Source organism: Burkholderia sp. lig30, assembly GCF_000687455.2.
In the GTDB taxonomy this organism is placed as follows: Bacteria; Pseudomonadota; Gammaproteobacteria; order Burkholderiales; family Burkholderiaceae; genus Burkholderia.
In genome coordinates, this window is sequence record NZ_JGVW01000086.1 from 1 (window position 1) to 57157 (window position 57157).

The 57157-nt window shown below is 67.2% G+C and carries 50 protein-coding genes and 1 pseudogene (1 of these 51 cut by a window edge); 34 read left to right on the forward strand and 17 right to left on the reverse strand.

Annotation, left to right across the window (positions count from 1 at the left end; translation table 11 throughout):
• Window positions 1-50: 50 nt before the first annotated feature.
• Window positions 51-875, reverse strand: coding sequence for an outer membrane protein assembly factor BamD (locus tag LIG30_RS15960; protein ID WP_038713583.1), 825 nt, complete (start codon window positions 873-875; stop codon window positions 51-53).
• A gap of 41 nt (window positions 876-916) precedes the next feature.
• On the opposite strand from LIG30_RS15960, the gene LIG30_RS15965 reads away from it, so the two are divergent.
• The 11 genes from LIG30_RS15965 to LIG30_RS16015 all read left to right on the forward strand — a co-directional run bounded on the left by LIG30_RS15965 (window position 917) and on the right by LIG30_RS16015 (window position 13933).
• Complete coding sequence (locus tag LIG30_RS15965) at window positions 917-2122, forward strand: RluA family pseudouridine synthase (protein WP_038713584.1); 1206 nt, start codon at window positions 917-919, stop codon at window positions 2120-2122.
• A gap of 6 nt (window positions 2123-2128) precedes the next feature.
• Window positions 2129-2968 carry a peptidoglycan editing factor PgeF gene (pgeF, locus tag LIG30_RS15970; protein ID WP_038713721.1) on the forward strand — a complete coding sequence of 280 codons (840 nt, stop codon included), beginning with the start codon at window positions 2129-2131 and terminating at the stop codon, window positions 2966-2968.
• 348 nt (window positions 2969-3316) lie between these two features.
• A complete protein-coding gene (phaC, locus tag LIG30_RS15975; RefSeq protein WP_038713585.1) occupies window positions 3317-5191 on the forward strand; it encodes a class I poly(R)-hydroxyalkanoic acid synthase in 1875 nt (624 codons plus the stop codon).
• 99 nt (window positions 5192-5290) lie between these two features.
• Window positions 5291-6472 carry an acetyl-CoA C-acetyltransferase gene (locus LIG30_RS15980; protein WP_038713586.1) on the forward strand — a complete coding sequence of 394 codons (1182 nt, stop codon included), beginning with the start codon at window positions 5291-5293 and terminating at the stop codon, window positions 6470-6472.
• A gap of 100 nt (window positions 6473-6572) precedes the next feature.
• Window positions 6573-7313, forward strand: coding sequence for a 3-ketoacyl-ACP reductase (locus LIG30_RS15985; RefSeq protein ID WP_038713587.1), 741 nt, complete (start codon window positions 6573-6575; stop codon window positions 7311-7313).
• A gap of 122 nt (window positions 7314-7435) precedes the next feature.
• Window positions 7436-8008 carry a polyhydroxyalkanoate synthesis repressor PhaR gene (gene phaR, locus LIG30_RS15990; protein WP_038713588.1) on the forward strand — a complete coding sequence of 191 codons (573 nt, stop codon included), beginning with the start codon at window positions 7436-7438 and terminating at the stop codon, window positions 8006-8008.
• A gap of 501 nt (window positions 8009-8509) precedes the next feature.
• Window positions 8510-9871 carry a 30S ribosomal protein S12 methylthiotransferase RimO gene (rimO, locus tag LIG30_RS15995; RefSeq protein ID WP_038713589.1) on the forward strand — a complete coding sequence of 454 codons (1362 nt, stop codon included), beginning with the start codon at window positions 8510-8512 and terminating at the stop codon, window positions 9869-9871.
• Window positions 9872-9874: 3 nt separating this feature from the next.
• The gene (locus LIG30_RS16000) at window positions 9875-10804 is read left to right on the forward strand and encodes a sugar kinase (protein WP_038713590.1); all 930 of its coding nucleotides are present in this window, start codon (window positions 9875-9877) and stop codon (window positions 10802-10804) included.
• Window positions 10805-10869: 65 nt separating this feature from the next.
• Window positions 10870-12060 carry a beta-ketothiolase BktB gene (gene bktB / locus LIG30_RS16005; RefSeq protein WP_038713591.1) on the forward strand — a complete coding sequence of 397 codons (1191 nt, stop codon included), beginning with the start codon at window positions 10870-10872 and terminating at the stop codon, window positions 12058-12060.
• A gap of 18 nt (window positions 12061-12078) precedes the next feature.
• Window positions 12079-12618, forward strand: coding sequence for a hypothetical protein (locus tag LIG30_RS16010; RefSeq protein WP_038713592.1), 540 nt, complete (start codon window positions 12079-12081; stop codon window positions 12616-12618).
• A gap of 133 nt (window positions 12619-12751) precedes the next feature.
• Window positions 12752-13933 (forward strand): cystathionine beta-lyase, encoded by a 1182-nt coding sequence (locus tag LIG30_RS16015; protein WP_038713593.1) that lies wholly within the window; start codon window positions 12752-12754, stop codon window positions 13931-13933.
• A gap of 98 nt (window positions 13934-14031) precedes the next feature.
• On the opposite strand, the gene serB is transcribed toward LIG30_RS16015, so the two are convergent.
• A complete protein-coding gene (gene serB / locus LIG30_RS16020; RefSeq protein ID WP_038713594.1) occupies window positions 14032-14877 on the reverse strand; it encodes a phosphoserine phosphatase SerB in 846 nt (281 codons plus the stop codon).
• A gap of 226 nt (window positions 14878-15103) precedes the next feature.
• Between serB and LIG30_RS16025 the strand changes: the two genes are divergently transcribed.
• Window positions 15104-15655 carry a DUF6013 family protein gene (locus LIG30_RS16025; protein ID WP_038713595.1) on the forward strand — a complete coding sequence of 184 codons (552 nt, stop codon included), beginning with the start codon at window positions 15104-15106 and terminating at the stop codon, window positions 15653-15655.
• 106 nt (window positions 15656-15761) lie between these two features.
• Window positions 15762-16232, forward strand: a complete 471-nt coding sequence (locus tag LIG30_RS16030; RefSeq protein WP_038713596.1) for a PliI family lysozyme inhibitor of I-type lysozyme — start codon at window positions 15762-15764, stop codon at window positions 16230-16232.
• Between the two features lie 26 nt (window positions 16233-16258).
• On the opposite strand, the gene LIG30_RS16035 is transcribed toward LIG30_RS16030, so the two are convergent.
• The gene (locus LIG30_RS16035; protein WP_038713597.1) at window positions 16259-17062 is read right to left on the reverse strand and encodes an ABC transporter permease; all 804 of its coding nucleotides are present in this window, start codon (window positions 17060-17062) and stop codon (window positions 16259-16261) included.
• Entirely contained in the window at window positions 17059-17757 is a 699-nt protein-coding gene (locus LIG30_RS16040) for an ABC transporter ATP-binding protein (RefSeq protein ID WP_038713598.1), read from the reverse strand. Before LIG30_RS16040 ends, LIG30_RS16035 begins: the two co-directional genes overlap by 4 nt.
• Before the next feature lie 156 nt (window positions 17758-17913).
• Between LIG30_RS16040 and LIG30_RS16045 the strand changes: the two genes are divergently transcribed.
• Entirely contained in the window at window positions 17914-20181 is a 2268-nt protein-coding gene (locus tag LIG30_RS16045) for an AsmA family protein (RefSeq protein ID WP_038713599.1), read from the forward strand.
• Between the two features lie 189 nt (window positions 20182-20370).
• Entirely contained in the window at window positions 20371-21963 is a 1593-nt protein-coding gene (locus tag LIG30_RS16050; RefSeq protein WP_083494063.1) for an ABC-F family ATPase, read from the forward strand.
• A 165-nt stretch (window positions 21964-22128) separates the two neighbouring features.
• Here LIG30_RS16050 and LIG30_RS16055 read toward each other — a convergent pair whose 3' ends face one another.
• Complete coding sequence (locus LIG30_RS16055) at window positions 22129-22494, reverse strand: hypothetical protein (protein ID WP_038713722.1); 366 nt, start codon at window positions 22492-22494, stop codon at window positions 22129-22131.
• 315 nt (window positions 22495-22809) lie between these two features.
• Between LIG30_RS16055 and LIG30_RS16060 the strand changes: the two are divergent.
• The 3 genes and pseudogenes from LIG30_RS16060 to LIG30_RS16070 all read left to right on the forward strand — a co-directional run bounded on the left by LIG30_RS16060 (window position 22810) and on the right by LIG30_RS16070 (window position 26283).
• Window positions 22810-24246 (forward strand): annotated as a pseudogene (locus LIG30_RS16060) (aldehyde dehydrogenase family protein).
• Between the two features lie 139 nt (window positions 24247-24385).
• Window positions 24386-25576, forward strand: a complete 1191-nt coding sequence (locus LIG30_RS16065; protein ID WP_038713601.1) for an NAD(P)H-dependent flavin oxidoreductase — start codon at window positions 24386-24388, stop codon at window positions 25574-25576.
• 65 nt (window positions 25577-25641) lie between these two features.
• Window positions 25642-26283, forward strand: coding sequence for an OmpW/AlkL family protein (locus tag LIG30_RS16070; RefSeq protein ID WP_038713602.1), 642 nt, complete (start codon window positions 25642-25644; stop codon window positions 26281-26283).
• Between the two features lie 109 nt (window positions 26284-26392).
• Here LIG30_RS16070 and LIG30_RS16075 read toward each other — a convergent pair whose 3' ends face one another.
• The 3 genes from LIG30_RS16075 to LIG30_RS26425 form a co-directional block, all read right to left on the reverse strand.
• The gene (locus tag LIG30_RS16075; RefSeq protein WP_038713603.1) at window positions 26393-26596 is read right to left on the reverse strand and encodes a DUF1289 domain-containing protein; all 204 of its coding nucleotides are present in this window, start codon (window positions 26594-26596) and stop codon (window positions 26393-26395) included.
• A gap of 145 nt (window positions 26597-26741) precedes the next feature.
• On the reverse strand, window positions 26742-28025 hold the full coding sequence (locus tag LIG30_RS16080; protein WP_038713604.1) for an Nramp family divalent metal transporter: 1284 nt from the start codon (window positions 28023-28025) through the stop codon (window positions 26742-26744).
• The gene (locus LIG30_RS26425) at window positions 28022-28321 is read right to left on the reverse strand and encodes a hypothetical protein (protein ID WP_152986117.1); all 300 of its coding nucleotides are present in this window, start codon (window positions 28319-28321) and stop codon (window positions 28022-28024) included. Before LIG30_RS26425 ends, LIG30_RS16080 begins: the two co-directional genes overlap by 4 nt.
• 79 nt (window positions 28322-28400) lie before the next feature.
• Between LIG30_RS26425 and LIG30_RS16085 the strand changes: the two genes are divergently transcribed.
• The 7 genes from LIG30_RS16085 to LIG30_RS16115 all read left to right on the forward strand — a co-directional run bounded on the left by LIG30_RS16085 (window position 28401) and on the right by LIG30_RS16115 (window position 36677).
• A complete protein-coding gene (locus LIG30_RS16085; RefSeq protein WP_038713605.1) occupies window positions 28401-29495 on the forward strand; it encodes a polyamine ABC transporter substrate-binding protein in 1095 nt (364 codons plus the stop codon).
• Between the two features lie 86 nt (window positions 29496-29581).
• Window positions 29582-30742: an ABC transporter ATP-binding protein gene (locus LIG30_RS16090; RefSeq protein ID WP_038713606.1), complete on the forward strand. Its 1161-nt coding sequence runs from the start codon at window positions 29582-29584 to the stop codon at window positions 30740-30742.
• Window positions 30739-31668, forward strand: coding sequence for an ABC transporter permease subunit (locus LIG30_RS16095; protein ID WP_038713607.1), 930 nt, complete (start codon window positions 30739-30741; stop codon window positions 31666-31668). The genes LIG30_RS16090 and LIG30_RS16095 overlap by 4 nt, the downstream gene beginning before the upstream one ends.
• Complete coding sequence (locus LIG30_RS16100; protein WP_038713608.1) at window positions 31665-32483, forward strand: ABC transporter permease subunit; 819 nt, start codon at window positions 31665-31667, stop codon at window positions 32481-32483. Before LIG30_RS16095 ends, LIG30_RS16100 begins: the two co-directional genes overlap by 4 nt.
• Window positions 32484-32528: 45 nt before the next feature.
• Window positions 32529-34418 (forward strand): sulfatase, encoded by a 1890-nt coding sequence (locus LIG30_RS16105; RefSeq protein ID WP_235510326.1) that lies wholly within the window; start codon window positions 32529-32531, stop codon window positions 34416-34418.
• Window positions 34419-34438: 20 nt separating this feature from the next.
• Window positions 34439-35692, forward strand: coding sequence for an MFS transporter (locus tag LIG30_RS16110; RefSeq protein WP_051995050.1), 1254 nt, complete (start codon window positions 34439-34441; stop codon window positions 35690-35692).
• A complete protein-coding gene (locus LIG30_RS16115) occupies window positions 35676-36677 on the forward strand; it encodes a formylglycine-generating enzyme family protein (protein ID WP_235510318.1) in 1002 nt (333 codons plus the stop codon). Before LIG30_RS16110 ends, LIG30_RS16115 begins: the two co-directional genes overlap by 17 nt.
• Window positions 36678-36732: 55 nt before the next feature.
• Here LIG30_RS16115 and LIG30_RS16120 read toward each other — a convergent pair whose 3' ends face one another.
• Window positions 36733-37500, reverse strand: a complete 768-nt coding sequence (locus LIG30_RS16120; RefSeq protein WP_235510319.1) for a TetR/AcrR family transcriptional regulator — start codon at window positions 37498-37500, stop codon at window positions 36733-36735.
• A gap of 90 nt (window positions 37501-37590) precedes the next feature.
• Between LIG30_RS16120 and LIG30_RS16125 the strand changes: the two genes are divergently transcribed.
• The 7 genes from LIG30_RS16125 (at window position 37591) to LIG30_RS16155 (ending at window position 44601) form a co-directional block, all read left to right on the forward strand.
• A complete protein-coding gene (locus tag LIG30_RS16125) occupies window positions 37591-39771 on the forward strand; it encodes a beta-glucosidase family protein (RefSeq protein ID WP_200929692.1) in 2181 nt (726 codons plus the stop codon).
• 89 nt (window positions 39772-39860) lie between these two features.
• On the forward strand, window positions 39861-40925 hold the full coding sequence (locus LIG30_RS16130) for a porin (RefSeq protein WP_038713612.1): 1065 nt from the start codon (window positions 39861-39863) through the stop codon (window positions 40923-40925).
• A 53-nt stretch (window positions 40926-40978) separates the two neighbouring features.
• The gene (locus LIG30_RS16135; protein ID WP_235510320.1) at window positions 40979-41410 is read left to right on the forward strand and encodes a BON domain-containing protein; all 432 of its coding nucleotides are present in this window, start codon (window positions 40979-40981) and stop codon (window positions 41408-41410) included.
• Window positions 41411-41474: 64 nt separating this feature from the next.
• On the forward strand, window positions 41475-42992 hold the full coding sequence (locus LIG30_RS16140; protein ID WP_038713613.1) for a sulfatase: 1518 nt from the start codon (window positions 41475-41477) through the stop codon (window positions 42990-42992).
• A gap of 111 nt (window positions 42993-43103) precedes the next feature.
• Window positions 43104-43358, forward strand: a complete 255-nt coding sequence (locus LIG30_RS16145) for an MFS transporter (RefSeq protein WP_038713614.1) — start codon at window positions 43104-43106, stop codon at window positions 43356-43358.
• An 8-nt stretch (window positions 43359-43366) separates the two neighbouring features.
• Complete coding sequence (locus LIG30_RS16150; RefSeq protein WP_442856860.1) at window positions 43367-43660, forward strand: methyl-accepting chemotaxis protein; 294 nt, start codon at window positions 43367-43369, stop codon at window positions 43658-43660.
• Between the two features lie 236 nt (window positions 43661-43896).
• Window positions 43897-44601 carry a hypothetical protein gene (locus tag LIG30_RS16155; protein ID WP_051995060.1) on the forward strand — a complete coding sequence of 235 codons (705 nt, stop codon included), beginning with the start codon at window positions 43897-43899 and terminating at the stop codon, window positions 44599-44601.
• Window positions 44602-44755: 154 nt separating this feature from the next.
• Here LIG30_RS16155 and LIG30_RS27645 read toward each other — a convergent pair whose 3' ends face one another.
• From LIG30_RS27645 to LIG30_RS16175, 5 genes are all read right to left on the reverse strand, one after another.
• A complete protein-coding gene (locus LIG30_RS27645; RefSeq protein WP_160326705.1) occupies window positions 44756-45331 on the reverse strand; it encodes a DUF5625 family protein in 576 nt (191 codons plus the stop codon).
• A 226-nt stretch (window positions 45332-45557) separates the two neighbouring features.
• Window positions 45558-45866 (reverse strand): hypothetical protein, encoded by a 309-nt coding sequence (locus LIG30_RS16160; protein WP_038713617.1) that lies wholly within the window; start codon window positions 45864-45866, stop codon window positions 45558-45560.
• A gap of 184 nt (window positions 45867-46050) precedes the next feature.
• Window positions 46051-46857 (reverse strand): sulfite exporter TauE/SafE family protein, encoded by an 807-nt coding sequence (locus tag LIG30_RS16165; protein ID WP_038713618.1) that lies wholly within the window; start codon window positions 46855-46857, stop codon window positions 46051-46053.
• Window positions 46858-46895: 38 nt separating this feature from the next.
• Complete coding sequence (locus LIG30_RS16170) at window positions 46896-48563, reverse strand: bifunctional protein tyrosine phosphatase family protein/NAD(P)/FAD-dependent oxidoreductase (RefSeq protein WP_038713619.1); 1668 nt, start codon at window positions 48561-48563, stop codon at window positions 46896-46898.
• A 36-nt stretch (window positions 48564-48599) separates the two neighbouring features.
• On the reverse strand, window positions 48600-49466 hold the full coding sequence (locus LIG30_RS16175) for an MBL fold metallo-hydrolase (protein WP_038713726.1): 867 nt from the start codon (window positions 49464-49466) through the stop codon (window positions 48600-48602).
• Window positions 49467-49719: 253 nt separating this feature from the next.
• On the opposite strand from LIG30_RS16175, the gene LIG30_RS16180 reads away from it, so the two are divergent.
• Window positions 49720-51102, forward strand: a complete 1383-nt coding sequence (locus tag LIG30_RS16180; RefSeq protein ID WP_038713620.1) for a sigma-54 interaction domain-containing protein — start codon at window positions 49720-49722, stop codon at window positions 51100-51102.
• A gap of 28 nt (window positions 51103-51130) precedes the next feature.
• Here the strand turns inward: LIG30_RS16180 and LIG30_RS16185 are convergent, their stop codons facing one another.
• From LIG30_RS16185 to LIG30_RS16195, 3 genes are read right to left on the reverse strand one after another with little or no spacing between them, the layout of a single operon-like run.
• Complete coding sequence (locus LIG30_RS16185) at window positions 51131-52645, reverse strand: efflux transporter outer membrane subunit (protein ID WP_038713727.1); 1515 nt, start codon at window positions 52643-52645, stop codon at window positions 51131-51133.
• Window positions 52646-52647: 2 nt separating this feature from the next.
• Complete coding sequence (locus tag LIG30_RS16190) at window positions 52648-55851, reverse strand: efflux RND transporter permease subunit (protein ID WP_038713621.1); 3204 nt, start codon at window positions 55849-55851, stop codon at window positions 52648-52650.
• Entirely contained in the window at window positions 55848-56954 is a 1107-nt protein-coding gene (locus LIG30_RS16195; RefSeq protein WP_038713622.1) for an efflux RND transporter periplasmic adaptor subunit, read from the reverse strand. Before LIG30_RS16195 ends, LIG30_RS16190 begins: the two co-directional genes overlap by 4 nt.
• 183 nt (window positions 56955-57137) lie before the next feature.
• Between LIG30_RS16195 and LIG30_RS16200 the strand changes: the two genes are divergently transcribed.
• Window positions 57138-57157 carry the start of a TetR/AcrR family transcriptional regulator gene (locus LIG30_RS16200; RefSeq protein WP_038713623.1) on the forward strand. 601 nt of this gene lie beyond the right edge of the window, so only the first 20 of its 621 coding nucleotides appear in the window; its start codon is at window positions 57138-57140; its stop codon lies beyond the right edge, outside the window.

Sequence of the window (57157 nt, forward strand, 5' to 3'; positions counted from 1 at the left end):
GCAATTGCCGGGTTTTTTGTTTTGTCACGGGGTGCGGAGCCCGCCGCGGCTCAGAACTGCCACCACGATTTCGTCGCGCCCGCGCGCGAGCGGCCCGTGATGTACGGGCTGTCCGGGAACGTACCCGCGAGCACGCGCTTCGTGTCTTCGGCGAGCTGCGGCTGATTCAGCTTGTCGTACGACAGTATCATGATGTGCAGCGCATCCTCGATCGCCGGCGCGCCCTTGTATTCCTTGACCGCGAGCTGGGCGCGGTTGATCGCCGCGACATATGCGCCGCGACGGTAGTAGTAGTCGGCGGCGTGCACTTCGTGCGATGCGAGCGCGTTGACCGTGTAGCGCATCCGCGCGGCGGCGTCCGGCGCGTACTTGCTCTTCGGGAAGCGGTCCACGACGACCTTGAACGCGTCATACGACTCGCGCAGTGCCAGCGGGTCGCGCTCGCTCATGTCCTGCCCGGAGAAGCGGCCGAACAGGCCCAGGTCGTCGTTGAAGTGGATCATGCCCTTCAGGTAGTACGCATATGCGACGTCGGGATGATCCGGGTGCAGCTGGATGAAGCGGTCCACGGCCTGGTCGGCAGCGGCGGCTTCGTTGTCCTTCCAGTTGCAGTAGGCGACGTTGATCTGCGCCTGCTGCGCGAAATGGCCGAACGGGTCGCGGCCCTGCAGCGACTCGAAGTATTTCGCGCACTTGCCCCAGTCGCCGCCGGACAGCGCGTCCTGTGCCTCTGAGTATAATTTGTTGTTCGACCAGGTAACCGTTTCGTCCTGCTTTTGCGGCAAGCCGTGGCAGCCCGCGATGAGGGCGGCGGCCGCAGCCAGCACAGCCCGGGCGGCGACGGTTCTTGCCACGCTTTTGGTCGAATTCATCATGCTCGCATGTCCTAGCTTCAAGTCTCGGTGACCCAGTCTAAATGACCCGTTCAAGTTCGTTGAATGCCCAGCAGGGCATGTCAAATGGCGACGATTATAGCCCAAGCGATCGCCCCGCCGACGCTCCCCCCAGCGATTCGCTCGATGACGATCTCACAGGCGACGCGCTGCAGGCGCCCGTCGTGCCGTCCGTCGCGGGCGACGAGGCGCCGCGCGTCGTCCAGGTGCCCGCCGCGCTAGCCGGCGAGCGGCTCGACAAGGCGCTCGCGCAGTTGTTTCCCGAATTCTCGCGCAGCCGGCTGCAGAGCTGGATCGACGCGCAGCGGGTGCGCATCGACGGCGCGCCCGCGAAGATCCGCCAGCCCGTGCCGCTCGGCGCGACGATCGAGCTCGTGCCGGACCTGTTGCCGGAGCAGCTCGCGTTCACGCCGGAGCCGGTGCCGCTGTCGATCGTCTACGAGGACGATGCAATCGTCGTGATCAACAAGCCCGCCGGCCTCGTCGTGCATCCCGCCGCAGGCAACTGGAGCGGAACCGTCCTCAACGGCCTGCTGCACCGCTACGGCGCCGCCGCCGCGGGACTGCCGCGCGCGGGGATCGTGCACCGGCTCGACAAGGAGACCTCGGGGCTGATGGTCGTCGCGCGCACGCTCGCGGCCCAGACCGACCTCGTCCGGCAGTTGCAGGCGCGTACCGTGAAGCGCCGCTATTTCGCGCTCGTGTGGGGCACCATGCCGGACGAAGGCACGATCGACGCGCCGATCGGGCGCGATCCGCGCGAGCGCACCCGCATGGCAGTGGTGGCCGGCGCGTCCGGCAAGCCGGCGCGCACGCATTTCCGCACAGTTGACACATGTCTGTGGCAACGTCAGCCGGTGTCGGCGATCCAGTGCGATCTCGAGACAGGGCGCACGCACCAGATCCGCGTGCATTGCGCGCATACCGGGCATCCGCTGCTCGGCGACCCGGTGTACGGGCGCTTGCGCGGCAAGCGGTCGGTGACGGCGCTGCCGGGCGGTTTCGCGCGGCAGGCGCTGCATGCGTGGCGGCTCGGGCTCGTGCATCCGGTGACGGGCAAGGCGATGCAGTGGCGCTGTCCGTTGCCGGACGACATGGCGGCGCTCGTCGAGGCGCTTGGCTTCGGGCACGACGAAGGGGAATTCGACGACGCCGAAGCAGTCTATGACGATGATTTTGGCGGCGAGTATCTTGACGATGCGCCGTACGAGGATGACGAGGAGGAGTGAGTGCCGATGACGAACCTGGCGCCGTTGACGCGGCAGGACTGCGTACAGCCCGACTGGCGGGTGTCGCCGCGCGTGCGGGCGTTGATCACGACGCGCAACGGCGGCGTGAGCGGCGGCCCATACGGCTGCTGGCAGGACGGCGCGTCGTTGCCGGGCGGCATGAATCTCGGCCTGCACACGGGCGACGATCCGTCGCATGTCGCGGAGAATCGCGCGCGGCTTCTTGCGCTCGCGGGGCAGCCGCGGGCCGCATGGCTGGAGCAGGTTCACGGCGCGCAGATCGTGCGCGCGGACGAGGTGATCGCGGCCGCTCCCGACGGTGCGGCGCCGGTGCGCGCCGATGCGAGCGTGACCGATCGCGCCGGCGCGGTGTGCGTCGTGATGGTCGCCGACTGCCTGCCCGTGCTGCTGTGCGACGAGGATGGGCGGGCCGTGGGCGCCGCGCATGCGGGTTGGCGCGGGCTGGCGGCAGGGATCGTCGAGCAGACGGCGGCGGCGGTGGCCGGCCTGGCCGGCGGCGCGACGGCCCGCTTGCATGCGTTTCTCGGGCCGGCGATCGGGCCGCAAGCGTTCGAAGTCGGAGCGGACGTGCGCGACGCATTCCTCGACACGGCCCCGCAGTCGGAGCATGATGACACAAACCATGCGTTCGCCGCGATCGACGGCGCGCCCGGCAAGTATCTGGCCGACCTGTACGCGCTCGCGCGGCTGCGTCTGGCGCGCGCCGGCGTCACCCGCGTCAGCGGCGGCGATGCCTGCACCTTCGCCGAGCAGGCGCGCTTCTATTCGTACCGGCGCGATCGAGTGACGGGGCGCATGGCCGCCGCCATCTGGCTTGCCGGTTGAACAGCGTTTGTTGCAGTGCGGGATCGCATCATCCCGATTTATTGGCTGCGTGGCGGTCGTTGCGCGCGCATTCGAATCAAAAATCGTCGAGACACGCGAATCAAAATGTTTCCACTGTTGTCGAAAGCCTTGTGCCGCCTGCGGCGCGAAGATTATCTTTGCGCGGGAAATGGCGGCGCTTTGATGTGGCGCTTCACATGGGGAAAACCATAATGATAAAAATACCGCACTGCGGCAGAATCTGGAGACGACCCTCCAGCGTATGACGGCCCGGCTCGCCGGGCGGCATGCCGCGCCCCGAGCAGGATTTCCCAGACTGACTCTCAGGAATCACCGGTAAGGCAGGTAATGACAGCATCGAAAAACTCGTCGACGTCCGCGTACGCGGGCATTTTCTCTGGCCACCCGACAGTCGATCAGGCGGTCCAGCCGATGCAACAGATGTTCGAATCCTGGCTGGGCGCGTGGCGCGACTTTGCCGATCCGGCGCGCGCGGCGACCGCGTCGGCGGCCGCGAATCCGTTTGCGACCTTTCAGTTCCCCAAAGCATTTCCGTTCCAGATGCCGTCGATGGCCGATTTCGGCGGCGCGGCGTCGCCGTTCGCCGGCCTGAAGCTGCCGGCGGCGGCGATTCCGCCCGAGCGCCTGCAGAAGCTGCAGGCCGACTATTCGCGCGACTGCGTGGCGCTGATGCAGCAGGCGGCGGCGATGAAGCTCGAGGCGCCGGAGCTGAAGGACCGCCGCTTCAGCGGCGACGCATGGAAGGCGTCGCCCGCGCATGCGTTCACCGCGGCGTGGTACCTGCTCAACGCGCGTTACCTGCAGGAACTGGCCGACGCGCTCGAGACCGATCCGAAAACGCGCGAGCGGATTCGCTTCGCGGTCCAGCAGTGGACGGCCGCGGCGGCGCCGAGCAACTTCCTCGCGCTCAATCCGGACGCGCAGAAGTCGATCATCGAGACCCAGGGCGAAAGCCTGCGCCAGGGGATGATGAACCTGCTGGGCGACCTGCAGCGCGGCAAGATCTCGCAGACCGACGAATCGCAGTTCGTGGTCGGCAAGAACCTCGCGTGCACCGAAGGCACGGTCGTCTATGAGAACGACCTGATCCAGCTGATCCAGTACAAGCCGACCACCGCGACCGTGTACGAGCGTCCGCTGCTGATCGTGCCGCCGTGCATCAACAAGTTCTACATCCTCGACCTGCAGCCCGAGAATTCGCTCGTCGCGCATGCGCTGTCGGGCGGCCATCAGGTGTTCCTGGTGTCGTGGCGCAACGCGGACGCGTCGGTTGCGCACAAGACGTGGGACGACTACATGAACGAGGGGCTGCTGGCCGCGATCGACGCGGTGCAGCAGATCAGCGGTCGCGAGCAGATCAACACGCTCGGCTTCTGCGTCGGCGGCACGATGCTCGCCACCGCGCTGGCCGTGCTCGCCGCGCGTGGCGAGCACCCGGCCGCGTCGATGACGCTGCTCACCGCGATGCTCGACTTTTCCGACACCGGCGTGCTGGACGTGTTCGTCGACGAGGCGCACGTGCAGATGCGCGAGCAGACGATCGGCGGCAAGAACGGCACGCCGCCCGGGCTGATGCACGGCGTCGAGTTCGCGAACACGTTCTCGTTCCTGCGGCCGAACGACCTGGTGTGGAACTACGTCGTCGACAACTACCTGAAGGGCCGCACGCCGGCGCCGTTCGACCTGCTGTACTGGAACAGTGATTCGACGAGCCTGCCCGGCCCGATGTACGCGTGGTACCTGCGCAATACCTATCTGGAAAACAAGCTGCGCGTGCCGGGCGCGCTCACCGTGTGCGGCGAGTCGGTCGACCTGTCGCGCATCGACGTGCCGACCTTCATCTACGGCTCGCGCGAGGATCACATCGTGCCGTGGCAGACGGCCTATGCGTCCGCATCGCTGCTGACCGGGCCGCTCAAGTTCGTGCTCGGCGCATCGGGTCATATCGCGGGCGTGATCAACCCGCCCGCGAAGAAGAAGCGCAGCTACTGGACGCGCGACACCGACGGGCGCGCGCTGCCCGGGGCGGCCGGCGACTGGTTCGCCGGCGCGACCGAGGTGCCGGGCAGCTGGTGGCCGGAATGGACGACCTGGCTCGACCAGTATGGCGGCCGCAAGGTGAAGCCGCGGGCACAGCCCGGCTCGGCAGCGTTCCCGGCGATCGAGGCGGCCCCCGGCCGCTACGTGCTGCAGCGCGATTGACGAACATGCCGGGCGGCATGTGCCGTCCGGCGTTCCGCAGGTTTTTTTAACAGGGCAGGTAGCGACGCGCCGTGTCGCGCCGGTCCGGAGGAAAGGGAAATGACTGACGTTGTGATCGTATCGGCCGCACGTACCGCGGTGGGCAAATTCGGCGGTTCGCTGGCGAAGATCGCGGCGCCCGAGCTGGGCGCGGCCGTCATCCGTGCAGTGCTCGAGCGCGGCGGCTTGAAGCCGGAGCAGGTGAGCGAAGTCATCCTGGGTCAGGTGCTCGCGGCGGGCTCGGGCCAGAACCCGGCGCGCCAGTCGCTGATCAAGGCCGGCCTGCCGAGCGGGGTGCCGGGGATGACGATCAACAAGGTGTGCGGCTCGGGCCTGAAGGCCGTGATGCTCGCCGCGAACGCGATCATCTCGGGCGACGCGGACATCGTGATCGCGGGCGGCCAGGAGAACATGAGCGCCGCGCCGCACGTGCTGCCGGGCTCGCGCGACGGCTTCCGGATGGGCGACGCGAAGCTGGTCGACACGATGATCGTCGACGGTCTGTGGGACGTGTACAACCAGTACCACATGGGCATCACCGCGGAAAACGTCGCGAAGGAATACGGCATCACGCGTGAAGCCCAGGACGAGTTCGCCGCGCTGTCGCAGAACAAGGCGGAAGCCGCGCAGAAGGCCGGCCGCTTCAATGACGAGATCGTGCCGATCGCGATCCCGCAGCGAAAGGGCGAGCCGCTGCAGTTCGCGACGGACGAGTTCGTGCGTCACGGCGTGACGGCCGAAGCGCTCAGCGGCCTGAAGCCGGCGTTCGCGAAGGACGGCACGGTGACGGCGGCGAACGCGTCGGGCATCAACGACGGTGCCGCCGCGGTGCTGGTGATGTCGGCCAAGAAGGCCGAGGCGCTCGGCCTGAAGCCGCTCGCGCGCATCAAGGCATACGCTAGTGCGGGCGTCGATCCGAGCGTGATGGGCATGGGCCCGGTGCCGGCGTCGCGCCGCTGTCTGGATCGCGCGGGCTGGACGCCGGGCGACCTGGACCTGATGGAGATCAACGAGGCGTTTGCCGCGCAGGCGCTCGCGGTCCACAAGCAGATGGGCTGGGATACGTCGAAGGTGAACGTCAACGGCGGCGCGATCGCGATCGGCCATCCGATCGGCGCATCCGGCTGCCGGATCCTCGTCACGCTGCTGCATGAAATGCAGAAGCGCGATGCGAAGCGCGGCCTGGCCTCGCTGTGCATCGGCGGCGGCATGGGCGTTGCGCTCGCCGTTGAACGTCCGTAAGGTGTTGTAGGGCGCCGGCCGCGCCGCAGGGCGCGGCCGGTGCTTCGTGAAGTCAGAGGTCGCCGCTCGGCACTTTTTAAAACAACATGGAGTGAGGTTTATGTCTCAGCGAATTGCGTACGTAACGGGCGGGATGGGCGGCATCGGCACGAGCATTTGCCAGCGTCTTTCGAAGGACGGCTTCAAGGTGGTCGCAGGCTGCGGCCCGAATTCGCCGCGCCGCGTGAAGTGGCTCGAGGAGCAGAAGGCCCTCGGCTTCGACTTCATCGCATCGGAAGGCAACGTCGGCGACTGGGACTCGACCAAGACGGCATTCGACAAGGTCAAGGCCGAGGTCGGCGAGGTCGACGTGCTGGTCAACAACGCGGGCATCACGCGCGACGTCGTGTTCCGCAAGATGACGCGCGAGGACTGGACCGCGGTGATCGACACGAACCTGACGAGCCTCTTCAACGTGACGAAGCAGGTGATCGACGGCATGGTCGAGCGCGGCTGGGGCCGGATCATCAACATTTCGTCGGTGAACGGGCAGAAGGGCCAGTTCGGCCAGACGAACTACTCGACCGCGAAGGCCGGCATTCACGGCTTCACGATGTCGCTCGCGCAGGAAGTCGCGACGAAGGGCGTGACGGTCAACACGGTATCGCCGGGCTACATCGGCACGGACATGGTCAAGGCGATCCGCCCGGACGTGCTCGAGAAGATCGTCGCGACGATCCCGGTGCGTCGCCTCGGCGCGCCCGAAGAGATCGGTTCGATCGTCGCGTGGCTGGCTTCCGAAGAGTCCGGCTTCTCGACGGGCGCCGACTTCTCGCTGAACGGCGGCCTGCACATGGGCTGAGCCCCGTGGCCGTCCGGCTCGCCGGACGGCCGTGCGGCTCGGCGTTTCGGAAGCGCCCCGCGGCCTGCGTGCCGGGTCGCGGAGGTTCGTTACTGCGCTACGCTTGCGCTCAAAGGCGTCACATGTCTACAGCTACTACTACAAAGAAGGCAGCCGAACGGCTCATCAAGAAGTACCCGAACCGCCGGCTCTATGACACGGAGACGAGCACCTACATCACGCTTACCGACGTGAAGCAGCTTGTGCTCGACCAGGAGGACTTCAAGGTCGTCGATGCGAAAAGCAGCGAAGACCTGACGCGCAGCATCCTGCTGCAGATCATTCTCGAAGAGGAGAGCGGCGGCGTGCCGATGTTCTCGTCGTCGATGCTGTCGCAGATTATCCGGTTCTACGGGCATACGATGCAGGGGATGATGGGTGCGTACCTGGAGAAGAACATCCAGGCGTTCATCGACATCCAGAACAAGCTCGCCGATCAGTCGAAGAACATGTACGAAACGAATGCGATGAATCCGGAAGTCTGGTCGCAGTTCATGAACATGCAGGCGCCGATGATGCAGGGCATGATGACGAGCTATATCGAGCAATCGAAGAACATGTTCGTGCAGATGCAGGAGCAGATGCAGAATCAGGCAAAGTCGATGTTCAGCACGTTCCCGTTCAAGCAGCCGGGTACCGACCCGGAGAAGAAATAACGTCTCCCCACGTGATTTGCGGGGCGCCAGGGGGTGACCTTGGCGGGCCCCGAAACGGCGCGTCGCGCGGCATGGCAAACGGGAGGTCGAAGCGTTGCCATGCCGGCGCGGTGCGCGCCGGGTCGTTGCATGCCGCGCGCGCATCGAGGCGCTCGGCGGCGTCGAATTGGCACCGCCCGAGCGTGAGCCCATTCGAGCGCCGCAGGCGTCGGGCGAACGATCGTTCTGGATCGAAATTCTTTCCTCAGAGCAGTCGCCGAACGGCATTTCTGCTGGCGATGTCCGCGCGCGCCTTGCCTTGCGTGGCGTTTGCGATCGTCTGACAGTCGCTCGTCGCGAAGTAAGCGGGACACATCAAGCTCCATATCCCTTGGGGCCGCTACCCATCCGGCGGCCCGTTCCAGCCAGCAGTCCGTGCTGCCGTCGGCCGCCGGTTTTTGGATCGCAGCGCCCTAAATAGCTGTAAACTCATGGTTTTGCTGCCACGCCCCCACATTCCAGATGTCGCAATCCCCCAAAGTAGGCTTCGTTTCCCTCGGCTGCCCGAAAGCGCTCGTCGACTCCGAGCAGATCATCACCCAGTTGCGCGCGGAGGGCTACGAGATCTCCGGCACCTATGACGGCGCCGATCTCGTCGTCGTCAACACCTGCGGCTTCATCGACGAAGCGGTGCAGGAAAGTCTCGACGCGATCGGCGAGGCGCTGAACGAAAACGGCAAGGTGATCGTCACCGGCTGCCTCGGCGCGAAGAAGAGCGCGAGCGGCACCGGCCTCATCGAGGAAGTGCATCCGAAGGTGCTCGCCGTCACCGGCCCGCACGCAGTCGGCGAAGTGATGCAGGCCGTCCACTCGCACCTGCCGAAGCCGCACGATCCGTTCGTCGATCTCGTGCCGGCCGCCGGCATCAAGCTCACGCCGCGCCATTACGCGTACCTGAAGATCTCCGAAGGCTGCAACCACCGCTGCTCGTTCTGCATCATCCCGTCGATGCGCGGCGATCTCGTGTCCCGTCCGGTCGCCGAAGTGATGCTGGAGGCGGAGAACCTGTTCAAGTCCGGCGTCAAGGAACTGCTCGTGATCTCGCAGGACACGAGCGCGTACGGCGTCGACGTCAAGTATCGCACCGGCTTCTGGAACGGCCGCCCGCTCAAGACCCGCATGACGGAGCTCGTCGGCGCGCTCGGCGAACTGGCCGCGCAGTACGGCGCGTGGGTGCGCCTGCATTACGTGTATCCGTACCCGCACGTCGACGAGATCATCCCGATGATGGCCGAAGGCCCGCTCAAGGGGCACGTGCTGCCGTATCTCGACGTGCCGTTCCAGCACGCGCACCCGGAGGTGCTCAAGCGGATGAAGCGCCCGGCGAACGCCGAGAAGGTGCTCGAGCGCGTGCAGAAGTGGCGCGAGATCTGCCCGGACCTGACGATCCGCAGCACCTTCATCGCGGGCTTCCCCGGCGAGACCGACGAGCAGTTCGAGACGCTGCTCGACTTCATCCGCGAGGCGGAGCTGGATCGTGTCGGCTGCTTCGCGTATTCGCCGGTCGAAGGCGCGAGCGCGAACGAGCTGGACGGCGCGTTGCCGGACGACGTGCGCGAGGCGCGCCGCGCGCGCTTCATGGAAGTCGCCGAGGAAGTGTCCGCGCGGCGCATCCAGCGCAAGGTCGGCAAGACGCTCAAGGTGCTGATCGACGAGGTCGGCGAAGCGGGTGGCATCGGCCGCACCGCGGCGGACGCGCCGGAAATCGATGGTGTGGTCTACGTCGAGCCGGCCACGAAGGCGTCCAAGCGTTATAAGGTGGGCGACTTCGTGTCGGTGAAGATCACCGGCGCGGACGGCCACGATTTGTGGGGTGAGGTGTAAGCGATGACGACGCCGCAGTTTCCCGAGATTCTGGCGTTCGGCGAGGCGATGATTGAATTCAATCAGTCGCAGCCGGGGCGCCCCGAGTATCTGCAGGGTTTCGGCGGCGACACGTCGAATTTCTGCATCGCAGCCGCGCGGCAAGGCGCGTCGGCGGGTTTCGTGTCGGCGGTCGGCGACGACCATTTCGGCAAGCTGCTGGTCGACCTGTGGCGCGGCGACGGCGTCGAGACTTCCTGGGTGCGCGTCGATCGCGGCGCGCCGACCGGCGTCTATTTCGTCACGCACGGGCCGGACGGCCATCAGTTCGACTATCTGCGCGCGGGTTCCGCGGCGAGCCGCTATGTGCCGCACGACCTGCCGCTCGACGCGCTCGCGGCCGCGAAGGTGTTGCACCTGTCGGGCATCAGTCTCGCGATCGGCACGTCCGCGTGCGATGCCGGTTTCGCGGCGATCGCGCAGGCGCGCCGGCATGGCGTGCGCGTAAGCTTCGACACGAACCTGCGGCTGCGGCTCTGGCCACTGCCGCGCGCCCGCGCGGTGATGCTCGAGGCGCTGCGCCACACGGACATCTGCCTGCCGAGCTGGGACGACGTCACGGCGCTTACCGGCGCGACGGATCGCGATGCGATCGCCGATGCGATGCTCGCGTTCGGGCCGGAAGTGGTCGCGCTGAAGCTCGGCCAGGAGGGCGTCTACGTGGCGACGCCCGACGAGCGGCGTCTGGTGCCGGGCTTCCCGGTCGCAGCCGTCGATGCGACGGGCGCGGGCGACTGCTTCGGCGGCGCGTTCGTCGCGCGGCTCGTGGCCGGCGACGATCCGTTCGCCGCCGCGCGCTACGCGAATGCGGCCGCGGCGCTGTCGACGCTCGGCTACGGCGCGGTCGCGCCGATTCCGCGCAAGGACGCGGTCGAGCGCCTGATGCAGGGCTGACGTGCGTGCGCCACGCGCGCCCGGCTACACGTTTTTTTCATTCATGACGAGGATGAGGAGGCAACATGCAGCGTGAAGTGGTGGTGGTGAGCGGCGTGCGGACGGCGATCGGCGATTTCGGCGGCGGCCTCAAGGATTTCCCGCCGACCGAGCTGGGCGCGAAGGTCGTGCGCGAGGTGCTGTCGCGCGCGCAGGTGTCGGGCGACGAGGTCGGCCATGTGGTGTTCGGCAACGTCGTGCACACCGAGCCGAAGGACATGTACCTCGCGCGCGTCGCCGCGATCAACGGCGGCGTCGCGCAGCACGCGCCCGCGCTGACGGTCAACCGTCTGTGCGGCTCGGGCCTGCAGGCGATCGTGTCGGCCGCGCAGGGGCTGCTGCTCGGCGATGCCGACATCGCGATCGCCGGCGGCGCGGAGAACATGAGCCGCGCGCCGTACTCGATGCCGGCCGCGCGCTTCGGCCAGCGCATGGGCGACACGCGCCTCGTCGACATGATGATCGGCGCGCTGAACGACCCGTTCCAGTCGGTTCACATGGGCGTGACCGCCGAAAACGTTGCGGCGAAGTACGGTATCTCGCGTGACGCGCAGGACGCGCTGGCGCTCGAATCGCACCGCCGCGCATCGCATGCGACCCGGGCCGGCTATTTCAGGGAGCAGATCCTGCCGATCGAGATCGTCGGCTCGAAGAAGGGCACGTCTGTCCTGTTCGACACCGACGAACACGTGCGCCATGACGCCAGCGCCGACGATTTCACGAAGTTGCGCGCGGTGTTCGCGAAGGAAAACGGCACGGTCACGGCGGGCAATGCGTCGGGCATCAACGACGCGGCCGCGGCCGTGCTGCTGATGGAGCGCAGCGTGGCCGACAAGCGCGGCGCGAAGCCGCTCGCGCGTCTCGTCGCGTACGCGCACGCGGGCGTCGATCCGGCCTACATGGGCATCGGCCCGGTGCCGGCCACGCGCAAGGTGCTCGAGCGCGCGGGGCTGAGCGTCGCGGATCTCGATGTGATCGAGGCGAACGAGGCGTTCGCCGCGCAGGCGTGCGCGGTGTCCCAGGAGCTCGGGCTCGATCCGGCGAAGGTCAACCCGAACGGATCCGGCATCTCGCTCGGCCACCCGATCGGCGCGACGGGCGCGCTGATCACCGTCAAGGCGCTGTACGAACTGCAGCGCATCGGCGGCCGCTACGCGCTCGTGACGATGTGCATCGGCGGCGGGCAGGGCATCGCCGCGATTTTCGAGCGAATCTGACGCAAGGAGTGACGCAACGTGGGACGATTTTCGGGATGGCATCGGGCGGTGGTGATCGCGTGCGCGCTGGCCGCGGGCGCAGCCGTGACGGGCGCGCACGCGGCGCCGGCGGATACTGGCACGCTCGACGACCCCGCGCCCGCCCGGGCCCTCAAGCCCAATCCCGCGTTTGCGCGCCTGCCGCGTTACGAGGGCACGCTCGGCGGGCGGCCCATCGTCGTGCACCTCGGGCCGAAGGACGACGACCCGGGCGTGCACGGCGAGTACCAGTTCACGGATACCGGTGAAGTGGTGCTGCTCGCGGGCGATCGCGACGGCGATGCGCTCGAGGTCGAGGAATCGAACGACGGCACCAACATCACCGGCGTGTGGATCGGCCGCTTCGACGCGGCGGGCAGCCTCGCCGCTGACCGGATGAACGCGGACGAATCCGATCCGCAGCCGGTCGTGCTGCGGCCAGTCGGTGCGTCCGGCCGCCCCGCGCTGCAAGTGCGCGACGGCCGCGTGCAGGCGATCGAGGCGGTGGGCGGTGTCGTCGACCTGCGTGCAGGCGACTGAGTCACCGTCTTCGGAGTCAAGCGTGGGGTGGCTCGGTGCGCGCGGCGCGCATTGTACCGGGCCAAACGCGCCCGTTTTGGCTAAGCTAGCGGTCTCTTTCGCAATCGCTCGGCCCACGCCCGGCTTTACCGTCATGACCGCACCCAGTTCCAAGCGCGCGCTGCAAACCCGCATCGTTCAACCCGACGACGTCATCCCGTCCGGCTACCGCTCGTTCGTCGCGCCGGTCGAGCGCGCGTCGACGGTCGTGTTCCCCGATCTCGCGACGGTGCGCAGCCTCGACTGGCGCGAGGACGGCCAGTGGCGCTACGGCCTGCACGCGACGCCGACCTCGCTCGCGCTCGCGCAGCGGCTCGCGACGATCGAGGGCGGCACTTACACGCTGCTGCAGCCGTCGGGCCTCGCGGCGATCACGAACGTTTACTTCGGCTTGCTGAAGGCGGGCGACGACGTGCTGATTCCGGACAACGCCTACGGCCCGAACGCGGATTTCGGCCGCTGGCTCGAGGCCGATTTCGGCGTGAGCGCGCGTTTCTACGATCCGCTCGTCGGCGCGGACATCGCGGATCTGATCCAGCCGAACACGCGCCTCATCTGGCTGGAGTCGCCCGGCTCGGTGACGATGGAAGTACCGGACGTGCGCGCGATCACTGCGGTGGCGCGCGAGCGCGGCGTCGTCACGGCGATCGACAATACCTATTCGGCCGGGCTCGCGTTCAAGCCGTTCGAGCATGGCGTCGACATCTCGGTGCAGGCGCTGACCAAGTATCAGTCGGGCGGCAGCGACGTGCTGATGGGCGCGACGATCACCGCGGACGCGGCGCTGCACGCGAAGCTCAAGCTCGCGCGGATGCGCTGCGGGATCGGGGTGTCCGCCGACGACTGCTCGCTCGTGCTGCGCAGCCTGCCCAGCATGCAGGCGCGCTTCGACGCGCACAGCAAGAGCGCGCTGTCGCTCGCGCAATGGCTGAAGGCGCGCCCGGAAATTGCCGCGGTCCTGCATCCGCAACTGCCGGACTGCCCGGGGCACGCGTCGTTCGTCCGCGACTTCACGGGCGCGGGCGGGCTGTTCTCGGTGATTTTCGATGCGCGCTACAGCGCGGAGCAGATTGACCGCTTCGTCGAGGCGCTGGCGCTGTTCGCGATTGGCTGGAGCTGGGGCGGCGCACACAGCCTCGCGATGCCTTATGACGTCGCGTCGATGCGCGCGACATGGACGCATCGCGGCACGCTGGTGCGGTTCTACATCGGCCTCGAGGATGAGACCGACTTGCGCGCGGACATCGAGCGCGCGATGCGGGCCACGCTCGGCTGAGCGCGGCCGCGCCGCGGCGACTGCGGACGCTGCGGCCGGGTTGCCGCCATTTCGGCACGCCGGTGCGCGGGGGCACGCCCCGCGCCGGCGCGGCCGCGTCAGAACAGGCGCAGAAGGCCGTCGAGGCCGACGTGATCGAACGCGACGGTCGCGGCGTCGCGCACGACCGGCTTCGCGTGGAACGCCACCGACAGGCCGGCTTCGGCCATCATCTTCAGGTCGTTCGAGCCGTCGCCCATCGCGATTGCGCGGCTCGGATCGATGTCGAGCGCGACGCACGTCTCGCGCAGCGTGCGGGCCTTCACGTCGGCGTTGACGATCTCGCCGATCACCTTGCCGGTCAGCTTGCCGTCGACGATCTCGAGCGTGTTCGCGCGCGTGAAATCCAGGTTCAGCCGGGCCTTCAGGCGCTCGGTGAAGAACGTGAAGCCGCCCGACACGAGCAGCGTCTTGAGGCCGGCCGCCTTCGCGCCGGCCAGCATCGTCTCGGCACCCGGCGACAGGTTCAGCCGCTCTTCGTAGACGCGTTCGAGCGCGTGCGCGTCGAGGCCGGCGAGCAGCGCGACGCGGCGCGTGAGGCTCTCGTTGAAGTCGCGGATCTCGCCGCGCATCGACGCCTCGGTGATCGCCGCGACTTCCGCCTTCAGGCCGCAGAAATCGGCGATCTCGTCGATGCACTCGATCGTGATCAGCGTCGAATCCATGTCCATCACCACCAGCCCGAAGTCGCCAAGCGTTTGCCCGGCGTCGACGAACGCGTAGTCGAGCGCATGCGTGCCGCAGTAGACGGCGATGTCGGGCCGCTGGGCCGGCTCGACTTCCTCGATACGCAACGCGTGTTCGTTGAGCTGCACGAGACGCGAGCCGCGCGCGAGCGCGAACAGCGGTTTGTGATGCGCGTCCGACAGCGGCGCGACGCTTTGGATGACGAGATTCTTGGCCATTGATGAAGTAACAGGGAGCGAACGGAACGCCGCCGGGCGGCAAACACGACATTGTAGCCGGTCGGCTCCGCGCGATTGCGGGCGGATCGCGGCGCGCCGCGCAAGCGGGTTAACACCCGATGCGTCCGGGGCGCATGGCGGGCCGCTTGGCGTTAGACTGACGACGCGTCATGCATCGATAACCGCGCGGCACGCGGCAGCGCAGCCGCATCACAAGGAGGTCAGCATGAGCCAACCCAGCATGTCAGTCGCCGCCTCGCTGTCCGTCGCGCTCGCGGCGGCGTGCGTCAGCGTGAGCGTCGTTGCGGCGCCGCCGATCAAGGGAAGCCTGAAGGGCGGCACGACCGGGCAGCTCGAATACACCGTCAAGGTCGAATCGAAGATGTTCGGCGACGCGCAGGAGACGCGCAAGATCCGCCCGGGCGAAACCGACGACTTCAACTGGAAGTCGGTGCCGCCGGACGGCGCGGTGGCGATGCCCGACGCGTGTCCGAAGGCCGACATGCTGCCGCGCGACGCGAATGGCGCGATGGTCCGGCAGACGCAGGTGCGCCTCGCGCCGTCGATCGACGGCAAGGGCGTCGCGAACGTGCAGATGCACTTCCAGGCCGCCGCGCCGAACGGCACGCGCAGCGTGACGGTCGACGGCAAGCCGCTGCAATGTCCGAACCCGGTGACGCTGAGCCAGGTCAAGTGGCTGACGATTCCGGCGAACGGCGGCGCGCGCAGCGTCACGCTGAGCGACGGGACGAAGGTCACAGTGTCGATCAAGCGCTGAGCATCGCACGGCCGCGGGATCGAGGTGCGGCGTCATGCGGCGCGTGACACGGCGCGGGCGCGTCGGTATGCTCGGGCGCTCCTCATCCTCGCAGAACGGAAAGCCCATGATTGCCCGCATGAGCATGCTGGTTGCCGCCGCATTGATCGCCGCGCCGGCGCACGCGGCCGACGATTGCAGTTTCGTGAAGAAGATCGCGCTGCCGTCGCAGCAGCTGACGGCGGTCGTGTCGAGCGGCGCGCTCGAGCCGTGCTCGACGGGCAGCTACGCCGTGCGCCTCTATTCGACCGCGAACACCGCGCCGCAATTCGATACCGACGACTATGTCGCCGGCATCCTGCATGCGCGCGACGGCACGGTTGCCGACGCATTCGCCGCCGATCTCGGCGCGCGCGCGCCGCATGCGCTCGTCGTGACGACGCGCTCGGCGGGCAGCGGCGGCTACGTCGGTGCGCACGCATACGTGACGACGCCGCGCGCGGTGCGGCTCGTCGCGTCGGTGGAAGGGCTGCAGCCGGACGCCGACGTGACCGCCGCGCTGCGGCGGGCGATCGGCAAGGGCCGCCGCATGCGCTGACGGCCGGGCGCGGGCCCGGCCGCGCGTCAATGCGGGCGCTCTTCGAGGCGCGCGGCCAGGAAGCGATGCTCGGCCGAGAACAGCCGCCGGTAGGTCAGCAGCACCGCGCCGACCGTGCCGAGCGCGGAGGCCGCGGCGATCAGGAACATGATGACGATCTGGTAGCGCACGGCCTGCAGCGGCGACTGGCCGGCGAGCACCTGGCCGGTCATCATGCCCGGCAGGCTGACGACGCCGACGACGGCCATCTGGTTCAGCGTCGGCACCATCCCCGCGCGCACCGCCTGGCGCGCCGCCTCCTGCGCGGCTTCCCAGCGCGTCGCGCCGAGCGCGAGCGCGGTCTCGACGCGATCGCGGCGCGCGGTCAATTCCTCGGTCATCCGCTCGACGCCGAGCGAGACGCCGGTCAGCGTGTTGCCGAGGATCATCCCGAGAATCGGGATCGCATACTGCGGCTCGTACCACGGATGAATGCGGATCACGACGAACAGGCCGATCGCCGCGACGACCCAGCTGCTGACCCAGATCGCCGCGATGCTGTCGGTGCGCTGTCCCGCATACGTGCGCTTGCCGCGCGCCGCGCCGGCGAAGCCGGCGATCAGCGTCATCAGCGCGGTCAGCGGCAGCACGACGTACCAGCGCGGGTGGCCGAACACCCAGCCGAGCACGTAGCCGATCGCCAGCAACTGCACGACGGTGCGCACCGCCGCGAGCGCGAGCTTGCGGCCGAGGCCGAGCGACAGCGCGGCCGAGATCGCGCCGTTGACGGCGACGAGCGTCGCCGCGATGCCGACGTCGACGAGGCTCAGATCCTGCAGCAGCGGGCTCATGGCGCGACCTCCGATGCGTTCGCGGCGCGCAGCACGCCGGCCTGCATCGTGATGCGCGATGCGCCGATCCGTGCGGCCTGCGCGGGATCGTGCGAGATCCACATGTATGCGCGCGCGGCGGGTGCCGCGTCGAACCATGCGCCGACGAGCGATTCGATCGCGCGTGTCGAATCCGGGTCGAGCGCGGAGGTCGGCTCGTCGAGCAGCAGGACGTCCGGCTCGAGTTGCAGCACGCGCAGCAGCGCGGCGATCTGCGCCTCGCCGCCCGACAGCTCGCTCGCGCGCTTGTCGAGGAAATCGTCGCCGCGGCCCGCGCGCGCGGCGAGCTGCGCGGCGCGCGCGCGATCGAACCGCACGTCGCGATAGACGGCCAGCGTATACGGATAGCGCAGCAGCGATTCGACCGTGCCTTCGGCGGGCGCCGGCCGCTGGCGCAGGTACGCGACGCTGCGCCGGTAGCGGGGGATCGCGCTGCGCGGGATCGGCTGGCCGTGCCACAGCACGGATCCGCCGTCGAGCGGATCGAGCAGCGCGAGCGCGCGCAGGAACACGCTCTTTCCCGACCCCGACGGCCCCGTGATCGCGATGCGGGCGCCCGCGGGCAGGCTGAAATCGGTCGGCGCGAGCAGGATCTTGCCGCTCTTCGCGTCCCGCCGCGTGATTCCCTGCGCTTCGATGAGGCCGGTGGCTGTCATGTCACAAATGAAAAAAAGCGTTAAGGGCGCCGAAGGGGCGCACAGGCGTGCGCCATAATACCGACAGAAAAGCTCACGCGGGTGTCGTGCGCCGTTGTCCCCGCACGCGGCCCGGCATGGCGCGGCATTGCACTTCAGAACAACAATGGAACCGCCATGACGCTGACCCGAGCCATCGGCAAATCCGCTGGTTGGATCGCCGGCATCGTCGCGGCCGTGATCGCGGCAGCCGGTGTTTTTTTCTTCACGTTCGACTGGAACCGCGCGAAACCGTGGGTCAACGAACAGGTGAGCGCCGCGCTCGGCCGCCCGTTCGCGATCAACGGCGACATCAGCGTGGGCTGGCACCGCCCCGACGGCGAGACCGGCTGGCGCGCGTGGGTGCCGTGGCCGGCCTTCTCGGCGTCGCGGATCTCGATCGGCAACCCCGGCTGGGCGAAATCGCCGACATTCGTCACGCTCGACGCCGCGCACTTCGATCTCGCGATCCTGCCGCTCCTCGCGCACGAGATCGTCATTCCGTCGATCGACGTCGTCAATCCCGTGGTGGATCTCGAGCGGCTTGCCGATGGCCGCAACACGTGGACGTTCGCGATCCGGCAATCGGCGCAGCCGTCGCCGTGGAAGGTGCGGCTCGACAGCTTCGGGTTCGCCAAGGGCTCGGTCGCATATCGCGACGCGATCACGCAGGCCGATCTCACGATCGCGATCGATACGCTCGGCCAGCCGATCCCGCTCGGCGACGTGCTCAGGCAGCAGGAACAGACGTCGCGTGCCGCGTCGGTCGAACGGGTCGGCAAGCGGGGCGCCGCGCAACTGGGCGCGAACGCGCAGGCCGAGGCCGCGTCGAGCGCGTCGGCGGCACAGGTCGCACAGGTGGCCGCTCAGGCCGCTCAGGCCGCACGGGCCGCGCAGGCTGCGAGCGCCTCTGCCGCGTCCGCGCCGGCATCGGCCGTGACGCCGGTGCGCGGGCACGCCGGTGCAACCGGTCCCGCGTACGCGTTCGGCGTGAAGGTCGATGGCCGCTACAGGAACGTGCCGGTCGCGGGCACCGGCAAGCTCGGCGGCGTGCTCGCGCTCGACGACGCATCGCGGCCGTTCCCGTTGCAGGCCGACGTGAAGGCGGGCGACACGCGGCTCGCGATCGTCGGCACGCTGACCGACCCGAAGCATCTGGCTGCGCTCGATCTGCGCCTGTGGCTGCAGGGCACGACGATGTCCCACTTGTATGCGCTGACCGGCATCACGCTGCCCGACACGCCGCCTTACGCGACGGAAGGCCGCCTCGTCGGCAACGTCAAGCCGCATGCGAGCGCGTTCCGCTACGAGAACTTCAACGGCCGGGTCGGCGGCAGCGACCTGCGCGGCACGCTCGCGTACGCGCAGCGCGAGCCACGTCCGCTGCTGTCGGGCGAGCTGGTGTCGAATCTGCTGCGCTTTGCCGATCTCGCGCCCGTGATCGGCGCCGACGCGGCCGCGAGCAAGGCGCAGCGCGGTGACACGACGCGCCAGCCGCCGGGCCGGGTGCTGCCGGTCGAGACGTTCCGGACCGACCGCTGGCGCGCGCTCGACGCCGACGTGACGCTCACGGGCCGCAAGCTGGTCAAGCGCGCCGACCTGCCGATCACCGATCTGTTCGCGCACATCGTGATGCAGGACGGCGTGCTGTCGCTCGAACCGCTCAGGTTCGGCGTCGCGGGCGGCTCGCTGGAGACGCAGGCGCGTCTCGATGGCAGCGCCGCGCCGCTCAAGGGCCGCTTCACGGTCGCCGCAAGGCACGTGAAGCTGAAGCAGCTGTTCCCGACGCAGAAGGTGATGCAGTCCGCGTTCGGCGAGATCAACGGCGACGCGGCGCTGTCGGCGACCGGCAATTCCCCCGCCGCGCTTGCGGCGAGCGCGAACGGCGAAGTGAAGGCGCTCGTGACGGACGGCGCGATCAGCCGGCTGCTGATGGAAGCGGCGGGCCTCAACGTCGCGAACGTGGTCTACGAGAAGCTCTTCAGCGGGCGCGACGTGAAGATCAACTGCGCGGCGGTCGATTTCGCGGCGACCAACGGCGTGCTCGACGCGAAGGTCTTCGCGCTCGACACCGACGACGCGCTGATCGACGTCGACGGCACCATCAGCCTGCGCGACGAGTCGATGAACCTCCGGGTCCATCCGCATACGAAGGGTTTCCGGGTGTTTTCGCTGCGCTCGCCGCTTTACGTGAAGGGCACGTTCCAGAATCCGGACGTCGGCGTCGATGCGGGCGCGCTCGCGCTGCGCGCCGGCGCGATGGTCGGCCTCGGGCTGCTCAATCCGTTCGCGGCGCTGATCCCGCTGATCGCGCCGAGCAACAACAAGGGCGTGCCGTGCGCGCAGCTGTTCGCGCGGGTCAAGGCGTCGCCGGGCGCGGCCGGCGGCGCGCAGGCCGCCAGGTGACGCGCGCGGCGCATCGCGCGCCGGTCGCCCCGGCGGGGCGTGAGCCACGAATTGTCATGCGTCGCCGCATGAAATGGCCCGACATCCACGGTGGAAATCCGGCTTCTGTCGGCCCCGCCGCCCAGTCCTTCGCCGACTCCTGCTAAAATACCCGGTTTTCCGTCGATCTACCTCTTAACGAGATCTGCCGTGCTTTCTACTGCCAATATCACGATGCAATTCGGGCCGAAGCCCTTGTTCGAGAACATCTCGGTCAAATTCGGGGAGGGCAATCGCTATGGCCTGATCGGCGCGAACGGCTGCGGCAAGTCGACGTTCATGAAGATCCTCGGCGGCGATCTGGAGTCGAGCGGCGGCAACGTCGCGCTCGAGCCGAACGTGCGCCTCGGCAAGCTGCGCCAGGACCAGTTCGCGTACGAGGACGTGCGCGTGCTCGACGTCGTGATGATGGGCCACACCGAAATGTGGGCCGCGATGACCGAGCGCGACGCGATCTACGCGAACCCGGAAGCGACCGACGACGACTACATGCACGCCGCCGAGCTGGAGGCGAAGTTCGCCGAATACGGCGGCTACGACGCCGAGGCGCGCGCGGGCGCGCTGCTGCTCGGCATCGGCATCGACGAGAAGTTCCACACCGGCCCGATGCGCGACGTCGCGCCGGGCTGGAAGCTGCGCGTGCTGCTCGCGCAGGCGCTGTTCTCGAAGCCGGACGTGCTGCTGCTCGACGAGCCGACCAACAACCTCGACATCAACTCGATCCGTTGGCTCGAAGACACGCTCAACGGCTACAACTCGACGATGATCATCATCTCGCACGATCGTCACTTCCTGAACTCGGTGTGCACGCACATGGCCGACATGGACTACGGCACGCTGAAGGTCTGGCCGGGCAACTACGACGACTACATGCTCGCGTCGGCGCAGGCCCGCGAGCGCCAGGTCGCCGCGAACACGCGCGCGAAGGAGCGGGTCGCCGAGCTGCAGGACTTCGTGCGCCGCTTCTCGGCGAACAAGTCGAAGGCCCGTCAGGCGACGAGCCGCGCGAAGCAGATCGACAAGATCAAGATCGAGGAATTCAAGCCGTCGTCGCGCCAGAACCCGTTCATCCGCTTCGAGTTCGAGAAGAAGCTGCACAACATCGCGGTCGTCGCCGATTCGATCACGAAGAAGTACGAGCGCACGATCTTCCAGAACTTCAACCTGTCGGTGCAGCCGGGCGAGCGCATCGCGATCATCGGCGAGAACGGCGCGGGCAAGACGACGCTGCTGCGTGCGTTGCTGGGCAACCTGGCGCTCGATCACGGCACGGTGAAGTGGGCCGAGAACGCGAACGTCGGCTACATGCCGCAGGACACCTACGAGGAGTTCCCGAACGACGTCACGCTGATGGACTGGATCGACCAGTACCGCAAGGAAGGCGACGACGAGACGATGGTGCGCGGCACGCTCGGCCGCCTGCTGTTCTCGGCGGACGACATCAGGAAGTCGGTGAAGGTGCTGTCGGGCGGCGAGAAGGGCCGCATGATCTGGGGCAAGCTGATGCTCGGCCGCCACAACGTGCTGCTGATGGACGAGCCGACCAACCACATGGACATGGAATCGATCGAGTCGCTGCAGATCGCGCTCGAGCAGTTCGAAGGCACGCTGATCTTCGTGTCGCATGACCGCGAGTTCGTCAGCGGGCTGGCCAACCGGATCATCGAAGTGACGACGCACGGCGAGCTGAACGACTTCGGCGGCAACTACGAGGAGTTCCTCACGAGCCGCGGGCAGGCGTAAGCCGCCTGGCCGATCCGCCCGGACGGTGCGCGCCGCGCGCGCCGTCGTGTCGTGCGGGCGGCCCACCTTCGCGAAGCGCGCCGTGCGCGCGTGCGATACAACGAAGCCCCGTGCTGGACGCCAGCCGGGGCTTCTGTCTTTGGCGAGCCGTCGCGCCGCCCGGAGTCAGTCGGCGAGCCGGTTGTCCGCGAGCGCCTTGCAGCAGTCGTCGAACACCCACTGCACCAGCTTCGCGTCGTAGTTCAGGTCGTCGGTGTCGACGATTTCCTCGACCGCGTCGCGCGCCCATGACGCGTCGACGAACCCCGCATGGCGCTTGGCGATGTCCTGCGCGATCGCGGAAAGTTTCGCGATCGTCAGCCAGTCCGCGTGCCGGTGATGCCGGTCGAGCCAGCGGTGCGCGGCCTGCACCTCGAACGACGCGTCGGGCCAGGATTCGTTCAGGTAATAGGCGCCCAGATTCCCGCAGGTCAGCCAGCAGAGCAATTCCAGGCGGTCGCGGGAACTGAGGATGGGACGTGCATCGGTCATGGCAGCGCTCACGAAATTCATCGATTCCGGGTGGTAGTCGAGCGCGAGAAAATCGACCCCACTCACTCAAAACATAGCACGGCGGCACTGGAATCGCGCAATCGGTGCCAGTGCGGAGTCGGCGGCCGCGCGGGGCATTTTCGTTTGCCCGGATCGGCTCGCAGGCGAGGCCGGCTTGCCTTCAATCGTCTGCGAATTGAAGGCAAGCCGTGAGCCGACCGACAGGCAGGCTTCCGTGCGCCGTCGCCGAAGCATCGCGACACGCCCCTCGGGCACTCGCTAAAATGTCCGCTTCCATGGAGACGGGAAACGACAATGAAAATCTATGACCAGTTCTATGTCGGCGGCGAGTGGCGCAAGCCGGCAGGCACGGGCTCGATCGACGTGATCGACTCGGCCACCGAGGCTGTGATCGGCCGGATTCCGGAAGGCGACGCGACCGACGCGCATGCCGCGGTCCGCGCGGCGCGCGCCGCGTTCGATGGTTGGGCGGCCACGCCGCCCGCGACCCGCGCCGCGTACCTGCGCAAGATCGCGGAGCATTTGCAGGCGCGCAGCGAGGAGCTTGCACAATCGATCACGGGCGAGGTCGGCATGCCGATCAAGCTGTCGCGCGCGATCCAGGTCGGCGGGCCGATCTACAACTGGAACGCGTATGCGAAGCTCGCCGAGTCGTTCGAATTCGAGTCGCAGGTCGGCAACTCGCTGGTGGTGCGCGAGCCGGTTGGCGTCGTCGCGGCGATCACGCCGTGGAACTACCCGCTCAACCAGATCACGCTGAAAGTCGCGCCGGCGCTCGCCGCGGGCTGCACCGTCGTGCTCAAGCCGTCCGAGGTCGCGCCGCTCAATGCGTTCATGCTCGCCGAGGCGATCCACGAAGCCGGGCTGCCGGCCGGCGTGTTCAACCTGGTGTGAGGCTACGGGCCGGTGGTCGGCGAGGCGCTCGCGACCGATCCGGACGTCGACATGGTGTCGTTTACCGGCTCGACCCGCGCGGGCAAGCGTGTGTCGGAACTGGCCGCCGCGAGCGTCAAGCGGGTCGCGCTGGAGCTCGGCGGCAAGTCCGCGTCGGTGATCCTCGACGACGCGGATCTCGCCGCTGCGGTCAAGGGCACGGTCAACGCGTGCTTCCTGAACGCGGGCCAGACCTGTTCCGCGCATACCCGGATGCTGGTGCCCGAGGCGCGCTACGACGAAGCGCGCGCGCTCGCGAAGGCCGCCGCCGAAGCGTACGTGGCCGCCGATCCGCGGCAGGAGACGACGCGGCTCGGCGCGCTCGCGTCGTCGGTGCAGCAGCAGCGCGTGCAGGCGTACATCCAGCGCGGCATCGACGACGGCGCGGAACTCGTGACGGGCGGCGTCGGCCTGCCGGACGGCATCGCGAAGGGCTTCTTCGTGAAGCCGACGGTGTTCGGCCGCGTCGATCCGAAATCGGCGATCGCGCAGGAGGAGATCTTCGGGCCGGTGCTGTCGATCATCACGTATCGCGACGAGGACGAGGCGGTCCGCGTCGCCAACGATTCGCCGTACGGGCTCGGCGGCGCGGTGTGGGCGGGCAGCGACGAGCGGGCGCTGCGCGTCGCCCGCCGCATTCGCACCGGGCAGGTCGACATCAACGGCGGGACCTGGAACATGGCCGCGCCGTTCGGCGGCTTCAAGCAGTCGGGCCACGGCCGTGAAAACGGCGTCTACGGCCTCGAGGAGTACCTCGAATACAAGTCGATGCAACTGAAGGCATCGAAGCCGGCCTGAGCGGCGCGCCGCACGATTCTGGTGCGGCATGTGATCACATGCCGTTTTTTGTTGATTTTTTTGTTGATATTTCTCAAGGTGCGCGGGCGCCAATCGTCGATCATCGGCATTTTTCTCCGATGTATCGACGAGGTTTCCGATGACCGCACCCAATTCCTTCCCGCCGCTGACGATTCGCGGCCGTTCGTTGCTGCCGATCGTGCAAGGCGGCATGGGCGTCGGCATCTCCGCCCACCGCCTGGCGGGCAGCGTCGCGCGCGAAGGCGCGGTCGGCACGATCGCGAGCATCGACTTGCGCCATCACCACGCGGATCTCCTCGAGCGCTGCCGCGCGCAACCCGACCGCGCGACGCTCGAAGCGGCCAATCTCGAGGCGCTCGCGCGCGAGATCCGTCTCGCGAAGGCCTACAGCGAAGGGCGCGGGATGATCGCCGTCAACGTGATGAAGGCGGTCAGCGCGCATGCGGACTACGTGCGCGTCGCGTGCGAAGAGGGCGCGGATGCGATCGTGATGGGCGCCGGGCTGCCGCTCGACCTGCCCGACATGACGCAAGGCTTCGACATCGCGCTGATCCCGATCCTGTCGGACAGCCGCGGCATTGCGCTCGTGCTGAAGAAATGGATGAAGAAGGGCCGCCTGCCGGACGCGATCGTGATCGAGCATCCGGCGCACGCGGGCGGGCATCTCGGCGTGACCCAGATCGACGACATGCACGATGCGCGCTTCGACTTCGCGCGCGTGCTCGACGAAACGGCCCAGGTCATCGCGTCGCTCGGCCTCGAACGCGAGCGCATTCCGCTCATCGTCGGCGGCGGGATCAATAGCCACGAAGCGTTGCGCGATGCGCTCGCCGCGGGCGCAAATGGCGTGCAGATCGGCACGCCGTTCGCCGTCACCGAGGAGGGCGACGCGCATCCGAACTTCAAGCGCGTGCTGGCCGACGCCAGGCCCGACGACATCGTCGAGTTCGTCAGCGTGACCGGGCTACCCGCGCGCGCGGTGAAGACGCCGTGGCTCGACCGCTACCTGCGCCACGAGACGCGCATTCGCGCGAAGCTCGGCGCGATCAAGCAGCGCTGCCCGACCGCGCTGGAATGCCTGAGCGTGTGCGGGCTGCGCGACGGCATCGAGAAATTCGGCCACTTCTGCATCGATACGCGCCTTGCCGCCGCGTTGCGCGGCGACGTCGCGAACGGCCTGTTCTTCCGCGGCCGCGAAGCGCTGCCGTTCGGGGATGCGATCCGCAGCGTGCGCGACCTCATCGACCTGCTGCTGACGGGCAATGTGGCGGAAACCGCGACAAACCGTCCCACGTTTACCCTCGCTTGATAAAAGTCAATATGCGGAAAAGACCCTACCGTGAGAATGGAGTCTGTTCTTTGGGGGTCCGTACCATGCGTAAAACGATTCAAACCTGTCTTACCGCTGCGGCTTGCGCCGCGACTCTGGCAGCGATTCCTTCGCTGTCTCATGCCGCGTCGGATGGCAACGGCATCAACCAGGGCGACATTCTGGCGCGCGTACGTGCGATCAGCATTCAGCCTAATGTGCGCAGCACCGACACGCTCCACGCGCTCGACGCCGGCGTGAACAACGCGATCGTGCCGGAAGTCGACTTCACGTACATGATCCGCGACTACCTGGGCATCGAGCTGATTCTCGGCATGTCGCGCCATCAAGTGACGACGAGCCTCGGCAACCTGGGCGGCGTCAACGTGCTGCCGCCGACGCTGCTGCTGCAATACCACTTCAACCATGCCGGCAGGATTCGTCCGTACGTCGGTGCCGGCTTGAACTACACGTACTTCTGGAACAACGGCGTGAACGTCGGTGGCCAGAGCGTCGCGCTCACCCGCGGCAGCTTCGGCCCGGCGCTGCAACTCGGCTTCGACGTGCAGGTCACGAAGCGCACGTTCGTCAACGTCGACGTGAAGAAGATCTGGATGAGCACGGATGCGCAGCTCGGCGGCCAGAACATCGGCACGCTGCACATCGATCCGCTGATCGTCGGCGTCGGCTTCGGTATGAAGTTCTAAGGTACCGGGCGACACCGAGCAAAACAGAACAGAGTTGGGGTTGGCGGCACGGCTTGATGCGTGCCGCTTTTTTTTGTTTTGCGGGCGCCGCGCGTGCGGGCGCCGCGCGTTACAGCTTGTCGTACTGAAAGCGCATCGCGGTGCCTTCGCGGGTGATGCGCGCCCACACCTCGCGTTTTTCTTCGTCGCTCAGGAAGACCCAGTTCGAGACTTCGCCGGCGGTGCGGCCGCAGCCCTTGCAGACTTCGTCGAAGAGGGTCGAGCAGACGCCGATGCACGGGCTGTCCGGCAGGTCATGAAGATTGGAGGCCATCGGAAGGTTCGGGGCAGGTTGAAACGCGAAGGCGCCATTTTAATGTATCGGGGCGAATCGCCCCGCCGGCCGATCCGCCGGCGGCGCCGAGCGTACCGGCGCAGGGCGCCACGCTACGCAGGCGAGGCAGGCGGCCGGACGCCGCTCATTGCCCCGTGACGGTTTGCCAGATCAGCGCGGCATTCAGCGCGACGATCGCGCCCGCACACGCCCACGCGCCGGCGAGCGCGATGCCGCGCACCCGCCAGCGGCCCATGATCTCCGGCTGCGACGCGAACCGGATCAACGGAATCATCGCAAGCGGCAACTGCAGGCTCAGCACCACCTGGCTCGCGACCAGCAACTGGTTCGAGCCGTGTCCGCCGAACAGCATCACCGCGGCCAGCGCCGGGCCGATCGCGAGCGAGCGGGTCAGCAACGCGCGCTTCCAGCGCGGCAGCGTCAGTTGCAGAAACCCTTCCATCACGGCCTGGCCGGCCAGCGTGCCGGTGACGGTCGCCGACAGGCCGCACGCGAGCAGCGCCGCGGCGAACAGCAGGCCCGCCCAGCGGCTGCCGACGAGCGGCGCGATCAGCCGGTGGGCGTCGGCGAGCTCGGTCACGTTGACGAAGCCGCTCGCATGAAACACCGCCGCGGCGACGATCAGCAGCGCGGCGTTGATCACCAGCGCGAACGTCAGTGACGCGAACGTGTCGACGTTGACGCCGAACAGCGCATGGCGGATCTGCGCGTCGTCGCCGTCGGCCGCGTAGTGGCGCACGAGTGCGGCATGCAGGTAGAGATTGTGCGGCATGATCGTCGCGCCGAGCATCCCGACGCTGAGCCACAGCACGCCGGCGTCGGTCAGCAGCCCGGCGGGCGGCAGGGTGCCTGCGAGCGCCGCGTGCCAGTCGGGCTGCGCGAGCGCGACCTCGACGACGAAGCACAGGCCGACGAACGCGATCAGCGCGGCGATCGTCGCTTCGAGCGAGCGCCGGCCGCTGCGCTGGATGGCCAGCAGCGCGAGCGTGCCGACCGCGGACAGCAGCACGCCGACGACCAGCGACACGCCGATCAGCATCTGCAGCGCGACCGCCGCGCCGATGACCTCGGACACGTCGCAGGCGACGATCGCGATCTCGGCCGCGATCCACAGCATCAGCGTCGTGCGGCGGCTGTAACGCAGGCGGCAAAGCTGCGCCAGATCGTGCCCGGTGACGACGCCGATGCGCGCGGCGAGCCACTGCAGCAGCATTGCGATCAGGCTCGCGGCGATCACGACGCCGAGCAGCCGGTAGCCGTAGCGCGCGCCGCCCGCCAGCGCAGTCGCCCAGTTGCCCGGGTCCATGTAGCCGATCGCGATCAGCACGCCGGCGCCGAGGAACGACAGCCAGCGGCGCCCGGCGGTGTGGCCGGGAGGCGGAACGGTGGGAAGCGGACGGGTGTTCATGGGGGGAAGCATAAGCCGAACGCGGCGGTCGCGGGCGCGTGCGCCGCGATGCGGCAGCGCCTGCGCGCGACATCCGGCGACACGTTCGGCAGTTCATCCGGCGCGGCCGCTGTCGTCGGCCGCCGTTCGTCCATTTTGTGGATGGACAGGCGCCGATAACCCGATAAAATTGCGCCGAATTCTCCCGTTTCGCGCAGCTTTGCAGGCTTGCCGCAGGAAACTGTTCCGTTTGCGCGACACAGGCATGTTTTTTTTGTGACGCATCGGGAATCAATGGTAGCGTTCGGGGTTTTCAAGGGGTGGCGCGGGTCGCACGCGCGGCCATGGCGAGGCAGACGACAATCGGACAGCGTTCCGATCGGACGGGAGGACGGGATGAAAGCAAAGGTGGCGGGCCGGTTCGCGGCACTCGCGCTGTGCGTGGGCGCATCGGCGGCAGCGGCGAAGGATACGCAGCTCAATGTCTACAACTGGTCGGACTACATTGCGAAGGACACGATCCCGAACTTCGAGAAGCAAACGGGCGTCAAGGTCCGCTATGACAACTACGACAGCGACGACACGCTGCAGGCGAAGCTCCTGACCGGCAGCTCGGGCTACGACATCGTCGTGCCGACGAGCAACTACGCCGGCAAGCAGATCGCCGCCGGCATCTTCGCGCCGCTCGACAAGTCGAAGCTGCCGAACCTCAAGTATCTCGATCCGCAGCTGATGGCGCTGGTCGCGGGCGCCGATCCGGGCAACAAGTTCGCGGTGCCCTGGGCGTACGGCACGACGGGCCTCGCGTACAACGTGAACAAGGCCCAGCAGATCCTCGGCAAGGTGCCGCTCGACAACTGGGACATCCTGTTCAAGCCGGAGAACCTCGCGAAGCTGAAGACGTGCGGCGTGTCGGTGCTCGACGCGCCGGACCAGATGTTCGCCGCCGCGCTGCACTACATCGGCAAGGATCCGGCGAGCACGAACCCGGCCGACTACCAGGCGGCGATGCAGGTGCTCAAGAAGATCCGTCCGTACATCACGCAATTCAACTCGTCGGGCTACATCAACGATCTCGTCGGCGGCGACATCTGCTTCGCGTTCGGCTGGTCGGGCGACGTCGTGATCGCGAAGCATCGCGCGATGGAAGCGAAGAAACCGTACAAGGTCGAGTACTACATCCCGAAGGGCGGCGCGCCGGTCTGGTTCGACGTGATGGCGATCCCGAAGGACGCGAAGGACAAGGACGCCGCGCTGCAGTGGATCAACTACATCGAGGACCCGAAGGTTCACGCGGCGATCACCAACGCGGTCTATTATCCGAGCGCGAACGCCGAGGCGCGCAAGTACGTGCGGCCCGACGTCGCCAACGACCCGGCGGTCTATCCGCCCGCGGACGTCGTGAAGACGCTGTTCCTGCTCAAGCCGCTGCCGCCGGAGATCCAGCGCCTGCAGACGCGTCTGTGGACCGAGCTGAAATCGGGACGTTGACGCGATAGCGGTATCGCATGCAGTCATGAAGCCCCTGGTGCCCCCGGGGGCTTTGTTCGTCAAACGCAGGAGAGAAGCAGCACATCATGAATAGCCAGTCGAGCGTGCCGGCAGCAGGCGCGCCGTCCTTCGTTCCCTCGTCCGGCGCCGATTCGCGCGCCGAGAATTTTGTCCAGATCGTCGACGTCGTCAAGAAATTCGGTGAAACCGAAGCGGTGCGCCAGGTCAACCTGACGGTGCGCAAGGGCGAGCTGTTCGCGCTGCTCGGCAGCTCGGGCTGCGGCAAGTCCACGCTGTTGCGGATGCTGGCCGGCCTCGAGACCGTCACGTCCGGCAAGATCCTGATCGACGGCGAGGATCTCGCGCAGATGCCGCCGTACAAGCGGCCCGTGAACATGATGTTCCAGTCGTACGCGCTGTTTCCGCACATGACGGTCGAAGCGAACGTCGCGTTCGGCCTCAAGCAGGAAGGCGTGCCGAAGGCGGAACTGAAGGCGCGCGTCGCCAGCGCGCTGGAACTCGTGCAGATGGGCAAGTACGCGAAGCGCAAGCCGCACCAGCTGTCGGGCGGCCAGCAGCAGCGCGTCGCGCTCGCGCGCTCGCTCGTCAAGCGCCCGAAACTGCTGCTGCTCGACGAGCCGATGTCCGCGCTCGACAAGCAGATCCGCCAGCGCACGCAGATCGAACTGGTCAACATCCTGAACCAGGTCGGCGTCACCTGCATCATGGTCACGCACGACCAGGAAGAGGCGATGACGATGGCGAACCGGCTCGCGGTGATGAGCGAAGGCCAGATCGTCCAGATCGGCACGCCGGGCGAAGTCTACGAATATCCGAACAGCCGCTTCTCCGCGGAATTCATCGGCTCGACCAACCTGTTCGACGGCGCGACCGTCGAGGACGAGCCGGATCACGTCTTCATCGAGTCGCCGGACCTGCCGTGCCGGGTGTACGTGAATCACGGCATCAGCGGCCCGCTCGGGATGCCGGTCAGCGTGTCGGTGCGCCCCGAGCGGATCGCGCTGACGCGCAAGCCGCCCGAAGGTGCATACAACTGGGGGCGCGGCACGATCAGCAACATCGCGTACATGGGCGGCTATTCGCTTTATCACGTGAGGCTCGACTCGGGCAAGACGGTGATCGCGAACGTGTCGAGCCTCGCGATTTCCGAGCTGGAAGCGCCGTCGCTCGGCGACGAGATCTACGTGCGCTGGAGCGCGTCGGCGGGTGTGGTGCTGACCTCATGAACGCGTTCAAGTCCCTGCTCAACTGGCCGGTGAAGCGGTTTCGCCTCACCGGCAGCACGGCCGTCGTGGCCGGGCCGTTCACGTGGCTGGTGCTGTTTTTCCTGGTGCCGTTCGTGCTGGTCGTCAAGATCAGCTTCGCGCAGCTCGAGCTCGGCATTCCGCCGTATTCGGAGCTGGCGTCGTACGCCGACGGCGTCGTCCACATCTCGCTGAATCTCGCACACTACGCGTTCCTGTTCACCGACAGCCTGTATTTCGCGACCTACGTGAACTCGGTGTTCGTCGCGGCGGTCACGACGCTGCTGTGCCTGTTGATCGGCTATCCGATGGCGTACTACATCGCGCGCTCGAACCCCGGCACCCGCAACATCCTGATGATGGCGGTGATGCTGCCGTTCTGGACGTCGTTCCTGATCCGCGTGTACGCGTGGATCGGCATCCTGAAGAACAACGGCCTGCTGAACAACTTCCTGATGTGGGTTGGCCTGATCCACACGCCGATCGAGCTGTACCGGACGAACTACGCGGTCTACATCGGCATGGTGTATTCGTACCTGCCGTTCCTCGTGATGCCGCTTTACGCGCACCTCGTGAAAATGGACCTGCGCCTGCTCGAAGCGGCGTACGACCTCGGGGCCCGGCCGTGGAAGGCGTTCGTGCAGATCACGCTGCCATTGTCGAAGAACGGCATCGTCGCGGGCTGCCTGCTGGTGTTCATCCCGGCGGTCGGCGAGTACGTGATTCCGGAACTGCTCGGCGGCGCGAACACGCTGATGATCGGCCGCGTGATGTGGAACGAGTTCTTCAACAATGCCGACTGGCCGATGGCGTCCGCCGTCACCTGCGCGATGGTGCTGCTGCTGCTCGTGCCGATGGCGATGTTCCAGCGCTTCCAGGCGAAGGAACTGGAGGGCCGCCGCCAATGAAGCCGAATCGCTTGTTGCAGGTCGCGGCGCTGATGGCCGGCTTCGGGTTTCTGTACATCCCGATCCTGAGCCTGATCGTCTACTCGTTCAACGAATCGCAGCTCGTCACCGTCTGGTCGGGCTTCTCGACGCGCTGGTATGCGGCGCTCGTGCAGGACGACGAGCTGATCGCGGCCGCGTGGCTGTCGCTGAAGATCGCGGTGCTGACCGCGTTCGCGTCGGTGGTGATCGGCACCTGGGCGGGCTTCGTGCTCGCGCGGATGGGGCGGTTCCGCGGTTTCGCGCTGTACACCGGGATGATCAACGCGCCGCTCGTGATTCCCGAGGTGATCCAGGGCATTTCGTTGCTGCTGCTGTTCATCGAGCTGGGCAAATGGTTCGGATGGCCGGCGGGGCGGGGGATGTTCACGATCTGGCTTGGCCACGTGATGCTGTGCATCTCGTACGTCGCGATCATTGTCCAGTCGCGGGTGCGCGAACTGAACCCGTCGCTCGAGGAGGCCGCGCTCGATCTCGGCGCGACGCCGCTCAAGGTGTTCTTCGCGATCACGCTGCCGCTGATTTCGCAGGCGCTCGTCGCCGGCTGGCTGCTGTCGTTTACGCTGTCGATCGACGATCTGGTGCTGTCCGCGTTCCTGTCCGGCCCGGGCTCGACGACGCTGCCGCTCGTCGTGTTCTCGCGCGTGCGGCTCGGGTTGAACCCGGAGATGAACGCGCTCGCGACGCTGTTCATCTTCGCGGTGACGATCGGGGTGGTGCTTGCGAACGTCGTGATGCTCCGCCAGGAACGGCGCAGGATGGCGGAGGCAGGGTAACGCGCGTTCGATCGAACGCAGCTGCGGAAACGCCCGGTGTCGACGATGAGTCGGGCCGGGCGTTGTTTTTTGGGGCAAGGTCAATGCGCATCACGCCCGCTTGACGGCCCTGTCCTTGTATGCGATAAATTATCCTATCGGATAATTATTGTCGTGCGACGCGTCGACACACCGGCCGGTGCGGTGTGTGAAGACGCGTTGCGAATACACGGACAGGACGGAGACACCATGAAAGCGATCGTCGTGATGTATGACAGCCTCAACCGGCGCATGCTGCCGCCCTATGGCGCCGACTGGATCAAGGCCCCCAACTTCCAGCGTCTTGCGATGCGGAGCGCGACGTTCGACAACTGCTACGTCGGCAGCATGGCGTGCATCCCGGCACGCCGGGAGCTGCATACCGGGCGCCATAACTTCCTGCATCGCAGCTGGGGGCCGCTCGAGCCGTTCGACGATTCGATGCCTGCCATGCTCAGCCGAAACGGCATCTACACCCATCTCGCCAGCGATCACCGGCACTATTGGGAAGACGGCGGGGCGACGTACCACACGCGCTACGACAGCTGGGAGTTCTTCCGCGGCCAGGAAGGCGATCCGTGGAAGGGCGAAGTGCAGGATCCGCAGCGCCCGTTTCCGATGAAAGGCGCGTCGAAGTTGAAGGCCGCGCTGCAGGACTGGGTCAACCGCCAGTATTTCCCGACCGAAGACCTCCATCCGCAGACACTGACGTTCGATGCCGGGGAACACTTCATCCGCCAGAACCACGACGCCGGCTCCTGGTTCCTGCAGATCGAAACGTTCGATCCGCACGAACCTTTCGTGAGCTACCCGCGCTACAAGGCCCTCTATCCGCACGCGTATCGCGGGCCGTATTTCGACTGGCCGTCGTACGGCCCTGTCTGCGACGACGACACCGATGACGAAATCCGCCATGTCCGCGCGGAATACGCGGCACTCGTCTCGATGTGCGATCACTCGCTCGGCAGGGTGCTCGACCTGATGGACGAATTCGATCTGTGGAAGGACACGATGCTGATCGTGTGCACCGACCACGGATTCATGCTCGGCGAACATGGCTGGTGGGCAAAGACGGCGCAGCCGTGGTTCAACGAGCTGGCGAATACGCCGCTGTTCATCTGGGACCCGCGCAGCGCCAGCGCGGGCGTACGCCGCAACGCGCTGGTGCGGACGATGGACCTGGCGCCGACGATCCTCGATTTCTTCGGCATGTCGCCCACGCCGGACATGCAGGGCGTGCCGCTGCGGGACACGATCCGTGACGATGCGCCGGTTCGCACGGCCGCGCTGTTCGGCATGCATGGCGAACACGTCAACGTCACCGACGGGAGATACGTGTACATGCGCTCGGGACCGGACCCGGACAACAGTGCGCCGATATACGAGTACACGTTGATGCCGATGCACATGAAGGAGATGTTCGGCGTCGACGAATTGGCGGACATCCGGCTCGCCGAACCGTTCTCCTTCACGAAGGGCGTGCGCACCATGAAGATCCCGGCCAGGCCATTGGGATACGCGTACCGCGCCGGGACGTTGCTGTTCGATCTCGCGTCGGACCCGGCGCAGGCGCAACCGATCGACGATGCCGAAGTCGAGCGCCACATGGCCGGCCTGCTTCGCGACCTCATGAAACAAAGCGATGCGCCGCCGGAGCAATACGCGCGCATCGGTCTGCCGGCCGACGGGCCGATCAGCGACGATCATCTGCTCGCGCGCGCCCATGCAGGGCGGGCGGAGGCGTTGCGGCGCAATTTCGCCCGGCAGGCAAAGGCCATGCGTGCCGCGGCGGGCGACGCCGCCACGCCCCGGCAATCCACCCAACCTGACGCAGGCCGGAGACCGCCATGTACGGACCGATCGAGGTGCGAGAATCCCCTGCGGGGGCGAGCGAGGCGCGGAAGGCCGCCCCGGTAGTGAAGAACCGGTGGCGCCACATGGGTATCCTGACCGCCGCGCAAGCGCTGGACAACAGCGAGTCGAGCGTCCTGCCGACGCTCTTTCCGGTCATCAAGGCGAGCCTCGCGCTATCGCTGTCCAGCCTTGGCGTGATGCTGGTCTGCAGCAAGATCGCCGCGGCGCTCTTCAGCCCGTTCTGGCTCTGGCTCGCCCGGCGCTGGAATCGAAAGGGCGTGCTCGTCGTCTGTACCGGAGTCTGGGGGGCGTGGGGGATCGCGGCGGGGTTCTCGCACAACTTCACGATGCTGCTCGTCTGCACGTCGATTCTCGCGGTCGGCACCGCCGGAGCGAGCGCGCTCATCACGTCCATTTTCGCGGACCTGTTCGATGACGCGATGCGCGGCCGGGCGATCGGCTACATGTTCGGCGCCACCGCACTCGTCAGTGCGCTCGTCGGGCCGATGCTGGGCCATCTCGCGGATATCGACGGCGGCTGGCGCATCGGATTCTGGCTGCTCGGCGGCGTCAACATGCTCGCCGGCGCGGCCGTGCTCATCTGGTTCCGGGATCCGGGCGTCGGCGCGTCGCAAGCCGTCGTTGCCAGTCCGGCGACCGGCAAGGCGGCGCCGGCCTGGCGAGACGCACTTGTGTTGTTTCGCATCCCGACGTTCAGCGTCATGCTCGTGTCGAGGCTGCTTGCCGGTCAATTGCTGGTCATGTCGTTCGGTGTCGTTTACCTGACGCAAGTCTACGGATTTCCGAACCGGACGGCCTCGATCGTCATCGCGCCGACCGGCATCGGCTACCTGCTGGGCACGATCGGCGGCGCGGTGATTTTCGACCGGATGCACAAGGCGTGGCCTGACTTCGGACGCGTGGCGTTCCTTCAGATCATGCAGATCGTCTTCGGCGTGATGGCGTTCCTCGGCACCCAGTTCAACTGGGGAAGCATCTACGTGTTCTGCGGCTTCTTCTTCATGATGGGGTGCGCGTTGGGTGCGCTTCCGGGCGCCAACCGGCCAATCGTGATGGCGGTCGTTCCGCCCCGCCTGCGAAGCCTGGCGTTCGTGATTCTGATCGCGATCGTCGAATCGCTGTCGTGGGCGGCATACAATGCCGGCGCGGGCTGGTTCGGCGACCGATACGGCCTGAAGAGCGTGTTCATCGTCGTGGTGGTCGGGCTGGTGCTGGTCAACGGCGCACTCCTCACGGTGCTGTACCGCACCTATCCGCGCGACGTCGCGCGCATGCAGAACACGTTGACGGAGAACGGACGTGGACAAGTTCGATAAGCCAGGACGGGCCTGCTGTACGCCGCGTCGGGACGATGCGGCCGCGTCCGGCGGCGCGGCGTGCATGCCCGAGCCGAGCGAGCCGACCGCGCCGGCCGCGCCGGCCGCGCCGGATCGCGGGCACGCGAGCCATCCCGACGCCGTCTGGTTCGACGGGGGCGCCACCTGGATCGGCACCGACGCGCCGGTGATCAAGGTCGATGGGGAGGGGCCGCGGCGGAGGGTGCATCTGAAACCCTTCGGCATCGACCGCCATGCGGTGACGAACCAGCGGTTCGCCGAATTCGTCGCGGCTACCGGCTATCGCACCGATGCGGAGCGGTTCGGATGGAGCTACGTATTCCACGCATTCGTCGAGCCGGGTCTCGCGACCGACGCGCCGGAAAGCGTGCCCTGGTGGCGTTCGGTTCCGGGCGCGTGCTGGGCGGCGCCCGAGGGGCCGTCGTCATCGCTGGCCGGACGCGCGATGCATCCGGCTGTCCATATTTCCCGGAACGACGCTGCCGCGTTCGCGAAATGGTGCGGCGGACGATTGCCGACGGAAGCGGAATGGGAGCACGCGGCGCGCGGCGGCCCCGACGATCGCCGCTATCCGTGGGGAAACGACGAGCCCGCCGAAGATGCGATGAGCTACTGCAACATCTGGCAAGGCCGCTTTCCCGATTTGTATATCGGCGGCGACAGGCGCTACGGCACGGTTCGCGTGGACGATTTCGCGCCCAATCCGGCCGGGCTCTACAACTGCAGCGGCAACGTGTGGGAATGGTGCGCCGACCCGTTCCGGATCAGGTCGCTGTCGAGCGCCGGCAAGGCGCGGGATCGGCAGGCGGTCTCGGACAAGGAATACACGCTGAAGGGCGGCTCGTACCTGTGTCATCGAAGCTACTGCTATCGCTACCGGATCGCGGCCCGAACGGGGCGCCCGAGCGATACGTCCGCCGGGCACACCGGCTTTCGCGTCGCGTACGACCCGGCGTCGAAGTAACGGCGCGCTCGACACATGTCCGCGCGCTCCGGCATTGGCGCGCGTTGGTTCGATCTCAGCGGAAGATGAATGTCAGGACCGCTTCGCAATGGGCGTCGATTGCCTTTTCGCGCAGCGCGTCGATGCCGTGAACGTACTTCATCTCGGCGGTCAGCAGGTACGGAATCTGTGCGATCGCCGTGACCATGTACAGGAGCAGCACCGGGTCGATCTTCTCCAGCCCCTTCGTTTGTGCGCAGACGCGCTTGATGAGCGGAATCGTGAGGTCGTGACGCGGGCGAATGAACTTCTGCGCCATCCACTTCAGTCGCTCGGAATCGCGGTTGGCTTCCTGCATCATCAGGCGCGCGTGCTCGGGATACTCGGCGCAATACCGCACGTAGTTCCGAATGTAGTCCTTGACCACCTCGATCGACAGTTGTCCGGCGTCCGCCTTCGGAGGCATCGCTTTTTCCATGAAGCGTTCGAACAGATAGGTCACGCTTTCACGCCACAGGTTTTCCTTGCTCCCGAAATAGTAGCGAATCATCGCGTGGTTGACCCCCGCCTGATCGGCAATGTTCCGGACGCTCACCGCGTCGAAACCGCAGGTGGAAAACTGCTCGAGCGCAATGCCCAGAATTTCCGCGCGAGTCTGCTCGCTTCGTTCCTGTTGGGCTTGTCTGACAATCTGCATTGCTGCTTCCCGTAGATGGATCACCCGGATTGTGCCTTCGCTCAGGTAGCGCCGCAACGTCCGGCATCGCGTCAGAAAGCGTGTCGAAACGGACGCGCATTGCGCAAAGGCATCGGCCATGCGGGCGCTTGGGGAAAGCCCCAGCATCGATCAGCGGCCATCTTGCTTGACTGTCGCACGGGACTCCCATTAAATTATCCGAATGGATAGTTATTGAGGAAAAGGAGTCCGCCCAATATGACACTCGCCCACCGCAACGTTGACGCCGAGGCCGTGAATGCCACGACACCTGCATCGTCGTCAGATTCCGCCGCGCGGGTCGTGGATCCCGACGCGCGCGCCAGGGAAACCGAAGCGCGCATGACCGACGACGAGCGGTTCTCGATGCTGTACAGCCTGATGGTGCGCATCTTCGGCACGAACGCGCGCGAGCCGCGCGTACCCGCAGACTTGCCGGCTGTCGCCGGATATGTGCGCGGCGTGGCGCGGCTGGGCATTCCGGCGCTGACGCTTGCCGATACGAGCCTGGGCGTGCGCGCCACGGACGATCCGCATGCGGGCGCGACGGCGTTTCCGGCAGGCCTCGCGCTCGGCGCGACGTTCGAGCCGGAACTGGCAAGAGCGCAAGGCACGCTGATCGGCAAGGAGGTGCGCGCATTCGGTTTCAACGTCGCGCTCGGCGGCGGGATCAATCTCGTGCGCGAAGTGCGCAACGGCAGAAACTTCGAGTACGTTTCCGAAGATCCGCTCGTCTCGGGAAAGCTCGGTGCCGGCATGGTGTCGGGTACGCAGGCCGAAGGAGTGATCGCGCTGGTGAAGCATGTGTCGCTCAACGCCAGCGAGACGAACAAGTTCTTTCTCGATGCGATCATCGATCCGGCCGCACACCGCGAGAGCGACTTGCTCGCGTTTCAGATTGCGATCGAGGAGGGCGAGCCCGGTGCGTTGATGGGGGCGTACAACCTGGTCAACGGCGAATACACGTGCGGCAACCGGCGAATCCTGCAGGACATCGTGAAGGACGCGATGCGCTTCAAGGGCTGGGTCATGTCCGACTGGCGCGCAGTCAACGACTGGGATTTCGCGCTGAAAGGCCTCGACCAGCAGTCCGGTGCGCAACTCGACGAATGCGAGTGGTTCAACGGACCGCTGCGTCGCGCGTATGACGAAGGCAAGATCCCGAAGGCGCGCATCAGCGAGATGGTGCGGCGCATGTTGCGTTCGTATTACGCGATCGGCATCGACCGGCCGCGTGCGGCCGAAGCCGTCGATTGGGCCGCGCATCACGACGTCGCGCTGGAGATCGCCCGCAAGGGAATCGTGTTGTTGAAGAACGACGGCGAGATGCTGCCGCTCGCGCGCAACCCGCAACGCATCGCGTTGATCGGCGGTTTCGCGCAGGTTGGCGTGCTGTCGGGCTCGGGGTCGAGTCAGGTGCGGCCGCGCGGCGGGTATGCGGCCGAGGTGCCGCTCCGGAGCCATCCGCTGCTTGGCCCGACGTCGATGTGTTTCTTCGGGCCGTCGCCGCTTGCCGAGTTGCGCGCGCGCTTGCCGCAGACGGTCATCGATTTCGACAGCGGTGCGCATGTCGCCGACGCGGTCGCGCTGGCCGCGAAGGCCGATGTCGTGATCGTGAATGCGATCCGGCACGAGGGAGAGCGCTTCGACTGTCCGGACATGGGGCTCCCGTTCGGACAGGACGCACTGATCGAAGCCGTCGCACGCGTGAATCCGAACGTCGTCGTGGTGTTGCAGACGGGTAACCCGATCGGAATGCGATGGCGCGACAAGGTGCGCGCGGTGGTTCAGGCCTGGTTCCCGGGACAGGCCGGCGCGCAGGCGATCGCCGAAATCCTGACAGGCGAGGTCAATCCCTCCGGACGCCTGCCGGTCACCTTTCCGGTCGACATCGAACAAACGCCGCATCCCCGCTTGCCTGGCGCGGACGTCGAACTCGGCACGCCGATCAAGGTGCATTACCACGAAGGCGCTGAGATCGGCTATCGCTGGTTCGCGCAGCGCGGCGAGCGGCCGATGTTCGCATTCGGTCACGGGCTGGGCTACACGCGTTTCGCATACGGCGACTTCATGGCGAGTGGCGGCGAAACCGTGACGGCGCGTTTCACGGTCACCAATACGGGTGCGCGGGATGGCGATGACGTTCCGCAGGTGTATCTGGTCGACGCCGACGGCGACACGCGCATGCGCCTGATCGGCTTCAAGCGCGTGTCGCTGCGTGCCGGCGCGTCGACCGAAGTCAGCGTGACCGCCGATCCGCGTCTGCTGGCGCGTTTCGACGAAGCGTCCGGGCAGTGGCGTATCCGGAAGGGCACATACCGGATCGTGCTGGCGCGTTCGGCGACGGATCACGTCGCCGGTGTGACGGTGCAGCTGGAAAGCCGCCAATTTGGTCGTTGACGTTCGCATTGACGGAGCGTGAGCGTTTGGCAATTCAAGAGGAATGTTCTGGCGTAATGTAATAAGCACTACAAAACAGGAGGAGACGGATGAAGTGGAAGATCGTTCTGACCACCGTGGCGGCAATGATGGCCGGTGGCGCACAGGCGCAGTCGAGTGTGACGCTGTTCGGCAGCGTCGGTGGAGGTGTCCGCTGGGTGGATGGGCTGAAAGGCGGGCATCAGGTCGCGTTCGACAGCAACATCATCTCGGGCAATAGCTTCGGGCTGAAAGGAACGGAGGATCTGGGGCAGGGATTGAAGGCGATCTTCACCCTTCAAAGCGGATTCGTCACCGGTACGGGCGGGCTGGCGAGCGCGTCGGGGCCGCTCTTTTCGAAGGCGGCCTACGTCGGGCTGGCCACCGACGCGTGGCGCGTCACGCTGGGCCGGCAACTCAGCGCGGCCGAGGACGTCGGCGTCGCGCTCGATCCGGACGCGGCACAGGGATCGTCGATGGCCATTGTTCCTGGCGTGGTCTGGGCCGGGAATTTCTTTACGCTCGATTCCCGCTTCAACAATATGGTGAAGGTCGTGGGCAAGGCCGGCGGCCTGACGCTCCGGGGAAGCTATTCGGTGGGCGGCGTCGCCGGCAACACCCGCGCGGGATCGACGCTCGCGTTCGGCAGCACCTATCAGTATCAAACGCTTCTGGTCGGCGCAGCCTACCAGAAGACCTACAACGCCACGGCGTCCCAATGGGCGCAGACGGCAATCGGCGGCGCCGCGTGGCAGCTCGGGCCGGCGCGCATGTACCTGAGCTACAGCGCGCTCTGGGTGACGGCAGCGACCTCCGGCGGCCTCGAACGCCGCGACGACATTCCCGCGGTGGGGCTTGTTTACCGGGCCACGCCGTTCCTGCAGCTCAGCACGGCGACCTATTACGACATCGGCAAGAACCTGAAATACAAGCGCGGATCGGACGGGCGAAAATTGACCACCTATGCGATGGTCGAATATTTTCTGTCCAAGCGCACCGAACTGTACCTGGAGTACGACAGAAACGGATTCTCGGGCGCGTACAAGACGGATCCGGCGAACGTGTCGGCGTTGAACCTGCGTCCGGACGGCAGGGCGGTGACCGGCGTATCGATCGGGATGATTACGCAGTTTTGATCGCGGCACGGCGCACCGTCGTCGGCCGCGTCGTGTCTCCGGGGGCCGGGCGGATGCCCGGCGGCGACCGGAATTTGACGGGAGAGAAGGAAATGAAAATTCGAAAGGATGTCGTTCGCGCGACGATCGCGTGGCTGTGCGTGGCAGTTGCGACGAGCGCCGCGGCGCAGGGCCCGGTTCCGGGCAATGCGGCGTCGGCCGACTCGGCCGCGTCGCAGACGAGCAGCGCCGCCGTCACCGGCGCGACGAAAAAGGCGAACAGAAAGGCGAATCGGCAATTGGTCAAGCGCGTCAGCCAGGCGATTGCCCGCGCCAGGGGCCTCGACTCGACACGCATTTCGGTGAGCGCGAAAAGCGGCGTGGTGACGTTGTCGGGCACGGTTGCCGACAATGTTCAGGCGGGGATTGCCGCCGACGCGGCGCAGAAGGTGCCGGGCGTGCTGGCGGTCAAGAATCAACTGCGCATCAGTACGCAGAACTGGTAGGACGGAACGTGTCGCCGCCGCGCGTGACCGCGTGGCGCGACCGATTGACAGGAGAGAACACGCCATGCGACTGATTTACTTCGACATCGATACACTGCGTCCGGACCACCTCGGCTGCTACGGATACCACCGTCGCACCAGCCCGAACATCGACAGGCTGGCGGCCGATTGCGTGCTGTTCCGGAACGTCCATGCGTCCGATACCCCCTGCCTGCCGAGCCGCACGGCCTTCCTGACGGGCCGCTTCGGCATTCATAACGGCGTCGTCAACCACGGCGGCGTGGATGCCGACCCGGTGATCGGCGGCCCCGATCGCAAGTTCTGGTCGCAGCTCCACTTCGACAGTTTTCCGTTTCGCCTGCAGCAGGCGGGCCTGAAGACCGTCAGCGTCAGCTCCTTTGCGCATCGGCATTCGGCCTTTCACTGGTACGCCGGTTTCGACGAGGCGTACAACGTCGGCAAGTTCGGGCGCGAGACGGCAGACGAGGTGTTCGCGATCGCGTCGGACTGGCTGGCCCGGCATGGCAGCGAGGACAACTGGTTCCTGCATGTCCACATGTGGGATCCCCATACGCCTTACCGGGCGCCCGCCCGTTACGGCGAGCCGTTTGCCGACGATCCGTTGCCGTCCTGGCTGACGGAAGCGGTGCGTGCGCGCGATTGGCAGGGATGCGGCCCGCACAGCGCACAGGAATGCACGGGATTCGCGCCGAACGATGCGGCGCGGCAGCGATATCCGCGCCAGCCCCAGCAGATTCCCGACATGGCCGCCGTTCGGGCCATGTTCGACGGTTACGACACGGGCGTGCTGATGGCCGACGAGTATGTCGGGGAACTGCTCGGGCAACTCGTGGAGCTTGGCGTGATGGACGACACGGCCGTCATGCTGTCGTCGGATCATGGCGAGACGCTGGGCGAACTGGGCATCTACGGCGATCACCAGACCGCCGACCAGTTCACGACCCACGTGCCGCTGCTGCTCAAGTGGCCGGGCGTCGAACCCGGACGTGAATTCCACGCGTTCCACTATCAGATCGATGTCACGGCGACCATTCTGGAGTTGCTCGGCCAGCCGGTTCCCGATTCCTGGGATGGCGTCTCCTTCGCGCCAAGCCTGAAGACGGGATGCGACGAAGGGCGTGACTACCTCGTCGTTTCGCAGGGTGCGTGGACGTGCCAGCGTGGCGTTCGCTTCGGGCACTGGCTGATGATCGCCACGCTGCACGACGGATATCACCTGTTCGACGACGTGATGCTGTTCGATCTCGATCGTGATCCGCACGAACTCCACAACGTGGCAGCCGAGCGGAGCGATGTCGTCGCGACGGGCGTCGCGCTGTTGAAAGCCTGGGAAGCGGAAATGCTGCCCGACGCCGCGCGGGGGCGGGATCCGCTGGTCAACGTCGTCGAGGAGGGCGGGCCCTATCACGTGCGCGGCAAGTTGCGCGCGTACCTGGAGAGACTGCGGGAAACCGGGCGCGAGGAGAAGGGCGCGGCGCTGCTCCGCAAGCATGAGGCCGAGTTGCAGAACGCGGAGGTGCCGAGTCAACCCCCGATCCGGATTCGAAACTTCATGGGCTGAGGCCGGCGATTCGTTTTTCTTGATGTTCAGGACGGGACGGGAACGGCAGGACCATCATGGCGGAACTTTCACATTGCACGCCCGCGCCGGGAATTTCACGGCCGGGCTGCGATGCTGGCGTTTCTTGTCGCGATCGGCTTCGGCAATGCCGCGATGCTGCTCGCGCAGTGGGCGATGATTCCCGGTACTGTCGAACATGGCGAGTGGCGCACCGGCATCCGCGGCGAGGGCGTGATTTTCGGTGTCGAGGCGCTGGCGCAGACGGTTGCGCTCGCGCTGGCGGTCGGGGCCGTCGGCCAGATACTGGAGGCGGTCGGATTCGTCGCCAATCAGGCGCGGACGCCGCGTACGCTCGACGGCCTATAGGCGACGTTGTGGAAAGGGCTGCTCATCTTCACGGCGATGGCGTGCGACGGGCGGACGAGGTCGGGCGCAACATGGTCGAGGTGAAGCAGGCCATCAGGCGTGTCGCCGATTTGGTTGGCGAAATCACGGCGGCATCCGAAGAACAGAGCCGCGGCATCAAGCAACTTGATAGGGCAGTGAGTCAGGTGGACCAGGTAACCCAGCAGAATGCGGCACTGGTTGACGAGGCTGTTGCTGCGGCTCAGTCCATGCACGATCAGGCGGACAAGTTGAAAACGTCGGCGGCCGCTTTCACGCTTTAGGCATCGCAAGAGCGTGATTTCGGGCCTAATGCCCGGATGGCGGACATCGACCCCAAGCGGCCGGTCGGCCTGGTGGAAGCCAGATGTCCACTTCCGAAGGTGGGGCCGTCGTACGAGGGTTCGCCTGGCGGTCTCGGAGGACGACGTGTCGTCGCCGATTTGCGCCGAAATGATCCCCGTTGAATCGTTACAATTACCCCGTTGAGTCCCCCCTTCGGAAGTACCGAGTGCGAGACATTCTGACGTCCTGGTTTTGGAGCGGCGATGCCATCCGCAGTCGACGCGTGAGCGACATCGTTTTATCAGGCACGGTCGACGTGCCTGTGCCGTCTGCACGCGTGCTTGCGGATTGGGATAGGGAGACGTCGTCGCGGCTCGTCCTGGAACCCGGGGACGTCGAGGTGATGCCTTTGGCACGAACGCAAGCGCGCTGGCCCGACTACAAGCGCTGCGTGCAGGCAATGTCCGACTGGACGGGCGCGCTTGGACTGTCCAACGTACTTGCCTCCAGTGACGTAGCCCTGATGGCCTGTCGCGGCGCGAGGTACCACCATGACGGTGCCCAATATGGCGGTGCGGCCTTTTGCAATCTCTTCCTGAGCGAGGACAGGGGGCTGGACTTGCATTTTCCCTCTACAGGCCTTCGCATTCCTCTGACTCGGGGAACAGCCGTGATATTCGATACTGGCCACCCTCATGGCGTCATTCAACGGCGCAGCAGCGGTTTTAGTATGGCCGACTTCGGGCCAGACCAGGATTGCATCCAGATATTCCTGACGTGGGAGCTTCCGATTGAAGACGCCCATGTCGCGCGCGCGCTCGAGGTGGCATTCGACATCGACACTTCGGCCTCGCTGCAACGGGATGAAGAGCAGGTCTTGTTGAACGGCGCACCGGCTGCTGTGTGCCCGGAATCTGGTCGCTGGTACCGGGTTGACTGATCGTCCGCGTCACCGATCGGCGACGCACGACCCACTGCCGCCATACGAATTTGCGCAAAGCGGCCATTCAGTGATCGCACGATCAGCTTGTGTCTTTGCCGGACGGAGTGCACTATCTTCTGCTGAGTCGCGTATACGATGTCATAGCCAACTCTTAATTGGACGGCATACGCGTAAATGGTTGAACGCCAACAGAAATAGCAGATTCAAAACCTTCGAATTCTCGCCTCCCCTGAGGGATCGATATTTTCATGTGGTATAGCCCCGGCTGCAAAACCGCCGCGTAAATTTTGCGATCATATGCTCCGCTTCCGTTCGCGCCGAGTTCGTGCGCAGCGACACCCTGAACGTTACTGTCGACATCAAGTAACGTGCTGCCTGTGGCGGTCGTCAGTGTCAAATGGACGGGCTGCACTATCCCAGGATATGCATACTCCCCAGTAGCCACCAATCGGCCAGATTTTCCCACCAATGCGGCGAGTCGCTCTCGCTGTTCCTCGTTCTTGTAGTGAAATCCGAGGTAAAAAATGTAGAGACGACCCTCGGTTACTTGGACGTCTGCGCTTACCGATGACCCTGACCTGCTTGCATCTATTCGAAGAAATACCTCGTATATTTTACTTGTTGTAGCGCCGCAAACAGCAGTCACAGAAAAGGCAAGCGCAAACAGAAAACCTATATACCGACCAGTTTGTATTATCGCTCTCATCGTTGCTCCCGAAACAACCATTAGATGTCGTTGTTCGAAACGCTAGTTTCCACTCCAATGTCCTCAGCATGAACAGGTTGCGGGAGATAGCTTAAACGCCGTGGTCCTGTCGTGGATGGCAGGATTGTCGACGAACTTGGCCCTGATGTCGAAGGTCCGCAGTTGGCCGAACGCGGACATTCCGCGCCGCGTTCCCCGGAATTCCGCGATGAACCAAAAAAAAGCCGCCCGAAGGCGGCATGCCCAATCACTTTTTCGGAGAGAGCGGGGACGTCCAGTCGACAGGTTCGACGGTAGTGATTTGAAGCCGCTCTCTCAATTCCGGGTGCGCGCCGGCTTGCATCAAGATCGCCAGTCCGCCGAGCTTGCGGGCATCCTCATCCGTAATTGGCTGTGCTTCGTGCGCCTCTGCGCCTGGAGGGATGGTCATGCCACCGCTGCGGGCGATTTCGCGGTCGATCACTGCTTGCACTTCCTTGCGAAAAACGGTGCACAGCTTGATCTGCTCGGTCTCGTCATCGTAGAAGATGATCGTGGCACGTGCTTGTTTATCCATTTCAATACTCTCGGCAAGCCCGATATTTCCGGAAAGCGGGCGCGGCACACATCCCTTAAGTGGATGGGACGCCGTAGATCGCTCGTGCAAACGGACATTGTTCCATGTCTATCGCGCACTTCGCATAGATCGTCCGCAATGCTTGCGATTTTCCGCAGCCCCCTCTAGCTGCCCGCCTCCCCAATCACCCCCCGAACACCGCCTTCGCCAGCAACCCGAGCGCCACACACACCAGCGCGACAGCAAACCCGAGCTGCACGTGCCGCGCCGACAGGAAACGCGACACCCAGCGCCCGCCCGCCATGCCGATCGCGGTCGTCGCGCTGAACCACAGCGTCACGTCCAGCGGCGCATGCGTGCCGGACAGCAGCGTCGCGAACACGCCGCCGGTGCCGACGAGCGCGATCACCATCAGCGACGTCGCGACGATGCCGTGCATCGACACGTTGGTGAACTTGCGCAGCATCGGCACGATGACGAAGCCGCCGCCGACGCCGAGCAGGCCCGTCATCAGGCCGGTCACCGCGCCCGTCGATGCGAGCGCGAGGCCCGCGGGCCACGACCAGACGAGCCGGCCGGTCTCGGGATTGACGCGGCCGACGCACAGCGGTGACGCCTGCGCCCCGCCGCGCTGCTCGCGCAGCGCCTGCCGCAGCAGCCGCAGCGCGACGAACAGCATCACCAGCGCGAACAGCGTCAGCAGCACGCGTTGCGGCAGCCGATGCGCGAGCCGCACGCCGAGCGACGTGAGCGGCACGCCCGCCACCGCCATCAGCAGCGCCGCGCGATAGCGCACGAGCCCGCGGCGAAAGCCTTCGAGCGCGCCGAGCGCGGCGCTGCCCGCCACCGCGACCAGCGCGACGGGCGTGGCCTGCTGCATCGGCCAGCCCATTCCGACGACGAGCGCCGGCACCGCGAGGATGCCGCCGCCCGCGCCCGTGAGGCCGAGCACGGCACCGACGATGCCGCCCAGCACGAGAGAGATCAGCATGTTTTCATCAACCTTCCTGAATGGATGCGTGCCGGCGTTCAGCCGGTGATCTCCGGTTTGGCGAGCCACTCGCGGCCCTTGAGCATCCCCCACCAGTAGAGCGGCGGCAGCATGCGTTCCTTGAGCAGCCAGGCCAGCCGGGACGGGCGCTTGCCGTCGATCAGCCAGTCCGGGAAGGTCGGCGCGACCTTGCCGCCGTACAGGAACTCGGCGAGCACGATCTTGCCGCGCTCGACCGTCAGCGGGCACGAGCCGTAGCCGTCGTAGGCCGCTTCGCCGCGCACCTTGCCGAGCGCCGCCAGCACGTTGTGCGCGACGACGGGCGCCTGCTTGCGCGCGGCCGCCGCCGTCTTCGCGTTGGTCGTGTTCACCACGTCGCCGAGCGCGAAGATGTTCGGGAAGCGCTTGTGCCGCAGCGTCTTCGGGTCGACGTCGACCCAGCCGGCGGCGTCGGCGAGCGGGCTCGCGCGCACGAAGTCGGGCGCCTTCTGCGGCGGCACGACGTGGATCATGTCGAACTCGCGCGTGAACGTGTCGGTGCGGCCGTCGGGCAGCGTCCGGCTGAAGGTCGCGAGCCGCGCCGGGCCGTTGATCGCGGTGAGGGTGTGGCCGAAATTCAGCGCGATGTCGTAGCGCTTCACGTATTCCGTCAGCGCGGGCACGTAGTCGGCAACGCCGAACAGGACCGCGCCCGCATTGAAGAATTCGACGTCGACCGCGTCGAGCCGGCCGCTGCGCTGCCAGTAGTCGGACGCGAGGTACATCGCCTTTTGCGGCGCGCCCGCGCACTTGATCGGCATCGGCGGCTGCGTAAACAGCGCGCGCCCGCCCTTGAACTCGCGGATCAGCTGCCACGTGTACGGCGCGAGGTCGTAGCGGTAGTTCGACGTGACGCCGTTGCGGCCGAGCGTCTCGGACAGCCCGTCGATCGCCGACCAGTCGAGCTTGAGCCCCGGGCAGACGATCAGTTGCCGGTAGCGGATCGACCGGCAGCCGTCGAGCACGACGGTGTGCTCGGACGGCTCGAAGGCGGCGACGGCGGCCTTGATCCAGTGCACGCCGCGCGGCAGCACCTGCGCCATCTGCCGCGCGGTGGTCTGCGGCTTGAACACGCCCGCGCCGACCATCGTCCAGCCGGGCTGGTAATAGTGGATGTCGGCCGGGTCGATCACCGCGATGTCGAGCGAACGGTCGCGCGCGAGCAGGCTCGACGCGACCGCGAGGCCGGCCGCGCCGGCGCCGACGATCACGATGTCATGGCTCGCCTCGACGGTCGGCACGGCGCGCGCGCCGCGCTGCTCGATGCGGCGCGCGAGCGCGTTCAGGTCGTAGCCGGCCGCCTGGCCGAGCGCGACGATCTCGGCGAGCGGCCGCGCGCCGGCCTGCGACAGCGCCCACAGCGTGGCCGAGCGCATCCCGGTGCGGCAGTATGCGAGCACCGGCGTATCGAGCGACGCGACGAGCGTGGCGAACTGCTCGCCCTGGCTGTCGGTGACCTTGCCGGAATCCACCGGCAGGTAATGGACGTCGATGCCGAGCGGCGCGGCGGCGGCGCGGATCTCGGTGACGGTCGGCTGGTCCGGGCCTTCGCCGTCGGGCCGGTTGCAGACGATGGCGCGAAAGCCGGCGGCGCGCAGCGCGGGCAGGTCGGACGCGACGATCTGGGGCGACACGGCAAGCGTGTCGGTGAGCGTGCGGATGTCCATGAGTCGGGTTCTCCGGTTGGGGTTCGGATGCGCGCTTCAGAGCGCGTCGATTGGAATCTTCAGGTAGCGCACGCCGTTGGCCTCGGGCTCGGGCAGGTGGCCGGCCCGCATGTTGACCTGCACGGACGGCAGCATCAGCACCGGCATGTCGAGCGTCGCGTCGCGCGCGGTCCGCATCGCGACGAATTCCTCTTCGCTCACGCTTTCGCGCACGTGGACGTTGCCGCTCAATTCGTCGGCGACGCTGCTCACGTACTGCAGCGGCCGGCCGCCCGGCTGGTAGTCGTGGCACATGTAGAGGCGGGTGTCCGGCGGCAGGCTCAGCACCTTGCGGATCGAGCGGTACAGCGTGCGCGCGTCGCCGCCGGGGAAGTCGCAGCGGGCGGTGCCGTAGTCGGGCATGAACAACGTGTCGCCGACGAACGCGGCGGTCTCGGCGGCGTCGCTCACCACGTACGTCATGCACGCGGGCGTATGGCCCGGCGTGTGCATCGCGCGGATCTCGATCGCGCCGAGCGGCAGGCAGTCGCCGTCCTCCAGCAGGCGGTCGAACTGGCTGCCGTCGTGCGCGAATCCGGGGCCGGCGTTGAACAGCTTGCCGAATACGTCCTGCACGTGCCGCACGGCCGCGCCGATCGCGATCTCGCCGCCGACGCGCTGCTTCAGGTACGGCGCGGCCGACAGGTGGTCGGCGTGCACGTGGGTTTCGAGCAGCCAGCGCACGGTCGCGCCGAGCTCGGCGACGCGGGCGATCAGGCGGTCGGCGCTGGCCGTCTTCGTGCGGCCGGATTTCGGGTCGTAGTCGAGCACGGTGTCGATCAGCGCGCATTCGCGGCTGCCGGTGTCGAGCAAGAGATAACTGATGGTGCTGGTCGCGGGGTCGAAAAAGCCCTCGACGACCATCGTGTGCACGGTTGCCACGGATGTCTCCTTGGTCTGGATGTTCGATTGGCCAGAAGTAAATCAAAAACCGTGCCAGCTAAGGGGTGGCGCCGTGCGAGGTGGGTAGAAGTTTGATTCGCATCGGATTTTCAGGTTGACGGCGCGCAAGGATGCGCGCCGCGCAGGTGGCCGGGCCGCCGCGTGACTGCCACGAATGGCAGTTAACTGGCAGAATTGGCAGTCTTTCTGGCAGTTCACCGATCGAGTCTTTCGCATGGAATCGCAACGCATCATCCCGATCCTGCCCGCGACGCCGGGCAGCGCCGCGCCGGACGTCAGCGCGCTCGTCTCGTATCTGGAGCAGGACGCGCAGCCGATGATCGTGCTCGATCCGGCGTACCGGATCCTTGCCGCGAACGCCGCGTACCGGCGGCAGTTCGGCACGGCGGGCGACGTTCACGTCGGGCGGCACTGCTATCAGGTGTCGCATCACTACGACGTGCCGTGCGACCAGGCGGGCGAGCATTGCCCGATGAAGCAGGCGCTCGAGTCGCGCGGCGCCAACCGGGTATTGCACATCCATCACACGCCGCGCGGCCCGGAGCACGTCGACGTCGAGCTGCGCCCGATCTTCGATGCGCGCGGCGACGTGATCGCGTATGTGGAGCGGCTCACCACGGTGCGCAGTGCGTCCCCGCGGCCGAGCTCGGAAGGGCTCGTCGGCAGCGCCGACACGTTCAACGCGGCGCTCGGCGCGTTGCAGCGCGTCGCGCCATCGATGCTGCCGGTGCTGCTGCTCGGCGAATCGGGCAGCGGCAAGGAGCTGTTCGCGCGGGCGCTGCACGAGGCGAGCACCCGCGCGATGGGGCCGTTCGTCGTCGTCGATTGCTCGGGGATTGCGGAGACGCTGTTCGAAAGCGAGCTGTTCGGCTACGAAAAGGGCGCGTTCACCGGCGCGATCGCGCGCAAGCCGGGGCTCGTCGAGACCGCACAGGGCGGCACGCTGTTCCTCGACGAAATCGGCGACGTGCCGCTGCCGATGCAGGTGAAGCTGCTGCGGCTGATCGAGTCGGGCACGTTCCGGCGCGTCGGCGGCGTCGAGGTGCTGCGCGCGGACTTCCGGCTCGTCGCGGCGACCCACAAGCCGCTGCGCGACATGATCGAGGACGGCCGGTTCCGGCCCGATCTCTACTACCGGATCAGCGCGTTTCCGATTCATCTGCCGGCACTGCGGGAGCGGCCGGGCGACATCGCGCTGCTGGCCGCGTCGATCCTGCAGCGGATCGGGAACGCGCGCGCGGGCTCGGGCGACGCCGGCACCGGCAATTTCGTGCTGACGGACGCGGCGCGCGCATGCCTCGAAGCGTATGCGTGGCCGGGCAACATCCGCGAATTGCGCAACGTGCTCGAGCGCGCGTGCCTGCTCGCCGACGATGGCGCGATCCGCGTCGATCACCTGCCGGCCGAGATCGTCGCCGCGCCGGCGGCGCCCGGCGCGGCGGAACGCGGCAAGGATGCGCCGACCGACCACGAGCTGGTGCGGATCGCGGGCGCGTTCGCCGGCACGCGCAAGGCGCTGGCCGAACAGCTCGGTATGAGCGAGCGGACGCTGTACCGCAGGATGAAGGCGCTCGGGCTGGCCCGGCGCGGCGGCTGACGCGCGCGGCCGGGCCGGGTCCGGACGCTCAGCGCGCGACGGGCGCCGCGCGTTCGGCGGCCTGCGCCGTCCCGCTTGCGGCGCCGGGCGGCGTGCCCATCGCCTGGAACAGGCGGGCGGTGTCCGCGAGGCGCGCGCCGGTCGCGCGGATCTCGTCGAGGCGCGCGTTGCCGTACTGCAGCTCGCTCGCGCGCGCCGACGACGGCGGCAGCGCGCCGAGCCGCACGCGCGCGGCGGTGTCGTCGAACGCACCGCGCGCGGCCTCGGCGGCGCGGCTTGACGCGTCGAGCGTCTGCGCGTCGTGTTCGAGCGACGCGAGCGAATCGGCGACATCCTGGAACGCGGTGAGCACCGTCTGCCGGTATCGTTCGACGGCCGCCTCGTAGTTCGCTTTCGCCGCGCGGCGTTGCGCGAACAGCGCGCCGCCGTGGAACAGCGGCTGGCTGAGCGACGCGCCGACGCTCCAGATCGCGCCGGCCCCGGACAGCATCGCCGGCCAGTTGAAACCGGCCTGGCCCATCGATGCCGACAGCGACAGCTGCGGAAAGAGCTGCGCGGTCGCGACGCCCACGTCGGCGGCGGCCGCCGCGAGCGTCGCGTCGGCGGCGCGGATGTCGGGGCGGCTTTGCAGCAGGTCCGACGGCACGACGACCGGCACGTCCTCCGGCAGATGCAGATCGGCGAGCGTGAGGTCGTCGGGCGCCTGGTCCGGCGTGCGGCCGAGCAGCACCGCGAGCGCGTGGCGGGTCGTCTGCCATTGCTGGCGCAGCGCCGGCAGGCTCGCGGCGAGCGACGCCGCGCTTTGCCGCGCGGCGAGCATGTCGGCGTGCGCGGCCGCGCCGAGCGCGTAGCGGCGTTCGGCGTCGTGCGCCTGCGCGTCCGACAGCGCGACGAGCCGCTCGGTCGTGTCGACCTGCTCGCGCAGCGCCGCCGAAGTGATCGCGGCGGACACGATGTTCGCGGCGAGCGCGCGGCGCGCGGCGTCGAGCTGATAGGCGTCGACGTCGACGCGTTTGGCCAGCGCCCGGTTCGCGAAGCGCGCGGCGCCGAACAGGTCGAGCGTGTAGTTCGCGCGCAGCTGCCCGACGAACGTGTCGTACAGCAGCGTCGGCGCGCCGACGGCGGGAATCGGAATGCTGAGCGCCCGCTGGCGCGCCGCCTGTCCGCCCGCGTCGATCGTCGGCAGCAGCGAGCTGCCGATCTGTGCGCGCAACTGCTCGCGCGCGGCCGTCAGGCTGTGTTCGGCGGCCGCCAGCGTCGGGCTCTGGCGCAAGCCTTCGTCGACGAGCGCGTCGAGTGCGGCCGAGCGGTATTGCCGCCACCAGTCGGGCACCGGCTGCGCGCCGACCTCGAAATGCTGCGCGACGCCTTGCGCGGCGACGGTCCGTTCGATTTGCGGCGCCGTGCCGTAGTGCGCGGGCGAGGGCATCGCGGGCGGCGCGCCGCTCGGCGCGAACCATGCGCAGCCGGCGAGCGTGCCGGCCGCGCCGGCGGCGAGCACCATGCGCGCGGTTTTCGTCAACATGTTCATCGACAGCTCCATGATCAGGCTCCGGACGAGGCGCCCGGGGCCGTGCCGCCCGACGGATCGCCGCCCGACGGCGCGTCGCGTTCGCCGGTCTTCACGCGGAACCACGCGGCGTACAGCGCCGGCAGGTAGAACAGCGTGAGCACCGTCGCGCTGGTGATGCCGCCCATCAGCGCGGTCGCCATCGGGCCGAAGAAGTTCGAGCGCAACAGCGGGATCAGCGCGAGCACGGCGGCCGCCGCGGTTAGCGTGATCGGCCGGAAGCGCCGCACGGTCGCGCCGACGATCGCGTCGAAGCGTCCGTGCCCGGCCGCGATGTCCTGCTCGATCTGGTCGACGAGGATCACCGAGTTGCGCATGATGATGCCGAACATCGCGATCACGCCGAGCATCGCGACGAAGCCGAACGGCTGGCCGAACAGCAGCAGCGTCGTGACCACGCCGATCAGGCCGAGCGGCGCGGTCAGCACGACCATCAGCACGCGCGCGAAGCTCTGCAGCTGGATCATCAGCAGCGTCAGCACGGCGATCGCCATCAGCGGCATCTGCGCATTGATCGACGCCTGCGCCTTCGCGCTTTCCTCGACCGAGCCGCCGATCTCGACCCGGTAGCCGACCGGCAGCGACGCGCGCAGCGCATTCAGCCGGCCGTCGATCGCGTGCGTGACGTCGATGCCCTGCGCGCCGGCGCGCACGTCCGATTGCACGGTGAGGGTCGGCTGGCGGTCGCGCTCCCACACCACGCCGTATTCGAGCGACGGCGTGAAGCGGCCGATCGAGCCGAGCGGCACCGGGCCGTTCGGCGTCGGCAGCGCGAGGCTCGCGAGCTTCGCCGGATCGACGCGGTCGGCCTTCGGCGCGCGCAGGTCGACCGCGATCAGCTTGTCGCGCTCGCGGTATTGCGTGACGGTCGTGCCGGACAGCGTCATCGCGAGGAAGCTCGACACGTCCTGCGACGTGACGTTCAGCTCGCGCGCCTTCTTCTGGTCGATCTCGAAACGCATCGAGCGCTCGGCGGGCTCGTCCCAGTCGAACTGGACGTGGACCGTGCGGTCGTCCGCGCGCATCGTCGCGGCGACTTTTTCGGCGATGCCGCGCACCGTCGCGATGTCGTCGCCGCTCACGCGGAACTGCACCGGATAACCGACGGGCGGCCCGTTTTCCAGCCGCGACAGCCGCCAGCGCACCGCGGGGAAGCGGTCGCGCAGCGTCGTTTCGAGCCAGGCGGCGAGCTTTTCGCGATCTTCGACCGACTTCGCGGTGATCACGAACTGCGCGAAATTCGGCAACTGGAGCTGCTGGTCGAGCGGCAGGTAGAAGCGCGGCGCGCCGCTGCCGACGAAATTGACCGCATGATCGATCTCGGGGCGCTTGTCGATCGCCTGTTCCAGGCGCTCGGTCTCGCGCAGCGTCGCGTCGAACGACGCGCCTTCCGGCAGGCGCAGGTCGACGAGCAGCTCGGGGCGGTCGGAGCTCGGGAAGAACTGCTGCGGCACCAGCGAAAAGCCCGCGAGCGACACGACGAACAGCGCGCCCGTCACCAGCAGCACGACGACGCGCCGCTCGATGCACCAGCCGACCCAGCCGCGCAGCCGGGCGTAGAAGCGCGTGTCGTAGATGTCGTGCTCGTGGTCGTCCGGCAGGTGCGCTTCCTTCTTGCGCTCCGGCAGCAGGTGATAGCCGAGCAGCGGGATCAGCACGACCGCCGCGAACCACGACGCGATCAGCGCGATCGCCGACACCTCGAAGATCGAGCGCGTGTATTCGCCGGTGCTCGACTTCGCGAGTGCGATCGGCAGGAAGCCGGACACCGTGACGAGCGTGCCGGTCAGCATCGGGAACGCGGTGCTGGTGTACGCGAACGCCGCCGCGCGGGCGCGGTTGTAGCCTTGCTCGAGCTTCACGGCCATCATCTCGACCGCGATGATCGCGTCGTCGACGAGCAGGCCGAGCGCGAGCACGAGCGTGCCGAGCGACACCTTGTGCAGGCCGATGTCGAACAGGTACATGAACAGCGCGGTGACGGCGAGCACGACCGGGATCGAGATCACGACGACCATCCCGGTGCGCAGGCCGAGCGAGATCAGGCTGACGGCCAGCACGATCGCGATCGCCTCGGCGACCGCCTCAAGGAAGTCGTCGACCGAATGCGACACCGCATGCGGCATGCTCGACACCTCGGTCAGCCGGAGCCCGGCGGGCAGCTGCGCCTGCAAGGTCTTCGTCTCGGCGTCGAGCGCCTTGCCGAGCCGGATCACGTCGCCGCCCGGCTGCATCGTGACGCCGATGCCGAGCACGGCCTTGCCGCTCGCGCGCTGACCGGCCGTGCCTCGACCTGCGTTGTCCGTAGCGGCCGTGCCTTGGCCGACCATCCGCATCTGCGTGACGCTCGGCTCGTCGTAGCCGCGCCGGACGGTCGCGAGATCGCCGAGCCTGAACGTGCGGCCGTTGATCCGCACGAGCGTGTCCGCGATCGCGGACACCTGCTCGTACTGGCCGCTCGGCCGCACGAACACGCGGTCGTCCGCGGTCGTCAGCACGCCGCCCGACGCGATGTCGTTCTGCGTGGTGAGCGCCTGCGCGAGCTGCTGCGGCAGGATGCCGAGCCGCGTCAGCCGCGCGTTGTCGACCTCGATGAAAATCCGCTGGTCGGGGTCACCGAAGTAGTCGACCTTGCCGACGCCCGGCACCCGCAACAGCACGGTGCGGAGCTGGTCCGCGTAGTCGTGCAGCTGCGCGGGCGAGAAGCCGTCGCCTTCGAGCGTCCAGATGTTGGTGTAGACGTCGCCGAACTCGTCGTTGAAGAACGGCCCCTGCACGCCCGGCGGCAGCGTATAGCTAATGTCGCCGATCTTCTTGCGGATCTGGTACCAGGTGTCCGGCACGTCCTTGACCGGCGCGGAATCCTTCATCGTGAAGAACAGCATCGACTCGCCGGGCCGGGAATAGCTGCGCAGGAAGTCGATCGCGGGCGTCTCCTGCAGCTTGCGGCCGATCCGGTCTGTAACCTGCTCCTGCACCTGGCGCGTGGTCGCGCCCGGCCAGAAGGTGCGGATCACCATCACGCGGAACGTGAACGGCGGGTCCTCGGACTGCGCGAGGCGCGTGTACGCGAGGATGCCCGCGAGCGTCGCGAGCACGATCAGGTAGACGACGAGCGCCTGGTGGCGCAGCGCCCACGAGGACAGGTTGAAGCGGCCTTCTTCGCGAAACGAGCTCATGACGCGAAGTCCTCCGGATGGAGCGGCGCGACCGCGCGGACCTTCTCGCCCGCGCTCACCGTGTGCACGCCCTGCAGCACGACGCGCTCGCCCGGCTTGACGCCGCGCGACACCGTGACCGTGCGCTCGCCGTAGCGCGCGACGTCGACGCGGCGCAGTTCGAGCGTGTCGTCCTGCGCGCGCACGATCCACACGGCCGGCGACGCGCCGTCGTGGAACAGCGCGGTCGCGGGCAGCGTGATCGCGGCGGTGTCGCTGGCCGGTGTGCCGTCGAACGCGACGTCGGCCGTCATGCCGAGCCGGATCGCCGGGTCGGGCTGCGCGAGCGACAGCTTCACGCGGTACGTGCGGCTTTGCGGATCGGCGGCCGGCGCGACTTCGCGGACCTTCGCCGCGAAGCGGCGGCCCGGCAGCGATGGCAGCGCGACGCTCGCCGCGTGGCCGGGCGCGAGTGCCGCGAGCGCGGCTTCGGGCACGTCGGTCACGACGTCGACGTCGCCCGACCACGCGAGCTGGTAGACGGCCTGCCCGGCGGACACGTTCTGGCCGGTGTCGGCCTGCTCGGCGGTGATGTAGCCCGCGTGATCCGCGACGAGCGTCGCGTACTGGAGCTGGTTCCTCGCGAGCGCGAGCTGCTGCTGCGCCTGGTCGCGCTGCGCGAGCGCCGATGCGTACGCGTCCTCGGTCTGCTCGAGCTGCGCGGTCGCGATCAGGTTTTCGCGAGCCTGCGCGCGGTCGCGCTCGAGCTGCTGCTTCGCGAAGGCCAGCCGGTGCTGCGCGGCGTCGAGCTGCGCCTGCGCGCTGGCCGCATTCTTCTGGACGTCGGACGCATCGAGCAGCGCGACGACCTGGCCGGGCTTCACGGTGTCGCCGAGACGCACCCGGCGCTCGACGATCTTGCCGGCGATGCGGAACGACAACGGCGTCGCGTAGCGCGGCTGGATCTCGCCGGGAAGGGTATGCAGGGGCGCCGCGCCGTCGGCGTGAACGGGCAGCGCGACGACCGGGCGTGGCGCGGGCGGCGCGGATTCCTTCGGATGACAGGCGGTGAGGACGAGCGCGGCGCCAATCATCAGCGCGGCGCGGGAACCGGAACGAATCACGAAACCCCCAGAATGCGGACAGAGCGGAACGAACCCGGCAAGCGCGCGGCGCCTGCCCCGGCCGGCGCGTGCGCGGTGATGCGCGCGGACGACGCCTTTCGAAAACTGCCGTGGATTCTAATACACACCTGTATCCGAATGCAAAGATGAATTTGAAAGGTTAATAGTGTTAGACTGCGCGCCATGAAACCAGCGCGCTTGAC

Excerpts from the sequence above, each read along its gene's own strand:
- LIG30_RS15960 (WP_038713583.1), bottom strand. The coding sequence starts at position 875 with ATGATGAATTCGACCAAAAGCGTGGCAAGAACCGTCGCCGCCCGGGCT.
- LIG30_RS15965 (WP_038713584.1), top strand. The coding sequence starts at position 917 with ATGACCCGTTCAAGTTCGTTGAATGCCCAGCAGGGCATGTCAAATGGC.
- pgeF (WP_038713721.1), top strand. The coding sequence starts at position 2,129 with ATGACGAACCTGGCGCCGTTGACGCGGCAGGACTGCGTACAGCCCGAC.
- phaC (WP_038713585.1), top strand. The coding sequence starts at position 3,317 with ATGACAGCATCGAAAAACTCGTCGACGTCCGCGTACGCGGGCATTTTC.
- LIG30_RS15980 (WP_038713586.1), top strand. The coding sequence starts at position 5,291 with ATGACTGACGTTGTGATCGTATCGGCCGCACGTACCGCGGTGGGCAAA.
- LIG30_RS15985 (WP_038713587.1), top strand. The coding sequence starts at position 6,573 with ATGTCTCAGCGAATTGCGTACGTAACGGGCGGGATGGGCGGCATCGGC.
- phaR (WP_038713588.1), top strand. The coding sequence starts at position 7,436 with ATGTCTACAGCTACTACTACAAAGAAGGCAGCCGAACGGCTCATCAAG.
- rimO (WP_038713589.1), top strand. The coding sequence starts at position 8,510 with ATGTCGCAATCCCCCAAAGTAGGCTTCGTTTCCCTCGGCTGCCCGAAA.
- LIG30_RS16000 (WP_038713590.1), top strand. The coding sequence starts at position 9,875 with ATGACGACGCCGCAGTTTCCCGAGATTCTGGCGTTCGGCGAGGCGATG.
- bktB (WP_038713591.1), top strand. The coding sequence starts at position 10,870 with ATGCAGCGTGAAGTGGTGGTGGTGAGCGGCGTGCGGACGGCGATCGGC.
- LIG30_RS16015 (WP_038713593.1), top strand. The coding sequence starts at position 12,752 with ATGACCGCACCCAGTTCCAAGCGCGCGCTGCAAACCCGCATCGTTCAA.
- serB (WP_038713594.1), bottom strand. The coding sequence starts at position 14,877 with ATGGCCAAGAATCTCGTCATCCAAAGCGTCGCGCCGCTGTCGGACGCG.
- LIG30_RS16025 (WP_038713595.1), top strand. The coding sequence starts at position 15,104 with ATGAGCCAACCCAGCATGTCAGTCGCCGCCTCGCTGTCCGTCGCGCTC.
- LIG30_RS16030 (WP_038713596.1), top strand. The coding sequence starts at position 15,762 with ATGATTGCCCGCATGAGCATGCTGGTTGCCGCCGCATTGATCGCCGCG.
- LIG30_RS16035 (WP_038713597.1), bottom strand. The coding sequence starts at position 17,062 with ATGAGCCCGCTGCTGCAGGATCTGAGCCTCGTCGACGTCGGCATCGCG.
- LIG30_RS16040 (WP_038713598.1), bottom strand. The coding sequence starts at position 17,757 with ATGACAGCCACCGGCCTCATCGAAGCGCAGGGAATCACGCGGCGGGAC.
- LIG30_RS16045 (WP_038713599.1), top strand. The coding sequence starts at position 17,914 with ATGACGCTGACCCGAGCCATCGGCAAATCCGCTGGTTGGATCGCCGGC.
- LIG30_RS16055 (WP_038713722.1), bottom strand. The coding sequence starts at position 22,494 with ATGACCGATGCACGTCCCATCCTCAGTTCCCGCGACCGCCTGGAATTG.
- LIG30_RS16065 (WP_038713601.1), top strand. The coding sequence starts at position 24,386 with ATGACCGCACCCAATTCCTTCCCGCCGCTGACGATTCGCGGCCGTTCG.
- LIG30_RS16070 (WP_038713602.1), top strand. The coding sequence starts at position 25,642 with ATGCGTAAAACGATTCAAACCTGTCTTACCGCTGCGGCTTGCGCCGCG.
- LIG30_RS16075 (WP_038713603.1), bottom strand. The coding sequence starts at position 26,596 with ATGGCCTCCAATCTTCATGACCTGCCGGACAGCCCGTGCATCGGCGTC.
- LIG30_RS16080 (WP_038713604.1), bottom strand. The coding sequence starts at position 28,025 with ATGAACACCCGTCCGCTTCCCACCGTTCCGCCTCCCGGCCACACCGCC.
- LIG30_RS16085 (WP_038713605.1), top strand. The coding sequence starts at position 28,401 with ATGAAAGCAAAGGTGGCGGGCCGGTTCGCGGCACTCGCGCTGTGCGTG.
- LIG30_RS16090 (WP_038713606.1), top strand. The coding sequence starts at position 29,582 with ATGAATAGCCAGTCGAGCGTGCCGGCAGCAGGCGCGCCGTCCTTCGTT.
- LIG30_RS16095 (WP_038713607.1), top strand. The coding sequence starts at position 30,739 with ATGAACGCGTTCAAGTCCCTGCTCAACTGGCCGGTGAAGCGGTTTCGC.
- LIG30_RS16100 (WP_038713608.1), top strand. The coding sequence starts at position 31,665 with ATGAAGCCGAATCGCTTGTTGCAGGTCGCGGCGCTGATGGCCGGCTTC.
- LIG30_RS16105 (WP_235510326.1), top strand. The coding sequence starts at position 32,529 with ATGAGTCGGGCCGGGCGTTGTTTTTTGGGGCAAGGTCAATGCGCATCA.
- LIG30_RS16110 (WP_051995050.1), top strand. The coding sequence starts at position 34,439 with ATGGGTATCCTGACCGCCGCGCAAGCGCTGGACAACAGCGAGTCGAGC.
- LIG30_RS16120 (WP_235510319.1), bottom strand. The coding sequence starts at position 37,500 with ATGCTGGGGCTTTCCCCAAGCGCCCGCATGGCCGATGCCTTTGCGCAA.
- LIG30_RS16125 (WP_200929692.1), top strand. The coding sequence starts at position 37,591 with ATGACACTCGCCCACCGCAACGTTGACGCCGAGGCCGTGAATGCCACG.
- LIG30_RS16130 (WP_038713612.1), top strand. The coding sequence starts at position 39,861 with ATGAAGTGGAAGATCGTTCTGACCACCGTGGCGGCAATGATGGCCGGT.
- LIG30_RS16135 (WP_235510320.1), top strand. The coding sequence starts at position 40,979 with ATGCCCGGCGGCGACCGGAATTTGACGGGAGAGAAGGAAATGAAAATT.
- LIG30_RS16140 (WP_038713613.1), top strand. The coding sequence starts at position 41,475 with ATGCGACTGATTTACTTCGACATCGATACACTGCGTCCGGACCACCTC.
- LIG30_RS16145 (WP_038713614.1), top strand. The coding sequence starts at position 43,104 with ATGCTGGCGTTTCTTGTCGCGATCGGCTTCGGCAATGCCGCGATGCTG.
- LIG30_RS27645 (WP_160326705.1), bottom strand. The coding sequence starts at position 45,331 with ATGGTTGTTTCGGGAGCAACGATGAGAGCGATAATACAAACTGGTCGG.
- LIG30_RS16160 (WP_038713617.1), bottom strand. The coding sequence starts at position 45,866 with ATGGATAAACAAGCACGTGCCACGATCATCTTCTACGATGACGAGACC.
- LIG30_RS16165 (WP_038713618.1), bottom strand. The coding sequence starts at position 46,857 with ATGCTGATCTCTCTCGTGCTGGGCGGCATCGTCGGTGCCGTGCTCGGC.
- LIG30_RS16170 (WP_038713619.1), bottom strand. The coding sequence starts at position 48,563 with ATGGACATCCGCACGCTCACCGACACGCTTGCCGTGTCGCCCCAGATC.
- LIG30_RS16175 (WP_038713726.1), bottom strand. The coding sequence starts at position 49,466 with ATGGTCGTCGAGGGCTTTTTCGACCCCGCGACCAGCACCATCAGTTAT.
- LIG30_RS16180 (WP_038713620.1), top strand. The coding sequence starts at position 49,720 with ATGGAATCGCAACGCATCATCCCGATCCTGCCCGCGACGCCGGGCAGC.
- LIG30_RS16185 (WP_038713727.1), bottom strand. The coding sequence starts at position 52,645 with ATGGAGCTGTCGATGAACATGTTGACGAAAACCGCGCGCATGGTGCTC.
- LIG30_RS16190 (WP_038713621.1), bottom strand. The coding sequence starts at position 55,851 with ATGAGCTCGTTTCGCGAAGAAGGCCGCTTCAACCTGTCCTCGTGGGCG.